The sequence below is a fragment of the Proteiniclasticum sp. C24MP genome, from assembly GCF_043951855.1.
Lineage (GTDB): Bacteria > Bacillota > Clostridia > Clostridiales > Clostridiaceae > Proteiniclasticum.
Genome location: NZ_JBINJW010000003.1, coordinates 115,343 through 158,001 on the forward strand (window position 1 = coordinate 115,343; position 42,659 = coordinate 158,001).

Below are 42,659 nucleotides of genomic sequence, written 5' to 3' on the forward strand. Positions count from 1 at the left end.
GGTGTCGCTTTCATATACGTGGATGAGAGGATCGATCTCTTCCTTCATGAACGCCTCCACCTGCTGCGGTGCTCTGCCGATGTAGTGCTTCGGGTTCAATGTGTGTTTCAGTTCGTCTTCGCTGAGACCGAAGCGGTCGTCGCCAAGTATTCTGTTTATGAGGTCGTTGTCGAGACCTTCCAGTTTCACACGCTTGGAAGCTTCCATGGAGTGCTCTCTTATGAGTTCATGGAGCTCCTGTCTGTCTCCGCCTTTTCGGACTCCTTCCATGATGATGTTTTCCGTCGCCATGAAGGGAAGTTCACTATGGAGGTGGGCTTCAATCATCTTGTCATAAACGACCATGCCTTCAGTGATGTTGATGTACAGATTCAGTACACCATCCAGTGCAAGGAACGCTTCTGCCACAGAAATCCTTTTGTTGGCGGAGTCGTCCAGGGTTCTTTCGAACCACTGGGTGGATGCGGTGATGGCAGGATTCAGGGCATCCACGATGATATATCGGGATAGAGCGCCCATTCTCTCACTTCTCATGGGGTTACGCTTGTAGGCCATGGCAGAGGAGCCGATCTGATTCTTTTCGAAGGGTTCTTCAATCTCTTTCATGCTCTGAAGCAGTCTGAGATCGTTGCTGAATTTATAGGCGCTCTGGGCGATTTCACTCAAGTTGTTCAGAATGAAGCTGTCCAGTTTCCTTGGATAGGTCTGTCCTGTCACTTTGAAGGTTTTCGGAAAATCAAAATGCTCGGCGACCTTTCTGTCCAGCTCCTTCACTTTCTCCTCATCCTCATCGAAGAGGCTCATGAAGCTGGCCTGGGTTCCGGTGGTTCCCTTGACGCCTCTGAAACGCATGGTTTCGATGGTGTGATTGAGGTTCTCAAGGTCCAGTGCCAGATCCTGCATCCAGAGCGTCGCTCTCTTCCCCACAGTGGTGATCTGTGCAGGCTGGTAATGGGTATATCCCAGTGTTGGCACGTCTTTGTATTTTAACGCAAATACCTTAAGATTCTTTAAAACTTCTATGAGTTTTCTCCGGATCAGATGAAGGCCCTCCCGCATGATGATGAGATCCGTGTTGTCTCCCACATAGCAGCTGGTAGCCCCCAGGTGGATGATTCCCTTTGCGGATTCCGCCTGAAGCCCGTAGGCGTATACATGGCTCATGACATCATGACGCACTACTTTTTCCCGTGCTTCCGCTTCTTCGTAATTGATCTCATCCTTGTAACGGATCAGATCGTCAAGCTGAGACTGGGTGATGGGCAGACCCAGTTCCATTTCCGCTTTGGCCAGTGCGATCCAGAGTGCTCTCCAGGTTCTGAATTTCTTTTCGTCTGAAAAGATGTAACTCATCTCCTTTGAAGAATATCTTCGGTTTAAAGGGCTTTCGTAAGTGTCTCTCATAATTTCCTCCTGATTATCATCTTTTGCTTTGTTTTCTGTTTTATGAACACAGTTCCTTCCTGTTTCACAGATCTATGTTCATTTCGGCACATATTTCAGTGACAGATCCTGAACGCACAGCTGGATACGATCTGTTTCAAGCAGGTATTCCACATAGCATTGGAGCATTCTTTCCACCACCAGATACTTGAAGGTGGAATCGATCCGTATTCTCATGGTCAGTGCCACTGTCTGAAGGATCTCCTCCTTTGTCATGGGCTTCGTGATGACCGCAAGAATCTCTTCCGCTCGGTTTCTGTAGAAATAGATGTTGTCCGTGATGAGGTCCTTCACATCGGGATAGATGCCTTTGTGCGCCAGAACATAGTGGCTGGAGCGTAGGCTGTACAGCTTCATCTTGCTTGCGATATCCTGGGTAAGGATGTAGGCATAGGGAAGCTTTGCGCTGTCCATGACTTCGTAGCTGATGAGGGCGTCCCCGATGTAGGTGACATCGTCCGGTGTTGTGATGGTGATGTGTCCCGTACTGTGACCAGGCGTATGCAGGATCTTGAATACTACGCCGCAGAAAGTGATCTCCTTCTCCTCAGCTTCAATGATACGGTCTGTCTTCACCATCATATGGCCGAAGTGTTCCTGTACGGTACGGATGGAGTAGTTTGCATAGAACTTCTTCAGGGACATGACGGAGTCCACGACACCGGCCTCTTCCCTGGTCATGGCCACAGGGCATCCGTACTTTTCTTTGAAGTAGGCTGCATTTCCCACATGATCGATATGAGCATGAGAGCAGAGAATACCCGCTACATTCAACTGATTCTTCTCCAAATAGGAGGTCAGTCTTTCTCTGTCATTGTGCATGTATCCGGTATCAAGAAGGATGATGTTCTTATCGTCAATCCTGTAGAAAGGCAGATAAAGCAGGTCCAGGTCCAGTACATAGGTATTTCCTTTGACATATATGCTTTTCAAGATATTTTCACCTCGATATTCCGTTGGATGATGTTAGACAACATACCAATTATACACTAAAACACATATATTAGAATGAAATTTTCGTAAAATGTTTGTGTTTTCGGTTTCATGAGGGCAAAAAAGAAAAACTAGGACTGAAAACTCAATCCTAGCATGTTCTTCAAATACTTTCTTGAAAATTACTCTTCAAGTGTTTCAATCAGCTTGGCAACTTCTTCACAGGCAACTTCTTCGTCTTCGCCGTTTGCGATTACTGTGATGGTTGCACCCTTAGTAACTCCTAAGGATAAAACACCGATTAAACTCTTTACGTTTGCTTTCTTGCCGTTATACTCAACACTTACATCAGATTTGAAGGAAGATGCCTTCTTGACAAGTAGTGTAGCAGGTCTAGCGTGCAGACCGGTTGGATTTTTTACTGCAACGTCTTTTGAAACCATTAAATCACCTCATATTCATATACTTTTAATAAACAACTTAATTATATCATGTTTTATTGCTAAAACAACTAAATCCTAAAGAGAGATTTCTGCGAATTTTACAAATGCCCCGGTAGCCTCATAATTGATGGACAGATCCTTCACTTTTTCCGGCGTGGTGATGATGATCGGTGTCGTGATTTTCGCATCCAGTTCCACGTAATCCCGGTCCATATAAAGAAGCTTATCTCCTACCGTTACCTGATCACCCACTTTGACATAGGTTGCAAAACCTCTGCCCTCAAGCTTCGCCGTATCAAGACCTGCATGAAGGAGGATGGTCAGCTTTTCTTTCGTGCTGATGGCGACGGCATTGAGGTTGTCGGAAACAAGAACCACTTCACCAGATACGGGTGCAAAGAAGATATCTCCGTCTGGAATGATGCATACACCCATGCCACCTAACAGATCATCTTTCAGGTAGTGGTTTGCCTCCTCCAGAGGGATGATTTCTCCAGCCACAGGCATGTAGAGTTCACATTTCATTTTCATTTTCTTCCCTCCTATGAAAGTTGAGACAGAAATTCTTCGATACGATCAAATCCCTTTCCGATGGATTCCTTGCTGATGGCATAGGATAGTCTCACAAACCCTTCCAGTCCGAATCCGGAGCCTGGAACCAGCGCCACCTGATGGTCGCTGAGAAGACTGTCTGCAAAGTCCAGAGAGTTTTCTATGACTTTTCCTTTATAGCTTTTGCCCAGGTAGTTTCTGATATCCACCATGAGATAGAATGCACCTTTGGGATAGATGTACTTCAGTCCCTCCACCTTTTCGGCGCGCTCAATCATATAATCTCTTCTGCTTTTGAACTCCTTGTTCATCTCCGGAATGAAGCTCTGATCGCCGCTCAGTGCTTCCACTGCCGCATACTGGACAAAGGATGTGGAGTTTGAGGTCGTATGACTCTGGATATTGGACATGATCTTTATGAGATCCTTTGGTCCTGCGGCATAACCGAGTCTCCATCCTGTCATGGCATAAGCTTTGGACAGCGCGTTGATCACAAGTGTTCTGCTGTAGGTCTCTTCACTGAGCCCAGCGATGGAATAATGCTTCTCCTCTCCATAGATGAGCGGCTCATAGATTTCGTCGGAGATGATGAAGATGTCATTGTCTCTGCAGAAATCCGCAATGGACTGCAGCTCTTCCTTCGAGTAGATGGTCCCGGTAGGGTTGTTCGGACTGTTCAGAATGATCACCTTCGTTCTGGGTGTCAATGCAGCCTGAAGGTTTTCTCGTGTGTACTTATAGTCGTCTTCTTCCTTGGTGTCCACAATGACTGGAATACCGTCTGCCAGATGGACAAGGTCAGGATAGCTTACCCAGTATGGTTTAGCGATGAGCACTTCATCTCCGGGATTAAGGAGTGCGCTTAGCCCGTTTGCAAGGCACTGCTTGCCTCCAGTGGAAATGATCACCTGCTCTCTTGTGTAGTTCAGTCCGTTGTCACGGCTGAATTTGGCGATGACGGCATCCTTCAGCTCCACAAGACCTGATGCTGGAAGATATTTTGTTTTTCCTTCGTCCAGAGCGTTCTTGCAGGCTGCTATGATGTTTGGTGGTGTGTTGAAGTCCGGTTCGCCGGCACCAAAGCCGATGATGTCTTTCCCCTCTGCCTTCATTTGCTTCGCCTTTGCTGTGATGGCCAGTGTGATGGATGGTGCAAGTTTCCCTGCTTTTTCTGAAAAGTTCATGTTTTCCCCCTTGAATTGTCCTTTATTTTGATTTTCTGAGATTGCGGTTATAACTGATGAGTTTCATCATCAGATGGTCATTGAGCCCATAACGCCCAAGCCGGTCATTGAATGAATTCTTTTTAAGGTCCAGTTGACCATGGAAATCACTTCCACCTGAAATTACCATTCTGTGCTTTTTAGCCAGAGCATAGAATCTGTTGGTCAGCTCCTTCTTGTGAGAAGGATGATAGACTTCCAGTCCCAGCAGTCCATGGACCTTCAATTCCGTAAGCAGTGCTTCGAAATGAAGGTTATAGAGCTTTTCGCCGGGATGAGCAAGTACCGGTATCCCTCCTGCTTCACGTAGTGCTTTCAGCGCCTCGCGTGTATCGATCTTATATCTTTTCTCATAGGCGATCTTATCCACGTCCAGATAGACATTGAAGGCTTCCTTGATGTTCTTCACATACCCATGTTCGATAAGAAGCTTCGCGATATGAGCTCTTCCGTAGGAATCCTTCGGTGGAGCTTCATCAGGCAGATGAATATCCAGTTCTTCGAGGTTCTTCAGGATTTTATGATACCTTTCGATCCGGTCGGTCTTAAAGCGGTCCAGAAGCGCCAGGAGCGGTTTGTTGAAAGGATCGTGGAAATAAGACAGTATGTGAAGTTCCAGACCTTTGTAGTAGGTGGATACTTCCACACCGGTAATCACCGTAAGATCCTTGTAATCCGTCTGAAGGTTCTCATAAGCGCCCATGGTGTCATGGTCGGTTATGGAAATGTAGCGGATTCCTTTCTCCCTCGCCATTTCAATAATTTCATCAGGTGTAAATGCCCCATCCGAGTAAGTCGTATGGATGTGCAGATCACTCAGCATTACATCACCTCTTTCTATATATTAAATTTAACATATTCTGGATGAAATGTAATCTGATTCTCCGAAATTAAGAGGGATTCACATCCTGACAGAGGAATGCGCCTTTCACTGAAAGTATCATATCGATTTCAGGCGTAAGCGGAGAAAATGTGAATAACAATGCGGATGCATTCTGTTTCCGGTTTCAGCAGTGAAGAGGAAAGGAAAAAACAGTAAAATTGTAGAGCTATCCTGCAAAATAGTGTCATAATCTCCGCTGAGGAATATTTTATAATGAAGTTGGAAGCAAAGGAGTGAGTTCATGGAAGAGAAAAATCAGAAAATGAGAATCATTCAGGAAACGGTACCTGGAAAGCAGATCACCCTGGCCCATCTCATCGCCAATCCGGATCAGATCATCTACAAGAAGCTCGGACTGAATCCTCATGTGGATTATCAGAAATCGTCCATCGGCATCATCACCATGACTCCCAGTGAAACAGCCATCATTGCAGGAGACCTGGCTGTCAAGACAGCAAACATTGATCTGGGGTTTGTGGACCGTTTCAGTGGAACACTGATCATCACCGGTAAAATTTCAGAAGTGGAATCCGCCATGAGAGCCATAACGAACTATGCTAGAAATGCTCTAGGGTTCACCATCTGTGACGTGACAAGGACATAGCGCAATGAAAAGAATGCTACTGGTCGGTCGGAGTGAATCCGGCAAAACCACACTGACCCAGGCCCTGAAAGGAAAGAAAGTAACGTACCATAAAACGCAGTATATCAATTATCATGATGTGATCATAGACACACCTGGTGAATATGCGGAGAACAAAAATCTGTCCCAGGCGCTTGCGCTGTACTCCTATGAGGCGGATGTCATCGGACTTCTCATCAGTGCCACGGAAACCTATTCCCTTTTTCCGCCCAATGTTGCACCCTGTGTGAACAGAGAAGTCATCGGCATCGTCACGAAAATCGACCTGGAAGATGCCGATCCGGATCAGGCTGAAAAATGGCTGAGATTGACCGGCTGTCATAAGGTGTTTCATGTAAGCGCCGCCACAGGAGATGGGATCAGCAATCTTCTCACTTATCTTCTGGAATCTCCAATGGTAATGCCTTGAGTTAGAGAGAAGGAATCTATATAGTATGACCTGAAACGTTTCTCTATGGGCGTTTCAGGTCTTTTCATTCGCGGATACGAAAGAATGCTTGGTGGTGGTCTCGAGAATTCCAGAGATGAAAAAGAACAGGCCGCCTGGTACCTGTTCTCTGCTGCTTCAGATTCTCTATTGTTTCTTACTCCAGGTGACTGGTAAGTCCCTGAAGAATTTCCTCTTCCTGATCTCTGCTCCCATGGCCGCCAAGTGCGATGGCAGGCTTGGTCTTGCCGTGAAAGTCGCTTCCGGCAGTGAAGAACAGTCCTCTTCTTCGGACTTCCTTCAGGTAATGGGCTGTTGTGTTCTCGTCATGGTAGCTGCTGTAGACTTCGATGCCTGGAATGCCTTGAGAAAGGATTCCGTCAAGGAGCGCAGCATCAAGCCCGATGTTCTGTCCCAGATGAGCCAGTACGGGTACTCCTCCTGTATCCATAATCAGGGCGATGGCCTCCACTAGAGTCATATAGATGATGGGCACATAGGCCGGTTTTCCCTTGGCGCAGAGATCCCAGTAGAAATTCACATAAGGATTGTCGCTTCTTTCTCCCCCTTCAAAATAGGGAATCATGAGCGGATGATTTCTGTTCTCCGGCAGTTCCATGGCCGCTTCGGCCAGGATCTCCCCTGTTACGATTCCGCCTCCGGAAAGTTCCCGGATCCGTTCTCTGCTGAAGATGATGCCCAGTTTTTCTAGAAGAGCCAGCCGCTGATCCGCGGAAGCCCTTTCCTGTCTTTCCAGATCCTCTTCATAGGCATCATACCGTGGATCTTCATGGATGCCATACCCGAGCACATGGAGGTTCACCTCATCATAGGTGCAGTCCAGCTCGATGGCAGGAATCACATGAATGCCGTACCCTTTTGCGATGCGGATGGCTTCAGGAATCCCCTTGATACTGTTGTGGTCGGATAGAGCCACCACTTTCAGGTTTTTCCGATGACACATTTCCATGAGCCTCCTGGGACTGAATTCCCCATCGGCACTGTAATTCGAGTGCATATGCAGATCGATGTAACTCATTAGGATCACCTTCGTGAAGGACGATGTTCCTTCACCCTTTCCTCCTGTCAGGAGACGATTTTTTCATGCTGCTGGAGTAGCGTGTTCCGTTTCTTCATCATGGCATTGATCTTTTCTGTAGAGAAAAGAAGCAGCGCCAGAAGGATCAGAAGATAGGGTGTGAAAAGCCACAGGTACCCTCTGCCTGCAAGAAAACCGAACAGTGCCGGCATAAAGGTGCTGCCCATGTACGCAAAGGCCATCTGAGCACCGATGATGGTCTGTGCATGAGCTTTTCCGAAGCGTGCAGGTGTCTCGTGAATCATCCCCGGGAAGACCGGTGCGCATCCGAAACCTACAAGCAGAAAGCCTGGGAACAGCAGGAATGAGACGCCGGAGAGGATCAGAAGAATGCCCAGGAGAATCGATAGGATGCCACCGCGTATGATGGACCGGAAAGAAAACTTCATGGTGACGAATCCGGTGAGAAATCGTCCCATTGTGATGCCTCCGAAGTAGAGAGAGGTATATCTTGCTGCCGTTTCAGCGCTGAACCCACTATAGTTCACAAGATAACTGGAGCCCCAAAGGCCCATGGTCATTTCCACGGCGCAGTAGGCGAAGAAGCTTAGAATGGCATACCGGACCCCTTTCATCCTGTATATGTTCCCGCCTGCCTGGGGTGGTTCCGGATCTTCTTCCCTCTCGGAGATGTTTTTCAGGTCGAAGCGTTTCCATAAGGGAAGCGTCACGAAAAGAAGAACAACAATACCGATCTGGATGGCTGATATCACCCGGTACCCGGATCTCCATCCACTGCTTGACAGAAGAAAAAAGGATAGGATCATAGGTCCTGTGGTCGCGCCTACGCCCCAGAAGCTGTGCAGCCAGCTCATGTGTTTCGCCTCATAGTGCAAGGAGACATAGCCGTTTAGCGCTGCATCCACGGATCCTGCACCCAGACCCAGTGGAAGCGTCAGAAGAACAAGCCAGTAGAAGCCAGGTGCCAGAGAAAAGCCCATGAGGGCAAGGGCAGTCATGAGCACACTTATGAGGGTCACTTTACCTGTACCGAAGCGTCTTGTCACGCGACCGCTCATGAAGCTGGAAAGGATGGTTCCACCGGTGGTCATGACCGACAGAATGCCTGCGTATTCGATGGGGATGCCAAGGGACTGATGCATCGCAGGCCAGGATGCTCCAAGAGCGGAGTCTGGAAGCCCAAGACCGATGAAGGCCACGTAGATGACCATAAGGAAAAAAGTCGCCATATTCTTTCTCTCTTTCATATAGTATTGTACATGTACGTACAAAGATTATTTCAATTATAGAAGGTATTTATGGAAGGGTCAAGGAAGCTTAAATGAAAAAGAACAAGTCCTAAGACTTGCTCTTTTCTAACTTTCAAATTCAATTACCGAATCCATTTACAGGTTCCGGATTATTTTGCGTAATCAACAGATCGGGTTTCTCTAATGACATTGATCTTGATCTGTCCAGGGTATTCCATTTCTTCCTCTATTCTCTTGACCAGGGATCTTGCCATCAGCATTGCGCCCGCATCATCAACCACATCAGGTTTAACAATGATTCTGATTTCTCTTCCAGCTTGAATTGCATATGACTTCTCAACGCCTTCGTAAGAATTTGCAATTTCTTCCAGTTTCTGGAGTCTCTTAATGTAGTTTTCCAGAGTTTCACGTCTTGCACCAGGTCTTGCTGCAGAAATTGCGTCTGCCGCCTGTACGAGTACCGCTTCCATGGACATCATCTCCACATCTCCGTGATGGGCTCCGATGGCATTTACAACGAGTGCCGATTCATGATACTTCTTCGCCAAATCTGCACCAATCAGTGCATGTCCGCCTTCTACTTCGTGATCCACGGCTTTACCGATGTCATGAAGCAGTCCTGCTCTTTTTGCTAGTGTTACGTCTAGTCCCAGTTCTGTAGCCATGAGGCCTGCCAGGTTGGCGACTTCTATGGAGTGCTTGAGGACATTCTGTCCGTAGCTTGTTCTGAACTTCAGTCTTCCCAGAAGTTTCAGCAGTTCCGGGTGAATTCCATGGATTCCGATTTCGAATGAAGCCTGTTCGCCTTCTTCCTTGATCACGTTCTCCACGTCTTTCTTGGATTTCTCCACCATCTCTTCAATTCTTGCAGGATGAATTCTTCCATCTACAATCAGTTTCTCTAGTGTCAGTTTTGCAACTTCTCTTCGGATAGGATCAAAACTTGATAGGATTACAGCCTCTGGAGTATCATCGATGATGAGATCCACGCCTGTAAGAGTTTCCAGTGTTCTGATGTTTCTACCTTCTCTTCCGATGATTCTACCCTTCATTTCATCATTTGGCAGGGATACCACATGTACTGTAGTTTCAGATACATGATCCGCTGCACATCTCTGTATTGAAGTGGTAATGATTTCTCTCGCCTTCTTGTCCGCCTCTTCCTTTGCTCTGGACTCCATTTCCTTCACCATCAGTGTCAGGTCTCTCTGTACCTCACCTCTGACTTCGTCCATCAGCACTTTCTTTGCGTCCTCTTGTGTAAGACCGGCGATTTTCTCCAGTTCAGTTCTTCTGGATGCCAGAAGCTCTTCCGTTTCGTTCTCTTTTACAGTCAGATCGGAAATCTTCTTATTGAGCATTTCCTCTTTCTTTTCCAGCTGTTCCATCTTCTTGTCCAAGGATTCTTCTTTCTGAATGGTCCTTCTTTCAAGTCTCTGGACTTCGCTTCTTCTCTCTCTGACTTCCTTTTCGGCTTCAGATTTCAGCTTGAATGCCTCATCCTTTGCTTCCAGAGAAGCTTCTTTCTTCAGGGCTTCCGCCTCTTTCTTTGAATCCTCAAGGATTCTCCTGCTGTCTTTTTCCGCATCGCCAAGGATTTCCTTAGCTTTTTTCAATTTACTATTAGATAAATATAAGATTATGGCACCTACCACCAGTAATGTAACAACTCCTGTTACGATAATAGCGATTTGTTCTGTGCTCATATTTACACCCCCTTGCTTTTTTAGTCATTTTTTATAGCTAAATGTGAAAGCTTGGAAAGTGCATATCATTCTCACTGTGAATTTTGATAAACCAATACAAATTTATTGTATCTTATCCCATTATAAGTGTCAAATAAATCCTTTTGTATTAATCAGTAAAATCACACTTCATGGAACCCTTTCCACGAAGTGCATGTGAAGCGGATGAAGACAGGCTTTTCAAAGAAGGAAAGCTATCGATTCTGCAGCAGGAACTTCAGGTGATCCGACAAAAAAAACAGTGAGACCGATTCGATGAACCGGTCTCACTGGAAGATTATTTCTTTTTCTTTTCTTTTCCCTCTTCTTCAATTTCAGCAATGATTTCCTTTGCTTCGATGATTTCCGCCATCTTAGCCAGGGGAAGTTCGTACTTCGCTCGGATTTTGTTTTCGATTTCAAGAAGAAGCTCCGGATTTTCAGCAAGATAGGTTTTGGAGTTCTCTCTGCCCTGCCCAAGTCTGGTTCCTTCATAGGAGAACCATGCTCCGGACTTGTCCACGATCTCTTCACTCACACCAACATCCAGCACATTTCCTTCTCTGGAAATACCACCATTGTACATGATGTCGAACTCTGCCATCTTGAATGGTGCAGCGACCTTGTTCTTGATGACCTTGATTCTTGTTCTGTTTCCGATGACGCTGTCTCCGCTCTTGATGGAATCGATTCTTCTGATGTCCATTCTTACGGAAGAATAGAATTTCAGTGCACGACCACCTGGGGTGGTTTCAGGGTTACCGAACATGACTCCTATTTTTTCTCTCAGCTGATTGATGAAGAGAATGCTGCAGTGGGTCTTGCTTACGGTACCGGCAAGTTTTCTCAGAGCCTGGGACATCAGTCTTGCCTGAAGACCCATATGGCTGTCTCCCATCTCTCCTTCGATTTCCGCTCTTGGCACCAGTGCGGCTACGGAGTCGACGATGACAAGGTCGATGGCGTTGGATCTTACAAGCGCCTCAGCGATTTCCATGGCCTGTTCTCCGGTATCCGGCTGGGATACAAGCAGATTGTCTATATCCACACCCAGTCTTTTCGCATACTGAGGATCCAGTGCATGTTCCGCATCGATGAATGCGGCGATTCCGCCCAGCTTCTGCGCTTCGGCAATACAATGCAGAGCTACAGTCGTCTTACCTGATGATTCAGGTCCGTATATTTCAATAATTCTTCCCTTGGGGATTCCACCGATGCCAAGTGCGATGTCCAGTCCCAGACATCCTGTTGGAATGGAAGCCAGGTTAAGCTTGGAATCTGCACCCAGTTTCATTACGGAACCTTTACCAAACTGTTTTTCAATCTGATTCATAGCAGCGTCCAAAGCTTTCATTTTATCTGCATTAATATTAGCCAAATCATTCACTCCTTGTGTGTTAAATTCTGTCGTTCTCCAAATAAAGAACATCCGTTCAAAAATAATTATATGTCATAATCCGGAGACTGTCAACCGGATTCCCTACTGCATATTATAGAGGAAAACCCGATTTCTATTCCTTCTTTTCTTCAAGCTTGTCCATATAAGCTTTGATTTCCAGAAGGATTTCATCCTCGCTGTCCATGAGTTCTCCGATGGCGATATGATCCTTCGCCGATTTCAGATCACCCAGATTGATGTAGCACATGATGAGATTCGTCAGAATCTCGATGGTCCGGACCTGTTCAAACAGTGTTCTGAAATAGTTCACAGCCTGCGTATAGTCTCCGATGGCCGCATAATTGATGCCCAGTTCATTGAGAACATCCACGTAGGCTTCATCAACAGCTAAGGCATCATTCAGATAGAAGATGGCCTTTTCGTGATTCTTCAGGATTCTGTAGGCGATGGCGATCATCAGAAGCAGCCTGGGGTTGTCTTCCTCTCTGCTTAGCAGCGGCAGCACCAGTTCCAGAAAGCGCTCCGGATTATCGTAGAGAATCTCTTCTCCCTCGACAATTCTGGATTTCCGGTCAAGAAATTCCATCTCTTCGGTGATTTCGCTGGTTTCTTCTCCACCGAATCTCAGATACTCTCTGATGTTATGGAGCGCTCCGGCGAAGTCATCCTTGAATCTCAGTGCGGACCCTTTGAAAAGATATCCTTCATTGATGCCCAGCGCAACAGCTTCCTCCGCGTACTTCTGAAGAGCCTCTCTGTACATGGTGGTCTTGAGAGACAGTTCTTCCAGGACCACCAGAGCATTCTTGAGAACCTCGGCTTCTCCATGGACATGATACAGCCCCAGAAGATAGATGAGTGCTTCCTCAACCTTCTCTTCCTTGAGGAGCTTGGAAACGAGTCCCTTGATGACGCTCTCTCTACCGATCTTCTTCAGAATGGTTTTGTAGAGCTCGATCTGGTTGAACTGCGTATCTGCCCCTGCCACATAATACATCCCCTTGACAAATTCTCCAAAGGGAAGGTTTTTCGTCAGATCCTCATTGATGTTCTCTGCGATATACTCAGGAGACAGAGGAAGAAAAAGTTCTTCCTCTGTCTCTCTGATTTCAGGAATCTGAAAATGTTCAATGAGTATGTTTTTATTGATCTCAAGAAAGATGAGACCGGATAAGTTTGATTTCAGATGATTGATGTAATCCAATGGATCCTCCTATTTCGGCTCAGGTTCTAGAAGCCTTTGTTGACAATGGAAATGACTTCGGTTTTGAATTGTGTAAGCTTTCGGTCTGCATCTTCCAGAGAACTTCCCTTCACCGCCATGTATGCTTTCATCTTCGGCTCTGTTCCGGATGGTCTCACGACAAACCAGGATTCGTCCTCGAACATGTACTTGATGACATTGGATTCAGGCAGCGTGATGGGAGTCTTTTCGCCGGTTCTGATGTCGACTCTTTCTCTCAGCTTATAGTCTTCCTTGTATAGCGCTTTCACACCGTCTATTTCGGTAAGTGTATTGTTTCTGAAGTATTCGATGCACTTTCTGATCTGATCTTTTCCGTCTTTTCCGGTCCTGGTGAAGGACTCGATCTCTTCACGGAAGAATCCGTACTTTTCGTAGATTTCAATAAGCGCATCATAGAGCGTCATACCTTTGGTCTTGTAGTAGGTTGCGATCTCACAGAGAATCATGGAAGCCACCACGGCATCTTTGTCTCGTACATAGGTTCCAGCAAGGTAACCGAAGGATTCTTCAAATCCGAAGAGGAAGGTTTTTTCCTTTGTTTCTTTATACTCTTCGATTTTTTCTCCGATGTATTTGAACCCTGTGAGCACATCCAGAAGCTCTACACCAAAGTCCTCGGTGATGTTTCTGACGCTTTCCGTGGATACGATGGTCTTGATGACGACTCCATTTTCAGGAACTTTATTCTCTTCCTTCATGGCTTTCAGGAGATAGTATGTGATAAGCATACCGATCTGGTTTCCGGAAAGCACCTGATTGTTTCCCTTATTGTCCTTCACGATGACGCCTACACGGTCCGCATCCGGGTCTGTACCGAAGATGATGTCAGGATGCACTTCTTCGGCCAGCTTCAATGCGAGTTCGAATACCTGAGGATTTTCAGGATTCGGATAAGGTGCGGTGGGAAAAGTTCCATCTGGGAACTCCTGCTCCTTTACCACATGTACGTTGGTGTAGCCCAGTTCTTTCAGAACACGACGTACAGGGATGTTACCTGAACCATGAATCGGTGTATAGATGATGGAGAGATTTTCCGCATTTTCCTTCAGCATGTCCTTTTTGACCGTAAGCGTCTTGATGGAATCGATGTAGGTTTTCAGCACATCTTCACCGATATACTGTAGAAGGCCCTTTTCAAGTGCTTCTTCTTCAGACATGTTTGCCACTTCATCGAATTTTTCAATGGATCTGATTTCCGCAAGAATCTTGTCCGCTTCCTCGTCGGTGACCTGTCCTCCATAGGAACCGTACACCTTATACCCGTTATAGGCCTGCGGGTTATGAGATGCCGTAATGACGATCCCTGCGCTGGTATCATAATGTCTTACCGCAAAGGAAAGCAGCGGAACAGGTGCCAGTGTATCATAAAGATAGACCTTCACGCCATGTGCACAGAGAATCAGTGCGGATACTTTAGCGAATTCGTCCGACTTGATTCTGGAGTCATAGGCAATGGCACAGGATGGATTCTCCACTGTCTTTGTGAGATGCCTCGCAAGACCTTCTGTTGCCTTCCCCACTGTATGAATGTTCATACGATTGGTTCCGGCACCTAGAATTCCTCTTAAGCCGGCTGTACCGAATTCCAGTTCGGTGTAGAATCTGTCTTCCAGTTCCTTTTCATCTGTGATGGCCTTGAGTTCTTCCTTGAATTCATCGGATACAAATTCACTTTCAAGCCACTCCTGCAGTTTTTCTTTATAGGACATGATGATTTCCTCCTTTGTTATGCATACTTCACTCACATTATAATATATTCCTGATGAGATTTCACAGATTTATCTCGCTTTCTCCGATGTTTATGGAAAAACGGAAAATGTTTACGAAAGATGAGATGAAAATATTGTCATTATATAATAGAATGGAAGTAACGAAGTACTGAGATTTTTCATTGTAAAAAAGAAGAATTATGCTATTATTAAATAGTTATTTTTGACATGAGATTTTCATGTGAACTGGAGAATACGGAAAGAAGGTGGCGGTTAAGTTGTATAAGCTGAATCAGAATGAGACTCCCCTTTTTGATGCCCTTATGGAATATGTGGATCGGGATACCGTGCCCTTCCACGTACCGGGACATAAAAAAGGCGAAGGAATCGAAAAGAATTTCAAGAAGTATATCGGGGAAAATCCCTTCAAGATAGACGTTACGGTTTTCCAGCTGGTGGATTCGCTTCACCATCCCACAGGACCGATCAAGAAAGCCCAGGAGCTTGCAGCCGATGCTTACGGAGCCGACGCTTCGTTCTTCTCCATTCATGGAACTTCAGGCGCAATACAGGCGATGATCATGTCCGTGGTCAGTGAAGGGGATACCATCATTGTGCCCAGGAACGTCCATAAGTCCATCACTGCCGGAATCATTCTCAGCGGAGCGATTCCTGTCTATATGCAGCCGGAGCTGGATAAAAAGCTTGGCATCGCCCAGGGCGTGACGCCTGAAACCGTGGAAAAGACATTGAGAGAGAATCCCCATGCCAAGGCGGTGCTCATCATCAATCCGACTTACTACGGTGTGGCTACGGAGCTGGAAAGAATCGCGGAAATCGTCCATGAATATGACATTCCACTGATTGTGGATGAAGCCCATGGTCCCCATCTGGCTTTCTCCGAAAAGCTGCCCATGTCTGCCATGCAGGCGGGTGCAGATCTTTGTGCACAGAGCACTCATAAGATCATCGGTGCCATGACGCAGGGGTCGATTCTTCATGTGAGAACGAAATATGTCAGTGCGGCAAGAGTGCAGCAGATCATGAATCTTCTGCAGACCACATCCCCTTCCTATATTCTCCTGGCATCTCTGGACACATCCAGAAAGCAGATAGCCCTGGATGGTGAAGAGCTCCTGGATAAGGCCATCGAGAATGCGCAGTATCTGAGAAGCGAGGTCAACAAGATCGATGGATTCTACTGCTTCGGCAATGAGATTATGGGGAATCCCGGTGTCTTTGCCCTGGATCCCACAAAGATCTGCATCACCTGCAGAGATCTGGGCATCACAGGATTCGACCTGGATATGATCCTGGCCAATAAATATCACATCCAGATGGAGCTCTCAGATCTCTACAACACCCTGGCTGTCGGAAGCTTCGGAGATACAAGAGAGAATATGGATAAACTCATCACAGCCCTTAAGGAAATCAGCGAGGAGTACATGAACAAGGACCAGATCAAACCCGACTTCATAGACATTCCATCCATTCCCAAGCAGGTGCTGATTCCAAGAGAAGCCTTCAATGCGGAAAAGGTGTCTGTTCTACTTGAAGACAGCATTGGGGAGGTGTCAGGCGAATTCCTGATGGCCTACCCTCCAGGAATACCAGTGCTCTGTCCAGGAGAAGTCATCACAGAAGAGATTGTGAACTATGTCAATGACCTGAAGAAGACAGGACTCTATGTACAGGGAACGGAAGACCCTAGAGTGGAATACATCAAAGTAGTGAATTAAGGAAACAGAAACAGACAGCCTGAAAGCTTGTGAAAAAAAGCTTTCAGGCTGTTTTTGATGCTGTGGTCATCTGTTTCGGTCAATGATGAGATATTTCAGTACACTCAGGTATTCTCTGAGATATCCTTTCACTAGCGTGGTGGGTGGCGTAGTGGAAGGAATGCCGAAGGCATCCAGTCCGTTTTCTCTTGCAGTGAGCGTTCCTCTGAAGACATGGAAACTGCTGGTGACGATACCGAACTTCGTCTCCTCCAGTTTCAGAGTCGGCATTTCCTTCTCCAGCATGGCGATGCTGAAGGTGATGTTCTCATAGGTGTTGAAAGAGCCTTCTTCCGTGAGGATTCTTCTCTCGTCAATGCCTTTCTCCATGAGATAGGTTTTCATGGCTGCGGCTTCTGTGATCTCTTCCCCTCTTCCGATTCCCCCTGAAACGATGGCAATGGCTTCCGGATGACTCTCCAGATACGCAGATCCTCTGTCCAGGCGATGCGAAAGGGCTGGAGAAGGAGTTCTTCCATAGAGTCTTGCACCCAGGATGATGATGACATCGGCTTTTTCATCACTGGTTCTGTTGGCGTGATAGAGGATGAGTCCTTCCACCACCACAAAAGTCAGCACGAAAACGGCAGTAAGGACAAAAAGGGTTTTTCTGAGGATATGCTTTCCGGAGTGCTTCTCTAGCTTCTTCTTTTCCATTTCAGCTCCACTATGGACAGCAGATTGTCCTCTTCATCATAGATTTCATGATAGGAGAATCTGTCCTCCAGCATAGACTTTACCAGAACATTCCCGCCAGGCCTCTTCTCTTTTTTGTAGACGATGGAAAGATCCTCCGGCACAAAGTCCAGAAGATAGGTTTCATTCTGGTCCGTTGTGAGAGATTCCATGGCCCAGCCGATATAGACCGTGTTGTTCACATGGTCGTTGCTGTCGATGTCATGAAATCGGATTTCAAAGCGCTTTTCGTGGGTGTAGACGGGATTCCTTCTTTTCTTGACGGGTTTTGCATCAATTTCCTGAACGATCTCATCCTGTACTGGTGAAAGCGAAGGATCGATTTTATCATGATACACATTCTGGACATGCTGCGGAATCTTCACCATCTTCCTCTTTTCTCCGTCTATGACGATCCATACAGAAAGCGCATATCCTACGGTTTTCCCATTTTCATCCACCACGTAGAAGTATCTGTGGGAGTAGATGTCCTTCTGGAAAAGGGCGAAGGTTCTGAAACGAAGTGTTCGGGCATAATAATCCCCTTCCTTAAGATGCAGCTTCCAGCTGTAGAGTACCCAGACCAGTCCCATCTCCTCCATATAGTTCGGAGCAAGCCCCAGACTTACCGTATGATACATGGATGTGGTGTTCAGCATCTGCACCAGAGAATCCAGTTTGACGTATAAAAACCGGTCCACTTCCTTGAAATCCACTATGGTGCTTTTCTCGTATTCTTTCATTGCATTCTCCTTGCATGTCGGATAGAAATTTTACGGAATATAATTGCGTGCCACCGACATTCTGAAATTCTATTAATCAATAGTACGAATATATCCCAAAAATTTTAAATTCATCTTAATATTTATGAAAAGAATGAAAGGAAACGTTTGATGAAAGAGAAGATATCAGCTATAATAATCCAAATATTCGAAGTGAAATGGAGATAGAAAAAATGGAAGATATACTGATACTCGTAGACGAACAGGACACTTTTCAGGGATACATGGGCAAGGAAGAGGCCCATCTTAAAGGAGTGAAGCACAGAGCCTTCAGCATATTCGTGTTCAATGAGAAGAACGAGCTTCTGCTTCAGCAGAGAGCGCTTTCCAAGTACCATACACCTGGCCTCTGGAGCAACACCTGCTGCAGTCATCCGCGATATGGAGAGACCACTGTTTCTGCAGTGCACAGAAGACTGCCCGAAGAGATGGGTTTCGATACAGAGCTGACCCACGTTCATGAGATGTCCTATGAGATCCGTTTCGACAACGGCATCACTGAAAATGAATACGATCATGTTTTTGTCGGCAGGTATGACAAGAATCCTGACATCAACAAGGAAGAGGTTCATGATTACAGGTGGATTTCCATGGAAGATCTGAAAAAGGATATGGTCGAGAATCCTGAGAAGTACACTTTCTGGTTCAGAAAGATCATGAACGAATTTGATTTCATGAAAGCACTCCATGAGTCTGAGACACAAGAAGTATAACGGATCCTGCAGTAAATCCGGAAAAGTTTCCCCCATAATTTCCAGGTGCTATTGATTATTGTTGACGTACTAGCCTATAAAATATATAATATATTAAAACATAAACTAGTATTATGCATGAGTTTCTATGGATATGAAGAAATATACCTATAGTGGGGGGCGCATTAATGGAGCATACTGAAAAGACGGAAATCATCAACAGCTACAATGAGGATTATTTCAAGGCAAGATTCAAGAAGAAACTGTTCGGCGGGTACAACCCGGCGGAGGTCGTCGACTTTGTCAATGCCATGAACAGCAATTTTCAGAACAGCGATCAGAATCTGAGAAAGAACATCATGAAACTGACCCAGGATAAGCAGACAGCTGAAAATGAACTGCATACTCTGAAATCCGAACAGAACAGTCGTCTCCTGGAGATGAAACAGGAAATGGACGCCCTTCTGGAAGAACTGGATGAGAAAAACGGCATCATCCTCTCCCATGAATCTCTTCTCAGCGAGTACAGCATGAGACTGGAAGAAGGCGGCGGAAAGTTCGAAGAGACCATCATGGAACTTCGCACGGAGAAGGATGCTCTGGAAACACTGCTTGTACAGGAAAAGGAAAAGAGTCATGAACTCTCCGAGAGGATTTATGCACTGAATGAGGAGATGAGACTCCTGAACCTCCAGGTGGAGGACCTTGAAAACCAGAACGATACGACGTATCTTGATGAAAAAGTCGAACAGATGAAGCTGGAAGCTTATGCCCAGGTAGATGAAGAGAAAAGAATCAGTCTCAGTCTGCGTCAGGAAATCAAGGCTCTGCAAAGCCGTCTGGAAGAAGTGGAGAAATCCAATGAAGCCATCAGGAATAAACTGTATGAGGAAAAGAATCTGAGAATCGCAGTGGAAGAGAATCTCTCTGAAGAGAAGAAGAAATTTTCCGATCTTCAGATCAGTGGTTTCAAAAAGGAATTCAGCAGCATCCAGCAGTTCCTGGAAGAGCTATCCATGGAGCAGGAAATCAGAAACAGAGAGCTGGAGCTGGAACTGCAGCTGGAAAGAGAGAAAACGGAAAAAGCAGAAGAAAGAATCGAAAATCTGCTTGCAAAATACGGTGCCCTGAAGGATAAAGTGCTCTGGGAAAAGAAGCAGTTCATGACCAAGCTCAGTGAGCTGGCTGACGGACACAGTAAATTCGTTTCAGATTTCAATCTGGTTCTGACGGAACCCACACCCATCGACTCCAAGGAAGCAAGCAACCAGTAATCAATCTTATGAAATCAGCCGAGAAGCACTTTATGCTTCTCGGTTTTTTATGACCGGAAGAAGGTTCTCGGACTTTCTGAAGCGTCTTTCTCTCCTTCTTCCGGAATGAAAGCGCGGAAATGTTTTGACAGGAAGTGCAAAAAGTTCTAAAGTAATGAGATATAGAAATGTAGTCGTATTGGAGGAGCCTTATGAATGTAGCAGCCTTTCTCACCTATATCATCATCACGGCCATTACGCCAGGACCCAACAACATCATGTCCATGACTCATGCCAGCAGGATGGGTTTCAGAAAGAGCTATCCGTTCAATCTGGGGATCTTCCTGGGCACCACCATGGTCATGGTGCTCTCCACACTGTTTTCCAGTCTTTTCTTCAGTTATATTCCCAAGGCGGAGCCCGTGATGCTTGTCATTGGTGCAGGGTATCTTCTTTATCTGGCCTACAAGATCATGACCAGCGGAAAAGAGATCAGAACCGGAAAGATGACCGAAGCAAGGTTTCTTCCAGGGGTTCTCCTTCAGTTCATCAATCCCAAGCTCTACATCTACAGCATCACAGCCATGGGATCCTATATCCTGCCTCATTACAGAGAAACAGGTATTCTTCTTCTATTCGCCTTCTTTCTGGCTGTGGTGGGTTTTCTCTGCACCGTGCTGTGGGCGCTGTTCGGGTCACTGTTTCGAAAACTGTTTTCAGACAAGGGAAAGCTCATCAATACCATCATGGCGCTGCTGCTGGTCTACAGCGCAGTATCTCTGTTCCTGTAGGCATCGGGCGGAAGGATGAGAAAATGAAAAAGCAGGAGTTCCATCAGGGGACTCCTGCTTTACTATTTGAGAGGTTCTATAAGCTGTAGCCCAGTTCCATGGCCTTCAGGTTCACATCCTGCAGAGCGGGCTTGAAATACTGGCCTATGAGCTTGTCGAGAAGATCCTTCTCCATGCCCAGATCTTTTGCCAGAATGCCCAGCAGAATCATATTGGCCACTTTGGCGTTGCCGAGTTCTATGGCTTTGCTCTGTGCATCCACTGCTTTCACATCATAGCCTTTTTCCTTCATTTCAGTATGATTTCCTCCGGATAGACTTCTTTGCCCATGTTGACGGAATAGGGCCTGATTTCATGGTCACTGGAAATGACGGTGCCGTTTTCCTTCAGAAACTGAAGCCACCTTCCGGATTCGCTTTTCTCGAAGGATACGATGTAGTCGGCTGTTCCCTTTTCTATGAGCGGAGAATGAACCCTCTCCCCGTACCTGACCTGAGTGGAGACGCTGCCGCCTCTCTGAGCCATGCCATGCACTTCGCTCATCTTGACATCATAACCCAGATCAATGAGCGCAGCTGATAAAAGATTCGAGGCGGATATGGTTCCCTGTCCGCCGACCCCTACAAATAATATATTGGCTTCCTTACGCATTGACAAGATCCCCTTTCTTCTCGATTGCATCAAACGGGCATACCTGATAGCACAGTGTGCATCCGTTGCACATTTCTCTGTCGATGAATACACTTCCATCCTTGATGTAGATGGCAGGACATCCGGTACGAACGCAGGTCTTGCACTTTCTGCATTTTTCCTGATCGATTTCCACATAGGAATTTCTTCTAAGGATCTGTACATCCTTCAGAAGCGCACAGGGTTCCTGTGTGATGATGACAAATGGCTCCGTTGCTGCTTTGGCTTCCTTGATCACTTCCTTCGCCTTGTCCTGATAATAGGGATTGATGATTTTGATGTTCTCATCCTTTATGCCTAAAGAGCGGACCAGCATCGGAATGTTGATGTCCCCTGCTTCTTCACCCATTAAGGTCTTTCCGGTTCCAGGATTCTCCTGATGCCCGGTCATGCCCGTGGTCCGGTTGTCCATGATCACGGTGACCACAGGGATCTTGTTGTAGATGGAATTCACAAGACCAGTGATGCCGGAGTGGAAGAACGTGGAATCCCCGATGAAGGAGAACACTTTCTTCTTTGTGTTTCCCTGAATGTCCAGGACTTTCTGCATACCTGTTCCGGCGGAGATGGATGCGCCCATGCAGATGACGGTGTCCGTCACATTGATGGGGTCCATGGCACCTAGGGTGTAGCAGCCGATATCACCGGATGCGATGATGTCTCTGTCGGTCTTCAGTGCATTGAAGAACCCTCTATGGGGACAGCCTGCACAGAGTACTGGAGGTCTTGTGGGAGACTTCGATTCCATGAGAATCATTTCCTTCTTCTCCGTTCCCAGGAAAGCTTCCCTTATGATTTCAGGGTTCAGCTCTCCGCAGATGGGCAGCACATCCCGGCCTCTGCAGGCGATGCCCATGGCTTTGATCTCCTTCTCCAGATAAGGTTCGTTCTCTTCAATGACGATGAGCTCCTCCATGTCCTTGGCGAATTCTTCGATGAGTTCGGTGGGAATCGGAAAAGTCATACCCAGCTTCAGATAAGATGCGGTATCACCGAAGACTTCCCTGGCATAGGCATAGGAGATTCCTGAGGTGATGATGCCGAGCTTGCTGTCGTTTTTCTCCATGATGTTCAAGGTGGAAGCATTGTTGTAGTGTCTTAGACTTACAAGTCGGTCTTCCACGATGGGATGTCTTCTCTGCGCATGGCCTGGTGTCATGACATTCTTCAGCTTGTCTTTCTTGTATTCTTTTATGGCGACTTCTTTTCTGTCTTCCAGGTTCACAAGAGATTTGGAATGATTCACTCTGGTGGTGGTTCTGATAAGCACCGGTGTATCGAATTCCTCACTGATCTCGTACGCTTTCTTCACGAAGATGCGGCATTCTTCGGAGTCTGAAGGTTCCAGCATGGGCACTTTGGCATGGAGCGCATAGTAGCGGTTGTCCTGCTCATTCTGGGAAGAATGCATCCCCGGGTCATCAGCGTTGATGATGACCAGTCCACCATTGACGCCGATGTAGGCCATGGTGAAGAAAGGATCTGCTGCCACATTCAGTCCCACATGCTTCATGGTGGTCAGTGCTCTTGCACCCATGATGGCTGCCCCTGAAGCCGCTTCCATACCGACTTTCTCGTTGGGTGCCCATTCAGAGTAGACTTCCTTGTATTTCGCCAGATTCTCCAGTATTTCAGTGGATGGAGTTCCCGGATAGGCAGAAGCGAAATGTGCTCCTGCCTCATAAGCACCTCTTGCGAGGGCTTCATTACCTGTCATAAGTGATTTCATTGTTTTTCCCCCTTGGATAAAGTCATCATTACGGCCAGCGCGATGCTGTTCAGCTTTGCTTCACTGGAATCGGAACGTGATGTGAGAATCACCGGGCATTTTGCACCCAGGATGATGCCTGCGCTTTCTGCACCGGCCATGTAGGTGAAGGACTTGCCCAGGAAATTTCCCGCTTCAAGACCGGGCACAAGAAGCACATCCGCGTCTCCAGGCACTTCCCCTGAAACGCCCTTATGCTCTGCGGATGCTTTCGAGATGGCGATATCGAAGGATAAGGGTCCTTCCACAACGACATCCTTCTCCCCTTTGAACAGGTTCTGAAGTTCCAGTGCATCCACGCTGCTCTCCAGGTTGGGATTCACTTTTTCCACAGCGGAGAGTGCCGCAACCTTCATAGGATGGAGATCGAATATGGCGCCCAGTGTCATGGCGTTTCTGATGATGTTTTCCTTTTCCTTCACGCTGGGCTTCATGACCATGCCGCCGTCGGTGAGAAGAATCAGTTTATGATAACTCTTCATCTCATAGACCATCACATGAGACAGGAGCGTATCTCCTCTAAGTCCCAGTTCCTTGCTGAGCACCGCTTTCAGCAGCACCTTGGTGTCCACGAGGCCTTTCATGATAATATCCGCATTCCCCTCGGAAACGGCTTTTGCGGCCATGTAGGAAGCTTCTTCCGGTGTTTTCGCGTCGATGATCTCCGCATGACGGAAAACAAGATTGTTTTTTTCCATGGTCTCCCTGATTTTCAGGGCATCACCGAAGAGCAGAAAGCTGGCCATATTGTGTCTTTCCGCTTCAGACAGTGAGATCAGTACATCTTTATCTTCCGCAGAAGCCACAGCGATGCGCTTTTTCTGATTTCTTGCCTGGCTTATGATTTCTTTCAAGCTGGTAATCAAAATAATTTCCCCCTTAATGTTCTGATAACGTATACAGCGAATTTCAAAAAGAAGATGAAACCCGCCGGCTCATCTTCTTTCAGTATAAAATATCCTATGCACATTATCAATTGAAGGTAAAGAACTATATAAATTCCGTGAAAACTTCCCGGATGGGACCGCCAACCTGTTAAATTGTCTCCTGCTGTGTCACGATATTCATAATCATTCTTTCCTTCGTTATTGCTTTAACGTTTATTCCGGGACGTTGATGCATTTTCCCTGGGATGCCTTGATGGCTTTCAGGTCTCTGCATCCTGTAAGGAGCATGGCTCCCCTCAGTTCATTGTAGATCTTCTGCGCATAAAGAGATACCGCTTCCTCACCACCACCGATGGCATACTGGGCGAAGGGTCTTCCGATAAGCACAGCGTCCGCACCTAAAGCCAGAAGCTTGAATACATCCACACCACTTCGCACACCACCATCTGCCAGTACCTTGCAGCGGTCACCTACAGCCTCTGCGATGTCCTTGAGAACAGATGCTGTGGATGGTGTGTGATCCAGAATCCTGCCTCCGTGATTGGAAACCACAATGGCATCTGCACCAGCAAGAACCGCGAGATTCGCCTCTTCCACGGTCATGATTCCCTTGATGATGAAAGGCACCTTCAGATGCGCCTTCACTTCCATAAGGTCACTGAGGGATTTGGGGTCTACGCGCTGTCCATGCATCTTCAGTGTATCAAGACCGGCAGCATCGATGTCCACACCCACTGCCAGAGGAGCTGAAGTCATGGCAAGATCGATTCTTGAGAGAAGCTCTTCATTGTTCCAGGGTTTGATGAACGGAATACCGGAAACGGATTCCTCCTTCAGTACTTTGAGGTTGTCTTCAATGAATGATTTGAATGCGGAATCCCCTACCATAGGAATGATCCCTGCATTTTTTGAACCTCTTATCACAGCTCGGATATAGTCTTCTTCTGTAACCTTGTTTCCCATATTGATGTTCACACCGGTGACAGGAGCCGGCATCACCGGCATGGAGAGGATCTGTCCGAAAAGCTCGGTTTCAGGAACAGGTTCCTTCACATCATGAATGGTTTTGAGATTCAGTGTTATTTTTTTCAGCGCATTGTAATTGCTCATGAAACTTGAACCGGTTCCCTTTCCGCCCATGCCGGGAACTTCTCCTCTGCATGCCACGCCATCGCATTCGGGACACATTCTGCACTGGGGCTTCATGAGTTTTCTGGCATTCACTGCCGCTTCCTTTAATGTCATTTCCATAATCCTCCGATTTCATTTTCTGTATAGACTTCAATTCCGTTTTCCATGAGCAGTCTGCAGGCGACACCATGGCCTTCAATCAGTCTGCCTGAGTAGGTACCGTCATAAATCCGGTCTTTGCCGCAGGAAGGACTTCTGGCTTTGAGAACCGCTTTTGTGATTCCGTTTCTTCTGCAGTAGTCCAGGGTGATCCAGGCACTTTCCTCGTAGTTTTTCGTCACGTCTTTCCCGTTCACGGTCAGTACCAGACCGTTTCTTATCTCAGCAGGATCTCTGGGGACAGAGAGCCCGCCCAGGACTTCCGGACACATGGGAATCAGCTCGAATTTCTCCCTGAGCCGATCTATTTCTCCGATTTCAAAACCTTTTCCGTCGTATCTTACCTTCTCTCCAAGAAGACAGGCTGATACAAGCAGTTTTTCTTTCATGCGCTCTATTTCAGGGTTACGATGGTAACACCTTTTCCCCCTTCTCCGTATTCGCCCAGACGGTATTTCTTCACATGCGGGTGATGCCTGAACATATCCCAGAGGTGTTCCTTCAGGATCCCCGTTCCCATGCCGTGAATGATGGTGACCTCATTAAGACCCGCCATGGAGGCTTCATCCAGATACATATCAACGATATGCTCCGCTTCCAGCGCATCCTGTCCACGGACATCACAGCTGATGGAAACCTGTTTCAGATTGAGCCTGGCTTCCCTTTTCGCGATCTTTTTCTGCTTCTTGTCTTCCCGGATCTCCACAAGATCCCTTTTATTCACATTCAGCTTCATGATGCCGGCCTGAACCATAAGGTCTCCTTTGGCATCCGGCAGTGTCAGGATGGACACTTTCTGATTCAGAGTGGACAGAAGAACTTCCTGTCCTTCGCTGAACTCCGTAATCTTTTTTCCTTCCACTTTTTCGAACAGATCTTTCTGTTCCGACTTATCCATGTCCTTTTTCAGATGATCCCGGATTTCCTGCAGGCTTCTTCTGCTGTCTTTCAGCTCCACACTGCTTTCCAGGTCTCGGAGCTGTCTGAGGATTTCATCCGCTTTGGTCTTGGCTTCCTCCAGGTATTTTCTGCCTTCGTTCTTCGCATCTCTCATGGCCTTTTCCCGGATTTCCTCGATGCGTTCCAGCTTTTTCTTCAGTTCCTCTTCTTTGGTGAGGAGTTCTCTCTTGATGTTCTCCGCATCTCGCGCATCCTTGGAGGCATCTCTTCTGGATTTTTCAAGACTTTCGATGAGTTCCTCGAATTTCAGCGCTTCCCGGTCGATGAATGCTCTGGAACGTTCGATGATGTCATCATTCAGTCCCAGTCTTTTGGAGATGAGGAAGGCATTGGATTTTCCGGGTACACCGATGAGAAGTCTGTAGGTAGGCCGGAGCGTCTCCACATTGAATTCCACGGAAGCGTTGACGGTCTTGTCGGATTTCAGTGCATAGGCCTTCAGTTCGCTGTAGTGCGTCGTGGCAAGGATCCGAATAGCTCTTTCCTTCAGGGTTTCGAGAATCGCCATGGCAAGAGCGGCACCTTCGGTGGGGTCTGTACCTGCGCCCAGTTCATCGAAAAGAACAAGGGAATGATCATCGGCTTCTTTTATGATGCTGACGATGTTTGTCATGTGGGAGGAGAAGGTGGAGAGGCTCTGCTCAATGCTCTGTTCATCTCCGATATCCGCGTAGATGTCGCGGAAATGTCCGATGCTGGAGCCGTCTGTCACTGGAATGAGAATCCCGGACATGGCCATGATATGGAGCAGGCCTACGGTTTTAAGGGTAACGGTCTTACCGCCAGTGTTAGGTCCTGTGATGACAATGGTCGTGATGCCTTCCTCCATGTAGATGGTGGAGGGTACGACTTCTCTGTCCGGGATCAGGGGGTGTCTGGCGTCTCTCAGATTGAAGGTGAGATCTTCCTTCAGCTCAGGCTTGGTTCCTTCGATTCGGCTGGAATATTTCGCCTTGGCAAAGATCACATCCAGTTCATAGATGATGGAAGCGTTTCTTCGCACGGATTCCACGTCCATTTCCACTTTCCTTGAAAGCTCCATGAGAATACACTCGATTTCGGCTTTTTCCTTCAGCATGAGCTCTTTGATCTCATTATTGAGATTCACAAGGCTCATGGGTTCGATGAACAGTGTCGCACCGGATGCGCTCTGGTCATGGATCAGTCCTTTGACCTGACCTTTGTGTTCGGCTTTCACCGGAATGACATATCGGTCCCCACGAACCGTATAGATGCTGTCCTGAAGATACTTCTCATTCTCTCTCACAAGGCTCTGGATCTTGTCTTTGACAGAGCCTGTCTTATCTCTCAGGGAACGCCTGATTTTCAGCAGCGTATCGGAGGCGTGATCGGAAATCTCCTGATCCCCCACTATGGCGTTATAGATGGCGTTCTCCAGCTGCTTCAGGGGAGTGATCCCATACACGAGGTTTTTCAGATGGAAGCTGTGTTCCTCTTTCCCCACATAGTCTTTGAAATGTCTGGCGCTTTTCATGACATTGGCGATCTTAAGAAGGAATTCCGCACTGGCGGTTCCTCCTTTAGCGATATAGGCAATGGAGCTTCTTACATCATAGACACCTTCAAAAGGGGCACTTCCCTTTTCCACCAATAGACTCAGGGCTTCCCTGGTTTCTTCCAGCGCTCTTTCGATTTCTGCAGCGGCGGAAAGAGGAGAAAGGGATTCGATCCCCTCTTTTCCGGGAGAAGAGACGGCATAGGATTTGATTTTCTCCTTGATTTTATTGAATTCGAGTTTGTTCAGATTCTTATCTTTCACTATTCAACACCTCGCTTATAATGTCCTCTGTTAAATGATGGGAGTTCAAGTGCTTCGCCAGTGAGAAACGCATGGAGAATCTCTCTGGCTTCTTCAGGGCTTTCCGTTGTAAGATCAACCCTGAAGGAACGGATACCGATGTGTTCCAGATCCCGGGTGCTGTCCAGAAGATTCTTGGGCTTTCCGTTCATGATGTAGCTTCTGCAGAAGATGTCCGTCATGACAGGGAACTCTTCCCCCATACGGTCCTTCAGGCGATAGCTCTCTCTCATGCAGGCTTCGTTGCAGGGCGTTTCACGGGTCATGCCTCCGACAGTTGCACCTACCGGACAGTACTCGCTGTGCATCATCTCCTGTCTTCCGTAGACCAGAGTAAGGTATCTTTCCTTCTGCTTCAGCGCTTTCAGCTCCTGTCTGTTGAGCTCTTCACTGACCATGGACATGGAAAGATCCTCCTCATAGAATTTGAGGGCATCACTGTTCATGATGTTCAGTTTGTAGTCTCCGATGATGTAGAACTCTTTCCCGAGGAGTCGTATGACCCCTGCATTGTTTGTTATGATACCTGCAAGCTTCCCGTGGTCTTCCAGTTTCTTCACCTTCTCCACAATGGCATGCAGCTCCGTTCTTAAAATATTGGAGACCTTCACATAAAGACGGATCTCTTTGTGCTTCTCTAGAAGCACTGCAACGTCTCTGAAGTTTATATAGCGGGATCCGCGGTAGAACGGATACACAGCAAGATCTTTTGCCCCCATTTCAAGCGCCAGCTTCAGCTGCTCTTTGGTGGAGACGGATACGAGCCTCATATTTTCTCTGATTTCATGGCTTATTTCGCTGTTCGCCAGTACGAGCTTCTCCGGCAGTATTCTTTTGCTGCTTTTCACAAGATCATCGACAATATCTTCAAGAAGCAGTCGTCTCATTTCATTGAGCTCTCTTATGGGCAGGAATCCTTCGCTGAAATCATCCGCCAGGATTGTGGTGAGGACAAAGGGAGATTCTCCGCTCTTTTTCAGCGCTTCTTCCACTCTCTCCAGTGACAACGGAGCTTTGATGGGGGTTTCCACTTTTTTGGAAGCTCTTCTGTACTTTTTCCCGTTATAATGCACCTCTAGGGATGCTTCTTCTCCGGCCCGGAAGAAAAGCACTCCTGTGAGTTCTATTTTACGGTCATATCGTCCGTTGTGACTTCTTTTCAGCGCATCCATCAGTTCAAAGTCATAGGTCTTGTATAGCGGGCCTTCAGGCAGTGTGCTTCTGCCTGTGAGCTTTACGGTTTCCCCTGGCAGAGCCTTCTCTTTCACGTCGCTCCTGTCTCGGATGCCTTCCACTGTGAGACCTTTTTCACCCACACGAAGGCCATCTCCTTTTCGAAGAGGTTCAGAAAGCGTCAGGCTTCCGTCACTGTTCACCTTGCCGATGGGGACACCGGTGTTTTTGGGATAGTTGAAGGACATCATGTCTTTTCCGGTTTTACCGTGAAAGTACCCGTCTGAAAAGCCTTCTCTGTTGAAGACCTTTAAAAGGTTATTCTTATGATAGGCTTCTTTCCTGCCTTCAATCTCTTCTCTGAAATACTTCACCGCCGCAGCCACATATTCCGGCCGCTTCATTCTTCCTTCAATCTTCAGGGAATAAACACCCGAGTCTATGATCTCATCCATATTGTCCACCGCAGTGATGTCCTTGGGACTCATGAGGTAGGCTTTGGCCTGGGATACATCGGATTCATCCATGAGATCGTAGGGCAGTCTGCAGGGCTGTGCACATCGGCCCCGGTTCCCGCTTCGCCCGCCCAGGATGCTGCTCATGAGGCATTGTCCGGAGTAGCTGATGCATAGTGCTCCGTGGACGAAGATTTCCGTTTCCACGCCCAGGTCTCTGCTGATGTGCTTTATCTCCTCAAAAGAGAGCTCTCTTGAGAGAACCACCCTTCTGATTCCTTTTTCCGTGAAATAGAGCGCACCATCTCCGTTATGGATGGTGAGCTGTGTGGATGCATGAAGCTCAAAAAGAGGAAGGTCTCTTCGAAGTCTGTAGATGAGTCCTGTATCCTGCACGATGAGCGCATCCACTCCGATGGTGTAGAGAAACTGCGCATAGGAAACAGCCTCATCAAGTTCTGAATCCTTGAGAAGCGTGTTCAGCGTGATATTCACTTTCACCCCATAGCTGTGACAGTAATCTACAGCATCTTCCAGTTCCTGTTCTGTAAAGTTTGATGCATAGGCTCTGGCAGAGAATCGGGTTCCCCCCAGGTATACGGCATCCGCTCCGTTCTGAACAGCCATGACAAGTGATTCCATACTTCCTGAAGGGGCCAGCAGTTCTATATTATTCAAATTCATCTACCTCATCTACTAAAATTTTCCTTATCCATTATAACACAAAACCGGAACTGAACCATTGTCAGTGCCGGTTTTGTGATTTCCTTCTGCAGACATGGCAGAAGAATGCTCTTTATCATATTTTACTTCAGTTTTTCCTTCAGGATCGGATTCTTTTCCTTCTTTTCCTTATTGTCTTTCGTCTGGGTCAGCTGCGTGTCGAAGAGTTTCTTCTGGAGCTCCAGAACCTTGTATTTGTAGGACTGCAGTTCAAATTTCAGTTCTTTATTCAGTTTGGAGAGCGTTTCATTCTCATCCCGGTATTCTTTGGCGCTGTCCTGCGTCAGTCTCAGTTCCGTTTCAAGCCTTTTTATTTCACGTTCCTTGGAAAGTCTGCCCTTTTCGTCCGCATTTCTGAAGGTGGAAATCTTATCGCTTAAGACCTGATTTTCCTTCTGCATCTTTTCCAGTGCTTCTTCCAGAAGCTTGATTTCTTCTTTGAGGCCCTCGGATTTCTGATAGACGGATCCTTCTTCCTTTTTGATGGCTTCGATTTCGAAATCTTTCTTGAAGGCTTTGTCCACGGAGTTCAGGGCGGCAAGCACCGCAGCGGAAGATGTATCGATCTGCTTGTTTCTTTCCATGATGGAATTGATCAGATGATTGACCTCTTTCCCGACTTTTCGCAGATAATCTTCCTTCTCTTCCCCTTTGACGACATATTCCTGCCCACAGATTCTAACGGTAACTTTATTCATTCGATGGTCCCCCTCAAGTAAATCTTCTACACCGGCACCGGTTGCGCCGGTTAATTTCCAATATTCTAACAAATCACATCGGTTAAAGACTATTATAGACTTTTTCAGGAAAAAAATCATCCGCTTTCAGATTATTTCTTGAAGCGGATGATTCTATCATGCTGAATATAGCCCTATCATTTCATGTTTATCTTAAGGCTGCACCTAAAACATGCTCAAGGGTTCTCACGATTTTATCATGAACCTTATTGACTTCCTTGTCGGTGAGCGTCTTTTCCCTGTTTCTGTAAACCAGGTTGTACGCTACGCTCTTCTTGCCTTCCGGAAGCTGTGTGCCCTTATAGACATCAAAGAGTGTGAAGCTTTCCAATAGATTTCCACCCTGCTTCCTGAAGATGTTTTCCATCTCCTGAACGAGAACCGCATCATCCACAAGGACAGCGATGTCTCTGGTGACGGATGGATACTTCGGAATCTCAGTGTATTTTCTTTCCAGGTCTGCACTGTCGTAGAGTGTCTTCAGATCCATTTCCAGTACATAGGAAGCCTCGTCCATATTGTAATTGGCGAGGACTCTTGGATGCACTTCTCCGAAACTGCCAAGAACCTTCTTTCCTAGAAGAATGTCCGCAGACTTTCCTGGATGGAAGAACGGATTCCCGCTTCTTCTGAAGCTGACGTTCTTCAGCGCGAACTCATCCGCAATGACTTCCACGATGCCCTTCAGATGGAAGAACAGGTCCTTTCCGTACATACCGATGGTCAGCATCTCCTTTTCTTCAGGAAGAACATCCCCCGTTTTCAGATAGACTTTTCCGATCTCATAGAGATAAGCTTCATCATTGCTTCTGGCTTCATTTCTGCTCAGAGATTCCATCATGGAGGAGAGCATGGAGGTTCTCATGACGGAGAAATCCTCTCCCAATGGATTTCGGATCTCCACCATATCCCGAAGACTGGAGTCTTCCGGAATCAGCACCTTGTCCAGATCCTTTCTGGAAATGAAGCTGTAGCTGATGGATTCATAAAGTCCCTGTGCCACCAGATACTCTTCCAGCTTCCTTCTCAGGATCTGATGAGGGTATCTTCCACCTCTAGGCGCGTTGACATGAGGGATGGTGGCATCTATGTTGTTGTATCCGTAGATTCTAGCGATTTCTTCTGCGATGTCCTCTTTGATAAGCAGATCGTTTCTGAAAGTCGGTGTTTCGATCGTTAGGATTCCTTCCTTCGCATCGGTGGAAATCTCAAGATCATTCAGGATCTTCACCATTCTCTCTTCGGAGATTTCAGTGCCCAGGAAACCGTTGATGTAGGAAACAGGAACCTCCAGATGATTCGGCTCTCTTTTTTCGTTATAGACATCCACGGTATAGTCCAGCACTTTACCGATTTCAAGCTTCTCTATCAGATGACAGATGCGGTCCAGGGCAAGTTCTGCCAGATTAGGATCGATATCCTTATCGAATCTTGTGGATGCTTCTGTTCTCAGATTAAGATAAGAGGATGCGTTCCTTGTGGTGACGCCATCGAAATTGGCGGATTCCAGAATGACTCTGGTGGTGTCTTCCTTGATTTCAGAGTCCAGACCACCCATGATTCCTGCGATGCCTATGATGGTCTTGTCGTCATTGATCAGCAGTGTCTTCTCCTTCAGGGTTCTTTCATTCTCATCCAGGGTGGTGAATTTCTCTCCACCAGCCGCTTCTGTGACACGGATGATGCCTGAGGTGATTTCTCTTTTGTCAAATGCGTGGAGCGGCTGTCCGATTTCCAGCATGACGAAGTTTGTAAGGTCCACCATATTGTTCACTGGTCTTACACCGGCCTCCAGAAGTCTGGACTTGATCCATTCTGGGCTTTCTCCGATGGTCACATCCACGATTTCCCGTGCCATGTATCTTCTCGCCAGAGGAGTTTCCAGAGATACCTTCACAGGTTCCACATCAGATGGAATCGGATGGAAGGTCAGAGAAGGCTTCTTTAGAGGGGTTTCATACATCGCCCGGGTTTCTCTGGCAAGACCGAGGATGCTGAGGCAGTCCGGTCTGTTGGAGGTGATTTCAAGGTCCAGTATCCCCCCGTTGAGGCCCAGTGCTTCCTTGATGTCCACTCCGATTTCGGTGTCTTCGGGCATGATCATGAGACCGTCACAGGTTCCTTTTTCCTTTAAACCCAGTTCTTCTTCAGAGCAGAACATGCCGTTGGAAAGAATGCCGCGAAGTTTCCCCTTCTTGATGCTGACCCCTTCCCAGAGCGTTGAATTGTGAAGGGCCACAGGGACAACATCCCCTTCCTTCATGTTCGTCGCAGCGGTGACGATGACGATGGGCTCCTCCTGGTTTATGTCTACGGTACATACGACCAGCTTATCCGCTTCCGGATGCGCTTCGATCTTCTGAATCTTTGAGGTGACCACGTTCTGGATCACATCGAAAGGGTTTTCAAGCCCTTCCACTTTTGAGCCGGAAAGGGTCAGATCATCTGCCAGTGTCTTTCCGTCTACACTGATGTCTATATAATCTTTTAACCATCTGATTGGTAATTTCATGCTGTTTCTCCTCCTACTTGAATTGCTTCAGGAATCTCATGTCACTTTCATAGAGAAGCCTGATATCGTCGATGCCGAATTTCTGCATGGTCATGCGGTCCAGTCCGAATCCGAATGCGAAGCCTGAATAGACTTCAGGATCGATGCCGCCCTTCTTCAGGACTTCCGGATGCACCATACCGCATCCCAGAAGCTCGATGAATCCTTCGCCCTTGCAGACCTTGCAGCCTTCTCCGTGACAGACGAAGCAGGTCCCGTCCATTTCCGCCGATGGTTCGGTGAATGGGAAATGATGCGGTCTGAATTTGGTCTTGATGTCGTCTCCGTAAAGCTTTTTGACGAACTGCTCCAGTGTGCCCTTCAGATCCGCGAAGGTGATTCCTTTGTCTATGACAAGGCCTTCGATCTGATAGAAGATCGGTGAATGCGTCGCATCCACATCATCAGAACGGTAGACTTTCCCCGGAGAGATCATCTTGATGGGTGGTTTCTGATTTTCGATGGTTCTGATCTGGACAGGTGAAGTCTGGGTTCTCAGGACAATATTATCGTCAATGTAGAAGGTGTCCTGCTCTCCTCTGGCCGGATGATCCTTGGGGATGTTGAGAGATTCGAAATTATAATAATCAAGCTCCACTTCAGGGCCTTCTTCTATGGTGAATCCCATTTCAAGGAAGATGTTCTCGATCTTTTCCATGGTGATCATCAGCGGATGCTTACCGCCCATGGGCGACTTCACACCAGGCAGCGTGATGTCGATGACTTCGTTTCTCAGCTTTTCCTCGGTGGCTCTTTCCCTGATGACTTCCTTCAGGGACTGGATTTTCTCTTCCAGTTCCCCTTTCGCTTCATTCACAAGCTTACCTACCAGAGGTCTCTCTTCAGGAGAAAGTCCTCCCATACTTCTTAGAATCTTAGTAAATTCACCTTTTTTACCGAGATATTCCACTCTCAGCTTTTCCAGCTCTTCACCGGACTTCAGATTTTCGATTTTTTCGTTGAAACTTTTTTTGATGGCTTCAATTTGTTCGCGCATAATTTCCTCCATTTCGAATAAATAAAAAAACCGTCCCTCATAAAAGGGACGGAAGAATCCGTGGTACCACCCTGATTGACGAGATCGCTCCCGCCCGCTCAGTTAAATGTATCGGTTTACCCGTCAGAGACTACTCTAGTTTCCCCTCTGATGCTCCAAAGTGAACTTCACTGCGCGTTTTCTACAGAAAGCTTACAGTCTGTGGCTTTCATTCCCTGGCTAGAATTCTCTGGCAGTTACTCTCTTCATCCATGCATGAATATTGTTTTGTATCTACATTATTATAGAAGATATGAATGAATTTATCAACTGCATTAGCACAGTTTATTTCAGAAATCCGCTTTCCAGCTGGCGAACCCGTTCGAAGAGAACGATGGAGGCCGCCACAGCCGCATTGAGGCTTTCAGCACCTCCGGGCATGGGGATTCCGAGCAGCACGGCTGCTCTTTCTTCTATTTCTTCCGAAATACCGCTGCCCTCATTGCCGATGGCGATGATCAGGTTTCCGGTGAGATCTTCATGAAAAATGTTTCTCTCTGCTTCGAGGCTGGTTACTGCAAGCTGATAGCCCGCATCAAGAAACTTTTTCAGCGTCTCTACCCCCTGATGATAAATGGGCAGATGAAAGACGGATCCCATGGAACTTCGTATGACTTTCTCATTGTAGGGATCCACGGTATTCTTTCCAAGAATGATGCCCTTTGCGCCGGCTGCATGGGCGGACCGGATGATGGTGCCCAGATTCCCGGGGTCCTGGAGTCCGTCAAGATAAAGAAGAAGCTCCGAGGATGTGTCCTGAAAGGAGACCTCTTCCGTGGAAGCGTCCTCCAGAGAAAGAACGCCGATGACGCCCTGAGGATGCACAGTGGACGAAAGATCCCGGATCACGTCGTTTTCCGTGACGATGATCTCGGTCTGTTCTGCATAAGGCGCAATATACCGGGCAAACTCCTCTTTCTTCCCGCTTTCGTAGAGGACCGCATGAACCTTTTTTCCTGCTTTGAAGGCTTCCTCCAGAAGACGGAACCCTTCCACCAGATAGAGCTTCTCTCTCATGCGATATTTCTTCTCTTTCAGCTTTTTATAGCTTCTGATTCTGGGGTTGCTTCTGCTTTCGATATAAGTCTCCTTAATCATTGGAAACCAGACTTTCAATTTTACTCAAGTCATCAATGGAACCGATGACTACCAGGACATCTCCCTCGTGAATCACATCTGTGGCACGAGGAGAGATATTGATGTCCATCTCGGATTTTATAGCCATGATGTTGATCCCGTACTTTGCTCTGGCATCAAGGGTTTTGATGTCCTTTTCCAGCCAGGCGTGAGGCGCCTGAACTTCCACGATGGAGTAGTCAGGTGAGAGCTCAATGAAATCAAGTATATTTGCCGCAACAAGATTATGCGCTACTCGGATCCCCATATCATGTTCGGGAAGAATGACCTTATCGGCTCCGATTTTCGTGAGCAGTCTTGCATGCATGTCATTTGTGGCTTTTGCCACCACTTTCTTCACACCGGCTTCTTTCAGGTTCAGAGTGACCATGATGGAAGACTGGATGTTGGTACCGATGGAAACGACGGCGATGTCGAAGTTTCTGATGCCAAGGGTTCTCAGGGCCAGTTCATCTGTGGCATCCATCTGAACGGCGTGGGTGACGGAATCCGCTATTTCCTGGATCATGTTTTCATCATCATCCACTGCCAGTACATCATGGCCCATTTTGAATAAAGTAGTTGCGACGCTCTGTCCGAAACGTCCGAGTCCTATAACGATTATCTGTTTTTCTTTCATCTGCTTTTCTCCCTTAACCTATTAGAATTTTGCCTTCCGGGTATTTATAATTGATCTTTTCCTGTTTGCCTGCCAGAGCCAGCATAACCGTCAGGGGACCAACTCTGCCCAGATACATGATGATGGCGATGGTGACTTTACCAACTGAAGATAAGGTCGGGGTAAGACCCTGACTGAGCCCCACCGTACCGAATGCGGATATGACTTCATAAAGAATCGTTTCAAAGGAAGATCCGACTTCTGTGATGGAAAGAATCATGACACCAATGATGACGATGGTGATCCCCAGCATGAAGATGGCCATGGCTTTGAATACAATGGACTGGGAAATTCTTCTCTTGTACACTTCCGCATCCTGACGTCCTCTTAAAACGGAGATCAGAGTGAAGACCACGATACCAAGGGTCGTTGTCTTCACACCACCTGCGGTGGACCCTGGGGATCCTCCGACAAACATGTAACCCATGGTGAGAAGTTTTCCTGCCGGAGACATGTCTGAATTGGAGATGCTGTTGAATCCTGCGGTTCTCGGCGTTACAGCGGAAAAGAATGCATTGGTCAGTTTATTGCCGAAACTCATATGTTCGATGGTTGCAGGATTGTTCCATTCGAAAATCAGCAGAGCAATGGTGCCGACAGAAAGAAGAATACCTGATATAGTCAGAACAACCTTCGCATGAAGACTGAAGTTCTTCAGTTTTCTCTTAGCTCGAACTCCGCTTATGATTTCTCTGATAACAAGATAGCCGAGTCCACCAATATTGATTAGAATGGCCAGTGTGATCAGAATAATCTTATTCTCGTTGAATATGGTGATGGAGGTGAAATTTCCCAGAAGATCGAATCCTGCATTATTGAATGCTGAGATCGCGTGGAAAATCCCGTAATAGATTCCTGTTCCGATTCCGTAGATCGGTATGAACTGGGTCATCAGAATCAGTGCAGCGAAAAGCTGAACGGATACTGTGAACAGCAGCATGTATCTGACATGACTGATGATGCCCTGAAGGCTGAAGGTGTTGTAGGCCTCCTGCATGACGAGTCTCTCTCTTAAGGAGATTCTCTTTCCAAGGACCATGGCGAAAAATGTGGACATGGCCATGAATCCCAGACCACCTATTTCGATGAGTGTCAGAATAATGACCTGTCCGAAGGTGGACCAGTAGGTTCCTGTATCCAGCACCACAAGGCCAGTTACACAGACAGCGGATGTTGCGGTGAAAATGGAGTCCAGAAAACTGGTGATTTCGCCGCTCTGGGTAGCGATGGGCAGTGTCAGAAGGATCGCACCTGTCAGAATCACTGTCAGAAATCCTATGGCTAGTATTTTAAATGGACTCATGTTTCTTTTCTTCTTGAACTCTTCCATATTATGCACCTCTTAGTCCTGTTATGTATGTTAAATTATACTACCACTCTATAATAACACGATTCATTGTACTCTTTTAATAGTAAATTTCAAGCAATTTGTTGAGGATTGCTTTCTTGCGTACAGGAATCCCTGTTTTACCGGATTTTTCAACAAAAAAGGTCATTCGGCGGTTCGTCCGAATGACCATGTTCTCAATTATGCAAGTTTTGACTTAGCAGTTTCTACGAGTACTGCGAAAGCCTTTGGATCGTAGATCGCGATTTCTGAAAGCATCTTTCTGTTGATGTCGATTCCAGCGATCTTAAGACCATTCATGAATCTGGAGTAGCTCAGACCATTCATTCTAGCAGCTGCGTTGATTCTAGCGATCCAGAGTCTTCTGAAGTCTCTCTTCTTCAGCTTTCTACCGATGTAGGAATTTCTCTGTGCTCTGATTACAGTTTCGTTTGCTGTCTTGAATAGCTTGCTCTTTCCGCCATAGTATCCTTTTGCAAGCTTAAGTACTTTTTTATGATTCTTACGAGCGTTTACGGCTCTTTTTACTCTTGCCATTATTAATCCTCCTGTATCCTTCTATTATAGGTATGGTAGCAATTTCTTCATTGCTTTTTCCTGAGTTGTAGAAACATACCCAGTCTTTCTAAGATTTCTCTTTCTCTTAGTTGACTTCTTTGTAAGGATATGACTTCTGTAAGCTTTTCCTCTCTTGAGCTTGCCGCTTCCAGTCTTTCTAAATCTCTTTGCTGCCCCTCTATGGGTCTTCATTTTTGGCATAGTTAATTCCTCCTAAAGTTTGTTACTTCTTTGGAGTCAGGATCATGATCATGTTACGCCCTTCCATCTTGGAAGGCTTTTCGATCTGACCGACATCCTCTAGCTTTGTTGCGAAATTATCCAGGATCTTGTATCCGTTCTCTTTATAAGCCGCTTCACGTCCTCTAAATCTTACGGTTACCTTTACTTTATCGCCGTCTTCCAGAAATTCTCTGGCTTTGCTGGCTTTAATCGTAATATCGTGCTCTTCAATTTTAGGACTGAATCTGATTTCCTTTAATGTAATGACCTTCTGATTTTTCTTGGCTTCCTTTTCCTTCTTCTGCTGCTCGTAGATAAACTTATGGTAATCCATGATTTTACATACTGGCGGCTTTGCAGTCGGAGCAATCATAACCAGGTCAAGATTCTGTTCTTCAGCGATTCTCAGCGCTTCCTTTGAAGATACGAGTCCCATCTGTTCGCCTTCGCTTGAAATAAGTCTGATTTCTTTTTCTCTTATTTCGTAATTAATTGGGTTGTTTTGTTTAATAATTTTCACCTCCGGAATTTGTATGCCTTTTCCAACGTTTCAAGACGTTAAAAAAGGACGGTATGTACCGTCCTCGAATTCACTAAAGAATGAATTGTTAACCATACAACGCGAGTCGTAGGGTGAGAAACGGTGGTTTCTTCTTGTACCGTACTATTATAGCACAAACAGGTATTGTGTCAACAATAAAATTCATGCAGCTTTCGTACTTCTCAATGATACCCTATAAACGCTGAGTTTACAAGCCTTATTGAGGCTGATCTTCCATGAGACGGAAGACAAAAGTAAAGACCGTATGGGTCTGTGGCGTACTCTCCACTTCAATTTCAATAGCATGCCGCTGGGCGATCTCTTTTACAATGGCGAGTCCTAGACCGGTGCCTGTCACGGAATCCGCATTTTTGTGGCGGTAGAATCTTTCGAAGATGTGATCCAGATCCTCTTCGCTGATTCCCTTTCCATGGTCTTCCACTGAGACGCGTAGGATTCCTTCTGATGCGGTGACTCCGATTTTCACCTGATCCCTGCTGGAGGAGAATTTTATGGCATTATCCAGAACAGCCGTGATCATCTGACGGATACGACCGTAATCACCGTGAAACAGCAGTGTTTCGTATCTGTTCTCATAAATCAGATCAATGTCGTTTTTCTTCGCGATGGTCTGCATGCTTCGGACCACATCATTGAGGACTTCGGTAAGATTTAAGGGTTCCATCTGCATTCTGAAATCCGGATTCTGAAGTTTTGTAAGGCTCAGCAGATCATCTACAAGTCTCTGGAGTGCCAGGATCTCTGTGAACATCTGCTCATGATATTCTTCGACCTGGGCAGGTTCTTTGATGACTTTGTCTTTCAGTGCCTCAAGGGACCCTCTCAGAACGGTGACGGGCGTTCTCAGTTCATGAGAGATACTGGAGATGAAATCTCTTCTTGACTGCTCCAGACGTTCGCTTTCCCTGGAAGCCAGATCCAGTCTATCAGACAGAATATCGAGTGTTCTGGCCAGATCCCCTATTTCATCATCCTGGGTCACGTGGGTTTTGACGGAATAGTCTCCTTCGGATAATCTTCCTGCAGTTTTGGTCATCTGTTTCAGGGGCTTTACAAATCTTCTTGAAAGTAGAATTGTGAGTATGATGGAAAGAAACAGTGCAAGCAGTGTGCTGAGGATGAAAATCTGAAGTCCGCTGTAGACGACTGATTCCATTCCGGTGATGGATGCATGAAGAAGCACCACTGCAATGGTATCCTCACTGCTGGAGCGAACAGGTGCACCGACAGTGAGTGTTCTGGCACCTAGGATATCGCTGAATTCCTCACTGAAATAGATGTTTCCTTTCAGTGCTTCCTGTACCACTTCATTGGCCGATTCGGGCAGTTCTTTATAATCAAGATCTGCGCCCTGCCCTCTCAGAATCAGTTCTTCATTCTCATCTACGATCCATACATCGCTCATGGCGATATCATCGATGACATTAAGATATGGCATGAAACCTCTCATAGTCGTCATGCCCATGCCGCCCATGCCCATACCCCGACGATCGGGGTCTGAATCGGCATCAAGATATTCTGAAAGACTTTCAGCAATGACTTCTGCCCTTTTCTGCATATCATGCTTATGATAGTCCATGGTGCTTTTTCTGAACATCAGCGTAAAGGACAACCCCATGATCAGTGAGAAGATGATAAGCAGTGAGGAAACAAACAGAACCAGTTTCTGCGTGATCTTATAATTCATCTTTCACCTCGAACTTATAACCCATGCCCCATACGGTCTTGATCTCCCACTTTGGATGATCGTATGGTTCAAGTTTTCCTCGTAGTCTTTTGATATGGGAATCCACCGTTCTTGAATCACCGAAATAATCATAGCCCCATAGACTGTCCAGGAGGTTTTCTCTTGTGAACAGCTTATTCTTGCTTGTAGCCAGAGTCCAGAGAATCTCAATTTCCTTCTTCGTCAGATTGACGACTTCATCATTGACTTCTACAATGAACTGATCCAGATCGATTTTCAGGTTTTCGTAGCTGAACTTGTTTTTTGTCACATGAGCATCCTGAGGCTCCATTCTGCGCAGGACAGCTCGTATTCTGGCCATGACCTCGCCTGGAGAGAAGGGTTTGACGATATAGTCGTCTGCACCGATATCAAGCCCCATGATACGTTCGAAATCCTCTCCTCTTGCAGTGATCATGATGACAGGCACATTGGAGGTCTTTCTGATTTCTCTGCAGACTTCAAAACCGTCCATCATAGGCATCATCACATCTAAAAGGATCGTATCGTATTTATTCCTTCTGAAATAATCCAGTGCTGAGGAGCCCTCATAGGTCACATCTACTTCATAACCCTCATTTTTCGCATATTCACTTAAGATTGAAGTGATCTGTTTATTGTCATCTGCGATAAGTATTCTTGGCATAATCTATCTTCCTTTCAGTACGGATAAGTGATTTATACTTCTATTCTAATTGATTTCTTTGTCTTTTTTGTGATTTTCAGAGAATTAAATTCAGATAAGATGTAAAAAAAACAAACTTATGACACAATTGAAATGTATATTATGAGTGTACAAAGGAAAAGTCCTTATTGTACAGAACATAAATGGAGGCGCATAAAATGAAAAAAATCAGAAACATCGTAGCCGCTGGAGCATTGACCCTAGCCATGGGCGTAACTTCCCTTACTGTATTTGCAGCTGCTAAATACGATTCACCACAGGAAGCTCTTGCAGGAATCACAGGTAAAACCATCGAGGAACTCGAAGATGAGCGATATGATGAAGGTAAAACCTATGGTGAAATCGCTGCGGAAGCCGGAAAACTGGACGAGTTCAAAGATGAGCTGTTCGAACAGAAGAAAGAAATCATCGAAGAACGCGTTGCAGAAGGAAATCTTTCCAGAGAATATGCAGATGAAATTCTTGAGAGAATCGAAGACAATCAGGCAACCTGCTTTGGAACCGGAGAAAGAGGTTCAGGTATGATGGGCGGCTTCGGATTCAGATTCGGTGGCGGCAGAGGCAACGGATTCGGAAGAAACAGATAACAGTTGACCATGAATAACCCCTAATAGAAAGAGTGTCTACGGACACTCTTTTAAACTTCAGTGAAAACAGTACTCCTTTCCGATCCTCGTACGGGCATGGATGAAAACACAGATATAGTCAGGAAAAAACAAAATTATGACACAAAGCCCTGTTACATTGTAACTGTAGAAAGAATCTATA

At 46.5% G+C, this 42,659-nt stretch carries 40 protein-coding genes and 2 other annotated features (1 of these 42 cut by a window edge); of the genes, 7 read left to right on the forward strand and 33 right to left on the reverse strand.

Going from position 1 to position 42,659, the window contains the following annotated elements; genetic code table 11:
* The 6 genes from purB to ACHAL6_RS04750 form a co-directional block, all read right to left on the reverse strand.
* Positions 1-1,404: the 5' portion of an adenylosuccinate lyase gene (gene purB, locus ACHAL6_RS04725; RefSeq protein WP_395269092.1), read on the reverse strand. Its footprint begins 27 nt before the window's first position; only the first 1,404 of its 1,431 coding nucleotides appear in the window; it begins with the start codon at positions 1,402-1,404; its stop codon lies off the left edge, out of view.
* 78 nt (positions 1,405-1,482) lie between these two features.
* Positions 1,483-2,376, reverse strand: a complete 894-nt coding sequence (locus ACHAL6_RS04730; RefSeq protein WP_395269093.1) for an MBL fold metallo-hydrolase — start codon at positions 2,374-2,376, stop codon at positions 1,483-1,485.
* Positions 2,377-2,558: 182 nt separating this feature from the next.
* The gene (locus ACHAL6_RS04735) at positions 2,559-2,819 is read right to left on the reverse strand and encodes an HPr family phosphocarrier protein (RefSeq protein WP_207597980.1); all 261 of its coding nucleotides are present in this window, start codon (positions 2,817-2,819) and stop codon (positions 2,559-2,561) included.
* A 75-nt stretch (positions 2,820-2,894) separates the two neighbouring features.
* Positions 2,895-3,350 carry a PTS glucose transporter subunit IIA gene (locus tag ACHAL6_RS04740; protein WP_395269094.1) on the reverse strand — a complete coding sequence of 152 codons (456 nt, stop codon included), beginning with the start codon at positions 3,348-3,350 and terminating at the stop codon, positions 2,895-2,897.
* 11 nt (positions 3,351-3,361) lie between these two features.
* On the reverse strand, positions 3,362-4,555 hold the full coding sequence (locus ACHAL6_RS04745; RefSeq protein ID WP_395269095.1) for a pyridoxal phosphate-dependent aminotransferase: 1,194 nt from the start codon (positions 4,553-4,555) through the stop codon (positions 3,362-3,364).
* Between the two features lie 22 nt (positions 4,556-4,577).
* Positions 4,578-5,417, reverse strand: coding sequence for a PHP domain-containing protein (locus tag ACHAL6_RS04750; protein ID WP_395269096.1), 840 nt, complete (start codon positions 5,415-5,417; stop codon positions 4,578-4,580).
* Between the two features lie 301 nt (positions 5,418-5,718).
* Between ACHAL6_RS04750 and ACHAL6_RS04755 the strand changes: the two genes are divergently transcribed.
* Together ACHAL6_RS04755 and ACHAL6_RS04760 are read left to right on the forward strand one after the other, a co-directional pair.
* The gene (locus ACHAL6_RS04755) at positions 5,719-6,081 is read left to right on the forward strand and encodes a BMC domain-containing protein (RefSeq protein ID WP_395269097.1); all 363 of its coding nucleotides are present in this window, start codon (positions 5,719-5,721) and stop codon (positions 6,079-6,081) included.
* Between the two features lie 4 nt (positions 6,082-6,085).
* Complete coding sequence (locus tag ACHAL6_RS04760; protein ID WP_395269098.1) at positions 6,086-6,529, forward strand: EutP/PduV family microcompartment system protein; 444 nt, start codon at positions 6,086-6,088, stop codon at positions 6,527-6,529.
* A gap of 175 nt (positions 6,530-6,704) precedes the next feature.
* Here ACHAL6_RS04760 and ACHAL6_RS04765 read toward each other — a convergent pair whose 3' ends face one another.
* The 6 genes from ACHAL6_RS04765 to ACHAL6_RS04790 all read right to left on the reverse strand — a co-directional run bounded on the left by ACHAL6_RS04765 (position 6,705) and on the right by ACHAL6_RS04790 (position 14,935).
* Positions 6,705-7,586 (reverse strand): PHP domain-containing protein, encoded by an 882-nt coding sequence (locus tag ACHAL6_RS04765; RefSeq protein WP_395269099.1) that lies wholly within the window; start codon positions 7,584-7,586, stop codon positions 6,705-6,707.
* Between the two features lie 47 nt (positions 7,587-7,633).
* On the reverse strand, positions 7,634-8,836 hold the full coding sequence (locus tag ACHAL6_RS04770) for an MFS transporter (RefSeq protein ID WP_395269100.1): 1,203 nt from the start codon (positions 8,834-8,836) through the stop codon (positions 7,634-7,636).
* Between the two features lie 170 nt (positions 8,837-9,006).
* The gene (rny, locus tag ACHAL6_RS04775) at positions 9,007-10,563 is read right to left on the reverse strand and encodes a ribonuclease Y (RefSeq protein WP_395269101.1); all 1,557 of its coding nucleotides are present in this window, start codon (positions 10,561-10,563) and stop codon (positions 9,007-9,009) included.
* A 316-nt stretch (positions 10,564-10,879) separates the two neighbouring features.
* Positions 10,880-11,959 (reverse strand): recombinase RecA, encoded by a 1,080-nt coding sequence (recA, locus tag ACHAL6_RS04780; protein ID WP_395269102.1) that lies wholly within the window; start codon positions 11,957-11,959, stop codon positions 10,880-10,882.
* A 133-nt stretch (positions 11,960-12,092) separates the two neighbouring features.
* A complete protein-coding gene (locus tag ACHAL6_RS04785) occupies positions 12,093-13,184 on the reverse strand; it encodes a tetratricopeptide repeat protein (RefSeq protein WP_395269103.1) in 1,092 nt (363 codons plus the stop codon).
* A 26-nt stretch (positions 13,185-13,210) separates the two neighbouring features.
* Positions 13,211-14,935, reverse strand: a complete 1,725-nt coding sequence (locus tag ACHAL6_RS04790) for a phospho-sugar mutase (RefSeq protein WP_395269104.1) — start codon at positions 14,933-14,935, stop codon at positions 13,211-13,213.
* Positions 14,936-15,213: 278 nt separating this feature from the next.
* Here ACHAL6_RS04790 and ACHAL6_RS04795 point away from each other — a divergent pair, with 278 nt between their 5' ends.
* Positions 15,214-16,674 carry an aminotransferase class I/II-fold pyridoxal phosphate-dependent enzyme gene (locus ACHAL6_RS04795; protein ID WP_395269105.1) on the forward strand — a complete coding sequence of 487 codons (1,461 nt, stop codon included), beginning with the start codon at positions 15,214-15,216 and terminating at the stop codon, positions 16,672-16,674.
* A gap of 66 nt (positions 16,675-16,740) precedes the next feature.
* Here ACHAL6_RS04795 and ACHAL6_RS04800 read toward each other — a convergent pair whose 3' ends face one another.
* Positions 16,741-17,370, reverse strand: a complete 630-nt coding sequence (locus ACHAL6_RS04800; RefSeq protein ID WP_395269106.1) for a YdcF family protein — start codon at positions 17,368-17,370, stop codon at positions 16,741-16,743.
* Entirely contained in the window at positions 17,352-18,131 is a 780-nt protein-coding gene (locus ACHAL6_RS04805) for an acyl-[acyl-carrier-protein] thioesterase (RefSeq protein ID WP_395269107.1), read from the reverse strand. Before ACHAL6_RS04805 ends, ACHAL6_RS04800 begins: the two co-directional genes overlap by 19 nt.
* A 212-nt stretch (positions 18,132-18,343) precedes the next feature.
* Between ACHAL6_RS04805 and idi the strand changes: the two genes are divergently transcribed.
* From idi to ACHAL6_RS04820, 3 genes are all read left to right on the forward strand, one after another.
* Positions 18,344-18,883, forward strand: a complete 540-nt coding sequence (idi, locus tag ACHAL6_RS04810) for an isopentenyl-diphosphate Delta-isomerase (RefSeq protein ID WP_395269108.1) — start codon at positions 18,344-18,346, stop codon at positions 18,881-18,883.
* Between the two features lie 167 nt (positions 18,884-19,050).
* Positions 19,051-20,136, forward strand: coding sequence for a hypothetical protein (locus ACHAL6_RS04815; RefSeq protein ID WP_395269109.1), 1,086 nt, complete (start codon positions 19,051-19,053; stop codon positions 20,134-20,136).
* Between the two features lie 191 nt (positions 20,137-20,327).
* Positions 20,328-20,906 carry a LysE family transporter gene (locus ACHAL6_RS04820; RefSeq protein ID WP_395269110.1) on the forward strand — a complete coding sequence of 193 codons (579 nt, stop codon included), beginning with the start codon at positions 20,328-20,330 and terminating at the stop codon, positions 20,904-20,906.
* 76 nt (positions 20,907-20,982) lie between these two features.
* Here the strand turns inward: ACHAL6_RS04820 and ACHAL6_RS04825 are convergent, their stop codons facing one another.
* The 19 genes from ACHAL6_RS04825 to ACHAL6_RS04915 all read right to left on the reverse strand — a co-directional run bounded on the left by ACHAL6_RS04825 (position 20,983) and on the right by ACHAL6_RS04915 (position 41,852).
* A complete protein-coding gene (locus tag ACHAL6_RS04825; protein ID WP_395269111.1) occupies positions 20,983-21,198 on the reverse strand; it encodes a 2-oxoacid:acceptor oxidoreductase family protein in 216 nt (71 codons plus the stop codon).
* Positions 21,195-21,557: an indolepyruvate oxidoreductase subunit beta gene (locus tag ACHAL6_RS04830; protein ID WP_395269112.1), complete on the reverse strand. Its 363-nt coding sequence runs from the start codon at positions 21,555-21,557 to the stop codon at positions 21,195-21,197. Before ACHAL6_RS04830 ends, ACHAL6_RS04825 begins: the two co-directional genes overlap by 4 nt.
* Entirely contained in the window at positions 21,550-23,325 is a 1,776-nt protein-coding gene (iorA, locus tag ACHAL6_RS04835; protein WP_395269113.1) for an indolepyruvate ferredoxin oxidoreductase subunit alpha, read from the reverse strand. The genes ACHAL6_RS04830 and iorA overlap by 8 nt, the downstream gene beginning before the upstream one ends.
* The gene (locus ACHAL6_RS04840) at positions 23,322-24,230 is read right to left on the reverse strand and encodes a phosphate acyltransferase (RefSeq protein WP_395269114.1); all 909 of its coding nucleotides are present in this window, start codon (positions 24,228-24,230) and stop codon (positions 23,322-23,324) included. Before ACHAL6_RS04840 ends, iorA begins: the two co-directional genes overlap by 4 nt.
* Before the next feature lie 234 nt (positions 24,231-24,464).
* Positions 24,465-25,496 (reverse strand): alpha-hydroxy-acid oxidizing protein, encoded by a 1,032-nt coding sequence (locus ACHAL6_RS04845; RefSeq protein WP_395269130.1) that lies wholly within the window; start codon positions 25,494-25,496, stop codon positions 24,465-24,467.
* Entirely contained in the window at positions 25,493-25,930 is a 438-nt protein-coding gene (locus tag ACHAL6_RS04850) for a DUF523 domain-containing protein (RefSeq protein ID WP_395269115.1), read from the reverse strand. The genes ACHAL6_RS04845 and ACHAL6_RS04850 overlap by 4 nt, the downstream gene beginning before the upstream one ends.
* A 5-nt stretch (positions 25,931-25,935) precedes the next feature.
* Complete coding sequence (locus ACHAL6_RS04855) at positions 25,936-28,281, reverse strand: endonuclease MutS2 (RefSeq protein ID WP_395269116.1); 2,346 nt, start codon at positions 28,279-28,281, stop codon at positions 25,936-25,938.
* Positions 28,281-30,626, reverse strand: a complete 2,346-nt coding sequence (locus ACHAL6_RS04860; RefSeq protein ID WP_395269117.1) for a DUF3656 domain-containing protein — start codon at positions 30,624-30,626, stop codon at positions 28,281-28,283. The genes ACHAL6_RS04855 and ACHAL6_RS04860 overlap by 1 nt, the downstream gene beginning before the upstream one ends.
* Positions 30,627-30,754: 128 nt before the next feature.
* The gene (zapA, locus tag ACHAL6_RS04865; RefSeq protein WP_395269118.1) at positions 30,755-31,369 is read right to left on the reverse strand and encodes a cell division protein ZapA; all 615 of its coding nucleotides are present in this window, start codon (positions 31,367-31,369) and stop codon (positions 30,755-30,757) included.
* A 187-nt stretch (positions 31,370-31,556) separates the two neighbouring features.
* A complete protein-coding gene (pheT, locus tag ACHAL6_RS04870; protein ID WP_395269119.1) occupies positions 31,557-33,920 on the reverse strand; it encodes a phenylalanine--tRNA ligase subunit beta in 2,364 nt (787 codons plus the stop codon).
* Between the two features lie 13 nt (positions 33,921-33,933).
* The gene (pheS, locus tag ACHAL6_RS04875; protein ID WP_395269120.1) at positions 33,934-34,956 is read right to left on the reverse strand and encodes a phenylalanine--tRNA ligase subunit alpha; all 1,023 of its coding nucleotides are present in this window, start codon (positions 34,954-34,956) and stop codon (positions 33,934-33,936) included.
* Between the two features lie 41 nt (positions 34,957-34,997).
* Positions 34,998-35,217, reverse strand: a binding site (T-box leader).
* A 63-nt stretch (positions 35,218-35,280) separates the two neighbouring features.
* The gene (locus tag ACHAL6_RS04880) at positions 35,281-36,093 is read right to left on the reverse strand and encodes a TrmH family RNA methyltransferase (RefSeq protein WP_395269121.1); all 813 of its coding nucleotides are present in this window, start codon (positions 36,091-36,093) and stop codon (positions 35,281-35,283) included.
* Complete coding sequence (locus ACHAL6_RS04885) at positions 36,086-36,751, reverse strand: potassium channel family protein (RefSeq protein WP_395269122.1); 666 nt, start codon at positions 36,749-36,751, stop codon at positions 36,086-36,088. Before ACHAL6_RS04885 ends, ACHAL6_RS04880 begins: the two co-directional genes overlap by 8 nt.
* 13 nt (positions 36,752-36,764) lie before the next feature.
* A complete protein-coding gene (locus ACHAL6_RS04890) occupies positions 36,765-38,120 on the reverse strand; it encodes a TrkH family potassium uptake protein (protein WP_395269123.1) in 1,356 nt (451 codons plus the stop codon).
* A 198-nt stretch (positions 38,121-38,318) separates the two neighbouring features.
* Positions 38,319-38,675, reverse strand: coding sequence for a 50S ribosomal protein L20 (rplT, locus tag ACHAL6_RS04895; protein ID WP_395269124.1), 357 nt, complete (start codon positions 38,673-38,675; stop codon positions 38,319-38,321).
* Positions 38,676-38,699: 24 nt separating this feature from the next.
* A complete protein-coding gene (gene rpmI, locus ACHAL6_RS04900; RefSeq protein ID WP_395269125.1) occupies positions 38,700-38,897 on the reverse strand; it encodes a 50S ribosomal protein L35 in 198 nt (65 codons plus the stop codon).
* 22 nt (positions 38,898-38,919) lie between these two features.
* Entirely contained in the window at positions 38,920-39,438 is a 519-nt protein-coding gene (infC, locus tag ACHAL6_RS04905; protein WP_395269126.1) for a translation initiation factor IF-3, read from the reverse strand.
* Between the two features lie 34 nt (positions 39,439-39,472).
* Positions 39,473-39,580, reverse strand: a sequence feature (ribosomal protein L20 leader region).
* 96 nt (positions 39,581-39,676) lie between these two features.
* Positions 39,677-41,167, reverse strand: coding sequence for a sensor histidine kinase (locus tag ACHAL6_RS04910; RefSeq protein WP_395269127.1), 1,491 nt, complete (start codon positions 41,165-41,167; stop codon positions 39,677-39,679).
* A complete protein-coding gene (locus ACHAL6_RS04915) occupies positions 41,157-41,852 on the reverse strand; it encodes a response regulator transcription factor (RefSeq protein ID WP_395269128.1) in 696 nt (231 codons plus the stop codon). The genes ACHAL6_RS04910 and ACHAL6_RS04915 overlap by 11 nt, the downstream gene beginning before the upstream one ends.
* 197 nt (positions 41,853-42,049) lie before the next feature.
* Between ACHAL6_RS04915 and ACHAL6_RS04920 the strand changes: the two genes are divergently transcribed.
* Positions 42,050-42,478, forward strand: coding sequence for a hypothetical protein (locus ACHAL6_RS04920; RefSeq protein ID WP_395269129.1), 429 nt, complete (start codon positions 42,050-42,052; stop codon positions 42,476-42,478).
* Positions 42,479-42,659: the final 181 nt, after the last annotated feature.

Excerpts from the sequence above, each read along its gene's own strand:
- ACHAL6_RS04910 (WP_395269127.1), bottom strand. The coding sequence starts at position 41,167 with ATGAATTATAAGATCACGCAGAAACTGGTTCTGTTTGTTTCCTCACTG.
- rplT (WP_395269124.1), bottom strand. The coding sequence starts at position 38,675 with ATGGCAAGAGTAAAAAGAGCCGTAAACGCTCGTAAGAATCATAAAAAA.
- ACHAL6_RS04760 (WP_395269098.1), top strand. The coding sequence starts at position 6,086 with ATGAAAAGAATGCTACTGGTCGGTCGGAGTGAATCCGGCAAAACCACA.
- ACHAL6_RS04745 (WP_395269095.1), bottom strand. The coding sequence starts at position 4,555 with ATGAACTTTTCAGAAAAAGCAGGGAAACTTGCACCATCCATCACACTG.
- pheT (WP_395269119.1), bottom strand. The coding sequence starts at position 33,920 with ATGAAATTACCAATCAGATGGTTAAAAGATTATATAGACATCAGTGTA.
- ACHAL6_RS04735 (WP_207597980.1), bottom strand. The coding sequence starts at position 2,819 with ATGGTTTCAAAAGACGTTGCAGTAAAAAATCCAACCGGTCTGCACGCT.
- ACHAL6_RS04850 (WP_395269115.1), bottom strand. The coding sequence starts at position 25,930 with ATGAAAGAAAAACTGCTTGTATCAGCCTGTCTTCTTGGAGAGAAGGTA.
- ACHAL6_RS04880 (WP_395269121.1), bottom strand. The coding sequence starts at position 36,093 with ATGATTAAGGAGACTTATATCGAAAGCAGAAGCAACCCCAGAATCAGA.
- ACHAL6_RS04830 (WP_395269112.1), bottom strand. The coding sequence starts at position 21,557 with ATGCGTAAGGAAGCCAATATATTATTTGTAGGGGTCGGCGGACAGGGA.
- ACHAL6_RS04770 (WP_395269100.1), bottom strand. The coding sequence starts at position 8,836 with ATGGCGACTTTTTTCCTTATGGTCATCTACGTGGCCTTCATCGGTCTT.
- ACHAL6_RS04815 (WP_395269109.1), top strand. The coding sequence starts at position 19,051 with ATGGAGCATACTGAAAAGACGGAAATCATCAACAGCTACAATGAGGAT.
- rny (WP_395269101.1), bottom strand. The coding sequence starts at position 10,563 with ATGAGCACAGAACAAATCGCTATTATCGTAACAGGAGTTGTTACATTA.
- ACHAL6_RS04845 (WP_395269130.1), bottom strand. The coding sequence starts at position 25,496 with ATGACATTAAAGGAAGCGGCAGTGAATGCCAGAAAACTCATGAAGCCC.
- idi (WP_395269108.1), top strand. The coding sequence starts at position 18,344 with ATGGAAGATATACTGATACTCGTAGACGAACAGGACACTTTTCAGGGA.
- zapA (WP_395269118.1), bottom strand. The coding sequence starts at position 31,369 with ATGAATAAAGTTACCGTTAGAATCTGTGGGCAGGAATATGTCGTCAAA.
- ACHAL6_RS04805 (WP_395269107.1), bottom strand. The coding sequence starts at position 18,131 with ATGAAAGAATACGAGAAAAGCACCATAGTGGATTTCAAGGAAGTGGAC.
- ACHAL6_RS04790 (WP_395269104.1), bottom strand. The coding sequence starts at position 14,935 with ATGTCCTATAAAGAAAAACTGCAGGAGTGGCTTGAAAGTGAATTTGTA.
- ACHAL6_RS04825 (WP_395269111.1), bottom strand. The coding sequence starts at position 21,198 with ATGAAGGAAAAAGGCTATGATGTGAAAGCAGTGGATGCACAGAGCAAA.
- ACHAL6_RS04915 (WP_395269128.1), bottom strand. The coding sequence starts at position 41,852 with ATGCCAAGAATACTTATCGCAGATGACAATAAACAGATCACTTCAATC.
- ACHAL6_RS04755 (WP_395269097.1), top strand. The coding sequence starts at position 5,719 with ATGGAAGAGAAAAATCAGAAAATGAGAATCATTCAGGAAACGGTACCT.
- ACHAL6_RS04885 (WP_395269122.1), bottom strand. The coding sequence starts at position 36,751 with ATGAAAGAAAAACAGATAATCGTTATAGGACTCGGACGTTTCGGACAG.
- rpmI (WP_395269125.1), bottom strand. The coding sequence starts at position 38,897 with ATGCCAAAAATGAAGACCCATAGAGGGGCAGCAAAGAGATTTAGAAAG.
- ACHAL6_RS04920 (WP_395269129.1), top strand. The coding sequence starts at position 42,050 with ATGAAAAAAATCAGAAACATCGTAGCCGCTGGAGCATTGACCCTAGCC.
- pheS (WP_395269120.1), bottom strand. The coding sequence starts at position 34,956 with ATGCGCGAACAAATTGAAGCCATCAAAAAAAGTTTCAACGAAAAAATC.
- ACHAL6_RS04820 (WP_395269110.1), top strand. The coding sequence starts at position 20,328 with ATGAATGTAGCAGCCTTTCTCACCTATATCATCATCACGGCCATTACG.
- ACHAL6_RS04750 (WP_395269096.1), bottom strand. The coding sequence starts at position 5,417 with ATGCTGAGTGATCTGCACATCCATACGACTTACTCGGATGGGGCATTT.
- iorA (WP_395269113.1), bottom strand. The coding sequence starts at position 23,325 with ATGAAATCACTTATGACAGGTAATGAAGCCCTCGCAAGAGGTGCTTAT.
- ACHAL6_RS04740 (WP_395269094.1), bottom strand. The coding sequence starts at position 3,350 with ATGAAAATGAAATGTGAACTCTACATGCCTGTGGCTGGAGAAATCATC.
- ACHAL6_RS04765 (WP_395269099.1), bottom strand. The coding sequence starts at position 7,586 with ATGAGTTACATCGATCTGCATATGCACTCGAATTACAGTGCCGATGGG.
- ACHAL6_RS04800 (WP_395269106.1), bottom strand. The coding sequence starts at position 17,370 with ATGGAAAAGAAGAAGCTAGAGAAGCACTCCGGAAAGCATATCCTCAGA.
- ACHAL6_RS04890 (WP_395269123.1), bottom strand. The coding sequence starts at position 38,120 with ATGGAAGAGTTCAAGAAGAAAAGAAACATGAGTCCATTTAAAATACTA.